The sequence below is a fragment of the Sphingomonas sp. PAMC 26605 genome, assembly GCF_000241485.1.
Lineage (GTDB): Bacteria > Pseudomonadota > Alphaproteobacteria > Sphingomonadales > Sphingomonadaceae > Sphingomonas.
Genome location: NZ_JH584243.1, coordinates 154314 through 201042 on the forward strand (window position 1 = coordinate 154314; position 46729 = coordinate 201042).

A 46729-nucleotide genomic window follows, 5' to 3' on the forward strand; every position below is an offset into this window, starting at 1 on the left:
GAGTCATCCGCTTTCTCGACTCTCCGGCGTCGGCTTGCCGCTACGCCCCCGCAAGGATCCGACATGGACGTTGTCTCGCTCTACGCTTCGAAGCTCGCTTCCGCTGCAGATGCCGCGGCTACCATCCAATCAGGTACGCGCCTCTCAATGGGGATGGCGATGGCCGAGCCCCCGGCAATCTTGGAAGCGCTCGCCGCTCGCGCCGAGGCAGGCCAGATTGAAGATCCACGCGTCTACTATTTCGAGGCGACGTCGATCGCCGCGAAGACGATACTACGTTATGAGCTGAACGATCGGATCCGCCCCTACAGCATGTTCATTACCCGCGCGGAGCGCGCGCTCATCAAGCGCGGTCTCGAGGAAGGTCGCAAGACCGTCAACTACGTGCCAAATAACTTCCACCAAGCACCACGTCTGCTAATTGACGAAATAGGCATCGACACTTTCGTATGCACCGTCTCGCCGATGGATGCGCATGGGTACATGAGCTTTGGCATCGGCAACGACTATTCCACAAAGGTTGCCCGTTCGGCTAAAAGGCTGATCGTCGAGGTGAACGACCAGATGCCGCGTATTCACGGCAGCGGTGCCGCCTTGCACGTTTCCGAGGTCGACACGATCGTGGAAAACCACGTTGCGTTGCTAGAACTGCCGGTCCGGCGGGGCGGACCTGCCGAGGAGACGATCGGTCGCCTCATTGCCGATCTCGTTCCAGACGGAGCTTGCTTGCAAATGGGGGTGGGCGCGCTTCCCAATCTGGTGTGCGCACAATTAGCCGGGCGCAGCGATCTTGGCATTCATACCGAGGCGATGTGCCCGGGGTTGATTGATCTCGCTGTCGCTGGCGTGGTGACCAACCGTAGGAAAACGCTCAACCGCGGTACTTCGGTCTTCACCTTCGCCATGGGACAGCGGTCGATGTACGATTATCTCGCCGACAACCCTGCGGTCGAAAGCTGGCCAGTCGATTATGTTAATGATCCGGCCATAATCGCGCGCAATGACGACGTGGTTTCGATCAACGGTACGATCCAAATTGACCTTACCGGTGCCTGTAATTCTGAGCATATGCTCGGCCACCAGTATAGCGCCAGCGGCGGGCAACTCGATTTTGTTCGAGGGGCATTTGCCTCCAAGGGCGGTAAGTCGATCATCGCGGCTTCCTCGACTGCTGCGGAAGGTAAAGTTTCAAAAATCGTGGCCAAGCTCGATGGCCCGGTAACGACGCCAAGGATCGACACCCACTACGTCGTAACCGAATTCGGCTCGGTGAACCTTAAAGGAATGTCATCGACTGAACGGGCGCTGGAACTGATAGCGCTCGCACACCCGGATTTCCGGGATGGCCTGCGCGATGCCGCTAAGGCGCAGCACCTCCTCTAAGGCAACCGCGGTCACACCGGCTCAATTGTAAGGAGGCAGTCTTGCCAACAGTCGCAGATCAGATGGTCGATACGCTCCGCGCCGCTGGTGTAGACCGCATCTACGGCATCGTAGGGGACAGCCTTAACGGTCTTACCGATGCCCTGCGCCGTAAGGGCGGCATCGATTGGGTGCACGTCCGCCACGAGGAGGTGGCGGCGTTCGCTGCCGCGGGTGAGGCGCATGTCACTGGGAACCTTGCCGTCTGCGCGGGCAGTTGCGGACCAGGGAACCTGCACCTCATCAACGGGCTGTTCGACGCGCATCGTTCCCGGCTGCCGGTTGTCGCGATCGCGGCACAAATTCCTTCCGCCGAAATCGGTTCTGGCTATTTTCAGGAGACTCATCCCGAGCAGATGTTCCGCGCATGCTCGAGCTATTGCGAGCTTGTGTCCACCCCGGACCAACTGCCGCGCGCGTTGGAGATTGCGATCCGGCGCTCGATCGCAGAGCGGTGCGTTTCTGTTCTCGTCATTCCCGGCGACGTTGCGCTTCAAGATGCGTCCGATGCGCCAGCTTCGGAGGCCTTCGGACTCAAGCCGCCGCCGCCAATCGTCGTCCCGCAAGAGGACGCACTCGACGGTTTGGCCGAGCTACTTAACACGTCGGAACGCGTGACGTTGCTGTGCGGCAGCGGGGTCGAGGGTGCCCATGATGAAGTCGTAGCGCTGGCCAAAGCCCTGAAGGCGCCGATCGTCCATGCTATGCGCGGGAAAGAGCATATCGAATGGGATAATCCCTACGACGTCGGCATGACCGGCCTGATCGGCTTTTCGTCGGGTTTTTATGCAATGGGCTCTTGTGATGCGCTGTTGATGCTCGGGACAGACTTTCCCTATCGCCAATTCTATCCCAAGAGCGCGCGCATCGCACAGATCGATTTACGGGCAGAGAGCATCGGCCGCCGGGTGTCCGTCGAACAGGGGTTGATCGGTGACGTCAAACACAGTGTCGCGGCACTGCTGCCCAAGATCGTTGCGAAGACGCAGGACCGCCATCTGCGTGCATCGCTCGACCATTACGCTGAAGCGCGCGCTGGGCTTGACAGGTTGGCGGAAGGCCGCCCTGGCGGCCGTCTTCGCCCCCAGCACGTCGTCCGCGTGCTGAACGAGCAAGCAAGTGACGATGCGGCCTTTACCGTCGATGTCGGACTTCCAACGGTCTGGGGCGCTCGCTATCTCACGATGAACGGGAAACGGAGGCTGATGGGCTCATTTTGGCACGGCTCCATGGCGAATGCGATGCCTCACGCGATCGGCGTCCAGTCCGCCGAACCTAAGAGGCAGGTCATCTCGCTCTCGGGGGATGGCGGGTTCACCATGCTGATGGGCGATCTGTTGTCGCTCAAACAACTCAAGCTGCCGGTGAAGGTAGTGATCTTTAACAACAGCGCGCTTGGATTCGTGGAGCTGGAACAGAAGTCCTCGGGCTTTGTCGACTTCGGCACCGGCTTTGACGCGACCAACTTCGCAATGATAGCTGAGGCAGCTGGCATTAAGGGCATTCGCATCGAAGACCCCGAGGATCTCGAGCAGGGGATCGCCGATGCTCTTGCACACGACGGTCCAGTTGTGATCGACGCGGTAGTCGAGCGGATGGAATTGGCGATGCCCCCTAAAGTGACCGCTGAGATGGCCAAGGGGTTCACTCTCTACATGTTGAAAGCAGTCCTGAGCGGCCGCGGGAATGAGGTTCTTGAGCTTGCAAAGGCAAACCTGCTTCGATGATCGATTAGAGGATTATACACGGTTGCCGGCGCTTGCCGGTCGAAAGCGAGGAACGTTTCCGATGAACCGCATCCCCGCCGTACGGTTAGCAACGGATTGGCCAGGCCCCCGCTAGCGCTGCGCTAATCCTCTTAGTCCAAATGCTACGTCTGTCTCGCAGTATGTCCGATGCGGGTTTACCGGCGGGGGTCGCGATCGGCCGCTGGGGTGCTGCACAATTCCTGTGGGCGCCGTCGTGGTCGGCGCCCCATCCGCTACTTCCCCTACCGTGTCCCCACCGGCTGCCCGGCCTGGTTTCGTCGAACTGGCTCCAACGCTGATCCTCGCTCTTGCGATCGGATTCGCCGTGGTCATCACGGGGCAGACCGGACGAAGGAGCATCGCTCGTGCGAGGTGCTTGTCCACCTTTGACAGGCGTCACCTAGTCAAGCCGACAGGATTGTTGGCGGGCCTGACCGCATCGCCTCTGTCGGTGATGGTGAGGAAATTGGCCCGGCTTGCGTCAGATAAAATGAGCGAGAAATGGCAGCCCAGGCGGTCATCACACCACTTATCGAGACGGCAATGACCAAGACCGACATCATCGATTTCAGCTCTGAAACCAGTGTCCCGCACGGTGACGAGTTGGTTGATTTCTACAGTCGCGCGAGCGCGAAACTAATCGAACAGGTGCTGCTCGGCGACGAAGCCGATGCGCGCGCCGCTATTCCTGCAGCCAAGCAACGGCGCTCACGTGCGATCGCTCGCGCCTTTGGTAGCTGCAGACATTCCAGCATTGGCCGCGAAAGCGGTGTTGCGCTTCCGAAGCGGATCTCGCAGCTTGCGCAGCGATCCACTTTGATCCGCACGGTCATCCCATTGCGCCGCGCAGTGATCGGCAACGACGACGTCGGCGCTCACATACCAAGCGTCAGAAGGAAATCGAAATGAGTCGAGAGAAAATGGAAGTGCAGCGGCGTACCCTCATTTCCGCGCTTGGGCTGGGCGCCGCGACGGTCGCCACGGCCGCGACGGCGCGGATCGCAGGACCGCGAGCGTTCCCCGCTTTGAGCGGGTCTCTGACGAACGCGAAGACCGAATATAAAACTCAGCGCGTCGGGGAGGTAGACGTCTTCTACCGCGTTGCGGGCCCGGAGGACGCGCCGGTCATCTTGCTACTTCACGGCTTTCCGACGTCCGGCCACATGTTCCGTGATCTGATACCTGCTTTGGCTGATCGCTATCGCGTGATCGCGCCAGATCTTCCCGGCTTCGGACAAACGCAGGCGCCGCGGCGAGCGGCCTTCGACTATAGCTTCGCCAATCTCGCGAAGGTGATCGAAGGGCTCGTCGATGCGATCGGCCTTACTCGATATGCGCTCTACATCTTCGATTATGGCGCACCGACGGGTTTGAGGCTCGCGATGGCCCGGCCCGAGCGCGTTACCGCAATCGTCACGCAAAACGGCAATGCCTATATCGAGGGACTGAGCGAGCTCTGGGGCCCCTGGCAGGCTTACTGGCGCGACCCGACCCCCGAGCATCGGGAAGCGACGAGGGACTCGCTGTCTGACGACGCGATCCGTTTCCAGTATGAGCATGGGGCGCAAGCGGGCCTCGTCGCACCGGACGGCTACACGCTCGATACATTCTACATGCATCGTCCGGAGGCTCAGGAAATTCAGCTCGACCTCATCCTCAGCTACCGCACGAACGTCGCACTCTATCCCGAATTCCAAGCCTACTTCCGAAAGCACAGGCCACCGGTCTTGGCGGTCTGGGGAAAGAATGATCCGTTCTTCCTCCCCCAGGGCGCAGTGGCGTACCGGCGCGACAATCCCGATGCCGAAGTCCATCTGCTCGATGCAGGACACTTTGCGCTGGAAACCCACCATCAGGAGATCGCTTCGATCATGCGCGACTTCCTGGGCCGCAAGATCAGCTCCTGATTGCCCGGTCAATTCTTCGACATCCCGCATGTCGAGATCTCAAAATTTTCTCCTCAGCAATGCTTTAAGGTGAATTCACATGACGACCTACCTCATCAACCATCTGCGCATCCCCGGCGACGTCCCAAACAGCGACGGTCTTAGCTACCTGGAACAGGTTGAAGCGACGGTCGAGCCCTTCGGCGGAAAGTGGCTCTCGCAAGGGGTGGGGGACGTGGTGGAAGGATCGTGGGAGGGATCGGTGGTGCTTATGGAATTTCCCGACCGGAAGGCCGCGACCGACTGGTACAGCTCGCCAGCCTACGAGGCGATCCGTCCGCTTCGAATCAACAACGCTATTTCGGACATAATCCTGATCGACTCCATGCCGCCCGGTTTCACGATCAAAGCGTTTGCACAGGATCTGCGAGCACTTCGCAAAGGCTAATTCCTGGGCGCGACCGTACCAGCCACGCGCTCCTTGAGGCGCGTGGCACGGCCGAAGTTCGCATCAACACATTTCGACTGCCGGTCGATTTCCGGACCGGTGGCGCTCGCCTGCCGAAGGAGGCTTTATGCCAGACGACCTCAAACGCTTTACTACCGCGGCAGGCACGCCCGTCGCCGACAACACCAACATCTTGACTGCGGGTCCTCGGGGCCCCGCACTTCTGCAGGATGTTTGGCTGCTCGAAAAGCTCGCGAACTTCAATCGAGAAGTCATTCCGGAGCGACGTATGCATGCCAAGGGCTGGGGCGCTTTCGGTCACTTCGTGGTCACCCATGACATCAGCCGTCACACCAAGGCGGGTCTGTTCTCTGACATCGGAAAGCAGACCAACCTGTTTATGCGCTTCTCGACTGTCGCTGGCGAGCGTGGCGCGGCTGACGCTGAACGCGATATTCGCGGGTTCGCGATGAAGTTTTATACCGAATACGGCAACTGGGACTTGGTTGGCAATAACACGCCGGTCTTCTTCTTCCGGGACCCACTGCGTTTTCCTGACCTCAATCATGCAATCAAGCGCGATCCACGGACGGGTCTACGTTCGGCCGACAACAATTGGGACTTCTGGTCGCTTCTGCCCGAAGCACTGCATCAGGTGACAGTGGTCATGTCGGAACGAGGAATTCCAAAAAGCTTTCGACATATGCACGGATTTGGCAGCCACACCTATTCGATGATCAACGCAGCGAACGAGCGCGTCTGGGTCAAATTCCATTTCAGAACGCAACAGGGGATTCAAAACCTGACGGATGCGGAAGCGGCCGGGATCGTCTCCGATGATCGAGAAAGCCATGGTCGTGATTTGTTCACCGCGATCGAGACCGGCGATTTTCCGAAATGGACTTTGTTCATCCAAGTGATGACCGAAAGCCAAGCGCGCGTCCACCGGCATAACCCGTTCGACCTCACCAAGGTTTGGCCGAAGGGAGACTTTCCTCTGTTGGAAGTTGGTGAGATCGTTCTGAATAGGAATCAAGAGAACTACTTCGCGGAGATCGAGCAGTCCGCGTTCTCTCCAGCGAATATTGTTCCCGGCATTGGTTTTTCTCCCGATAAGATGCTTCAGGCGCGCCTTTTCGCTTACGCTGATGCACAGCGTTATCGCCTAGGCGTCAATTTCAATCACATTCCGGTCAACGCCGCGAAATGTCCCGTCCATTCCTACCATCGCGACGGCGCGATGCGGACGGACGGTAACCTTGGTGCCACCAAGAGTTATCACCCCAACAGCGAAGGGCTTTGGGACAACCAGCCGAGCTTTGCTGAGCCTTCGATACCTATTGAGGGTGACGGCGCACATTGGGACCACCGCGTCGACGACGATCATTGGGAACAGCCTGGCAATCTATTTCGTATGATGACGCCGGGCCAGCGACAGTCGCTGTTCGACAACACGGCGCGCGCAATGGGCGACGCGGCGCTTCACACCAAACAACGCCACGCGCGGAACTGCAGCCGCGCCGATCCGGCTTACGGGGATGGCGTGGCAGCGGCCCTGGGAATTGCGTCTCCAGTTGCCGAGACCACGATCGACGAGCTGTAATGGCCGTTCTGAAACCTCAGGTCGCCAATCTGCGCTCATCCCGCCTCGGCGAAGTGAGGGTCGGGAAAATTCCCGCGTCTAAACAAATACGCCCACCGGCTCCTCACGCCCGAGGCGCCTTTCAAGAATCCCCTGACGGGCGATTGTTGCCGCTCGCGCAACCTCAATGTTCGGAATTATCATGAAAGCAATTCTCATTCGAGCCCACGGCGCTTCCGACCAGATGCGACTGGAGGAGCTCCCGACACCGGTCCTCGGCAAGGGACAGGTCCTTGTCCGGGTCGCTGCCGCAGGCGTGAACTTCATGGATACTGGAGTTGTTAGCGGCGCTCTCCAGCTCGAACCGTTGCCATTGACTCCCGGCGTGGAAGGAATCGGACGGATCGTGGCGCTGGGCGATGGCCCCGAAGAGTTTCGGGTCGGGGATAGGGTCGCTTGGTTGTTCGCGCCGCATAGTTATGCCGAGCAGATCGCCATTGACGTCGCTCGACTGGTGCCGGTTCCTGATTTCGTCGACGATGCGAGCGCGGCGGGCCTGCTCATGCAGGGGATCACGGCTAGTCATTTCACATCTGAGAGTTACGCGATCCGGCCCGGCGATGTGGCTCTCGTCCACGCCGCAGCCGGAGGAGTTGGCTTGATGCTGGTCCAGATCATCAAGTTGCTCGGCGGGACCGTGATTGGGCGTGTGTCGACAGAGGCCAAGGCAGCCGTCGCGAAGGCAGCGGGCGCTGATCACGTGATTGTCGGCAACGACAATTTCGCCGACGAGGTTCTCCGACTGACTGACGGGGAGGGCGTGCACGTCGTCTATGACGGCGCGGGCGGCGATACGTTCCAGGGGTCGCTGCACTCGCTGCGATACCACGGTGTGCTTGTCTGCTTCGGGCCACTGATGGGCCGCATGCCGCTGATAGATGTCTACACCCTGCCGAAGAGTATCTTGATCACCTATGCGACGGTTGGCGACCACGTCCGAACGCGCGACGCGTTGCTGGAGCGGAGCGCTAAGCTGTTCGACTGGGTGGCCGCGGGCAAGCTCAAGGTTACGATCGGACACCGATATCCACTCGCAGACGCTGCCCAGGCCCATTCGGATCTTATGGGCCGTCGGACGACAGGCAAGCTTCTCCTGGTGCCCGAATACGATGGCGGGCCGTCGCATGCGTAAAACCCGCCCACAGTTGCACATGACAGCAAGGAACGTTCAGTGACCGCTTCCATAAGAAATCGCACGCTCATACGTGGCGGCATCGTCCTCAGCATGGACCCAGTCATCGGCGACTTCGCCAGAGGAGACGTTCTTGTTGAGGGCGACAAGATCATCGCGGTCGGCGGCAAACTGGAGGTCGAGGACGCTGAATTCATCGAGGCTGACGGCATGATCGTAATGCCGGGTCTGATCGACGCGCATCGCCACGCCTGGCAGGGAACTTTGCGGCGCGTCATGCCGAATGTCGAGACGCTCGATGCATATATTGACGCGACGCACTACTCGCTCGCGCGGTTTTACCGTCCAGAGGACATGTACCTCGGTAATCGGTTGACTGCTCTGGGGTGCTTGGATGCTGGCACGACGACCATCATCGACGCTTCTCATAATGCACGAAGTGCCGAACATTCGGACGCGTCGATCGACGCCATCGAGGACGCCGGCCTGCGAGCGTTGCATATGCCGGGCCGGCCGCTGGCGGGCGGCTGGGCCGAGCATTGGCCCGACGACCTCGAGCGACTGCAATCCGACCGTTTTGCCTCGAGTGATCAACTGGTCACCCTAGGCATGTTCTCGTCCCCTGACCCTGCAAATTGGGCAGTCGCCCGCAGGCTCGGATTGCCGATACTGACCGAGTTCTTGGGCATGATGGCCCCAATGCTGCCAGGCCTTGCGGACGCTGGCATGCTTGGGCCGGACAATATCTTCAACCATTGCACGGCGCTCCCCCCCCAGGCGTGGGCCATGCTGCGCGACGCTGGCGTGCGAGTTACGGTGGATGCGCGATCGGACGCTCAATATGCCCTTGGTGATGGCATCTTCGCCTATCAGGCGGCCATCGATCACGGGCTCCGTCCTGCACTCGGCACCGATCTCGAGACAGCCTATGGCGGTGACATGTTCACGGAAATGCGCACAGCGTTTTTCCTACAGCGTGCGATCGCTCAGTCGCGGCGACATGCCGGTGATCAGGCTGCGCCGACGCCGGCCACTGTTGGTGACATCCTGAAGGCTGCGACGATCAATGGCGCACATGCCGCCGGTCTCGAAAACCGCACGGGAAGTCTGTCACCTGGCAAGCAAGCGGACATCATCCTGATTCGCACGACGGATATCAACGTTTTCCCGACGAACAACGTCGTCGGTACGATCGTGCAGGCGGCAGATCGCAGTAATGTTGACACCGTGATGGTAGCCGGAACCATCCGGAAAGCGAACGGTCGATTACTAGGTGTCGATCTCAAGAAGCTCGAGCGAGAGGTTTGTCATTCGCTGGAGTACCTCTTCGAGGCGGCGGGGTATGAACCCGACATATTCGCCGCAAACTTCCCCGCACTTCCCGGAGAGAAACCAGAGGCATGGGCGGGTTGAGAGCAGGCGCCGTCTAGAAACGACTGCTGGCCGGGTTTGTTGGCAGCATCGATCATATTCCAGAACAATTTAAAGAAACTGGTGAGCACATAATCTCCACCGATGTTTTGAAGAAGGATTGGTCCTCATGACTATTCAGCACTTTTCCGGGATTGCCGTTCCCGACAGCGCTATCGCGCGCGACATAACGGCCTTTATCCGTGAGACCGAAAACGATCTTCTGTTTAATCATTCTAGTCGTGTTTACCTGTGGGCGGCGTCCGCCGGCCAGCGCAAGGGCATGAAATTTGACCCTGAGCTGTTGTATGCAGGAGCCATGTTTCACGACGTCGGGCTGACACCAGCCTACAAGTCGTCGTCAATCCGTTTCGAGGTCGATGGTGCGAACGCTGCTCGCGACTTCCTGCGGGGCCGGGGGATCGCTGAGGCCGACATCGAGAAGGTGTGGACCGGCATCGCGCTCCACACCACGCCTGGCATTCCGGAGCACATGCATCCCGAGATCGCGCTCGTGACCGCCGGCGTCGAGATGGATGTGCTTGGGATCGGCTATGACGCGTTCACCGATGATGAACGCGACAGCATTACGCGGGCGCACCCGCGAGGGGACGACTTCAAGAACCGCATCATCGATGCTTTCTACGACGGCATGAAGCACCGGCCCGATAGCACCTTTGGGACGGTTAACGACGACGTGCTGGCGCTGCGCGATCCAACTTTCGTCCGGCAGGACTTCTGCCAGATAATTCTCGGATCGCACTGGCACGCCTGACCGCGTCAGATCTCCTTATACTAGGAATTGTCATGTCTCAGATTCACGAAACGGCGCCAAATATGAGCGTCGATGTCGGCAACCAACGTTATGCGTATCGTCGTTTTGGTCCTGGTGGTGAGCTTCCGCTGCTGTTTCTGCAACATTTCCGGGGAACGATGGATTACTGGGACCCGCAGGTCATCAACGCGTTTGCCGCTCATCGCGAGGTAATCCTATTCGATTACGCTGGGGTGGGGGGTTCAAGCGGTTCGCCATCCTCGACCGTGGCGGACATGGCACAGCAGGTTGCCGAGTTTTTGGCGGCGCTCGAATTAACGCAGGTCGACCTAGTGGGATTCTCTCTCGGCGGCTTCGTGGCTCAACAGGTAGCGGTCGACCGGCCTTCGCTAGTTCGGCGCCTTGTATTGGCTGGCACCGGCCCTCGCGGAGGAAACGGCATGGCTGGGTATACCGACGAGGTCGTAACTCACGCCACCCCTGACGTTTTCACCGACGACGACTTCCTGTTTCTGTTCTTCTCGCCAAGCCAAAGCAGCCAAGCAGCAGGTGCCGCCTTCCTCAAACGACGAGCGTCGCGGACAGGAGAACCGGACGGTCCAACGGGCACCGCTGTCAGGGATGCTCAACTTGGTGCAATCGCGGAATGGGGAGCATCAACAGGCGGTAACTACTCTTACCTGGAGACTATCCACCAGCCAACGTTTGTCGCAAACGGCACCCGAGATCTAATGGTGCCCAGCGTCAACTCTTTGATTTTGTCTCAGAATATGCCCTCTGCGCTGCTTTCACTCTATCCCGACGCCGGGCATGGCGCGATATTCCAGTATCCTGAGCTATTCACAGATCAGGCGATCCGCTTCTTGTCATCGTGAAGCAGTTTCCTCGATCCGCACGTGACCAAGGCTCAACCTCTCTGTCCGATCGCAAAGGAACGTCGATGTCGAAGGTATGGTTGATAACGGGGAGCTCCCGCGGTCTTGGCAAGGCGCTGGCAGAGGCCGTGCTGGCAAATGGTGATCGGCTTGTTGCGACGGCACGCTCAGCCGGAAGCCTTGCCGGTTTGGCACAGCGCTATCAAGCAAACGTCCTGCCGTTCACGCTCGACGTGACGAGCATTGCAGGCGCGGATAGTGCTATCAAGGCGGCGATCGAAACTTTCGGTCGGCTGGATGTCGTCGCTAACGTTGCGGGTTTCGGGAACATCGGATCGGTGGAGGACACGTCGGCCGAAGAGATCCGCGCCCAGATCGAGACGAACCTCTTCGGCGTTATCAACGTCACCAAGTCCGCCATTCCGGTAATGCGGCGACAAGGCTCGGGTCACTTCATCCAGTTCTCTTCTGTGGGGGGCCGGATCGGATCGACGGGGCGTGCGGCGTATTCAGCAGCCAAATGGGGCGTCGAGGGCTTCTCCGAGGCACTCTCTAAAGAAATTGCGCCATTGGGGATTAAGGTCACGATTGTCGAACCGGGCGGTTTTCGCACGGACTTCGCCGGATCATCGACCTCGATAAACGAAAGCGGTCAAGATTACGCCTCCACCGTGGGCGCCGCGGCGCGGTTCCAACGTGAGTACGACGGGATGCAGCCAGGCGACCCGGCGCGAGCAGCCCAGGCGATACTCGAAGTGGCGAGGTTAGATGCACCGCCGCTACGATTGCTGCTCGGAAGCGATGCCGTCAGTATCGTGGAGAAAGCTGATCTTGCTAAAATGGAGAGCGATCGCTTGTGGCGCAGCCTAAGTATATCGACAGACTTTCCTGTCGATTAGAAGCGCGCGGCGGGTTTCGTCGGACAACGACTGAGCGCCCATGTTCGACGAAATAGGTTCAATACTTACGGCCAACCTCGTCGACCAGCGCAACAGCAGCCATGAACGTGATGATGGCCGACAGATCATCGACCCCTTCGTTTTACGATATCAGCTTGGAGTGACGACGTGACCTCACCATCTAACAAGCCCGTGGTTCTGGTAACCGGAGCCTCCTCGGGGATCGGGAAAGATATTGCTCATCGGCTTCTCGTGGAGGGCTACGACGTCTTTGCTGGCGCGAGACGGGTGGATAGAATGTCCGACTTGGCAGGCGCCGGAGCGGTCGTAATTGGCCTGGACGTCACCGATGATGCCTCGATGGTGACGGCGGTTGAAAGGATCATTGAAGCTCGGGGCCACATTGACGTGCTCGTCAACGCCGCAGGTTACGGCCAGTACGGTGCGCTCGAAGATGTGTCGCTGGATGATGGCCGCCGTCAGATGGAGACAAACCTGATGGGCCCCGCACGTCTCATTCAGCTGTGCCTGCCGACAATGCGCGCGCAGCGGCGCGGTTGGATCCTCAATATTAGTTCGATTGGCGGCAAACTCGCAATGCCTCTGGGCGGTTGGTATCACGCCTCCAAGTTCGCGCTCGAGGGTTATTCGGATACGCTCCGCAACGAGGTGCGACAGTTCGATATCGACGTGGTCGTCATCGAACCGGGTGGAATTCAATCCGAATGGGGTAACATTGCTGCCACGGCTGCCGCGCAGGCGTCCGGGCAAGGTGCTTACGCACGAATGGTCGACAAGTTCGCGAAGACGCAGAACCTCAAAACGCCGCCACCAAGCGTTGTGTCCGATATGGTGATGAAGGCCCTAAGGGCGAAGCGGCCCGCTACCCGCTACAGTGGCGGGCTTGGCGCTCGTCCACTGCTTATTCTTCGTAAAGTCCTTTCGGATCGGATGCTCGATCGATTGACCATGCTGGCGTTTCGCTGACTTCTTAGCTTGAGTGTGTGGACACCCTCCCGCGCTCAATTGGAGCGGTTACAAAGCCGCTCACAATGAGAACCCGTGGAGAAGGGGCCGCCACGCTAAAAGCTTCGAGCGTGTAACGACGTCTTCATGGGGCGGTACAACGAGCAGACTCAGATTTACGCGAAGGTTTTACCAGGCCCTTAACGGCGCGCATCTGTCCAAGCGGCCTGAGTTCCATCAATGGCGCATCTCTTGCAAGACACGGATCACGTCGCGGGTGTAATAGACAAATTGCTCAAATTTTGTCACGCTCGGGTATAATAACTAGCAGTTACTCGCATTCCCCGAACATCGGGCGGCAACCGTCCTCAGTTGGCACCAACGTAATTCACGTCACGCCGCTTATCGCTGGCTCGTTGACCTAGTTTCTTAAACCAGTGATCGTATCGGAACGACGAAGAGTGGCGTCGGACAAATCAATAAATGGTTGTTTAATATTATTGATTTATCAAAATGGGAATTACTATAATGGTCAGATTATTCGTTGAACACTCCCTCCTTATCCTGGGCCTGGTGGCCGCCGCACCCTCGCCGGATGGCAAGCAGATAGTCGAGCGCGGTAGCGCAACTGGGGCTCCTCCTTGCTCATCCTGTCACGGAAACAATCTGCAGGGGAACACCGCGATCAAGGCTCCCGCAATTGCAGGGCTTCCCGCATCTAAAATCCTGGAGCGCCTTGCCCACTACGCCAGCCCTAAAGGGCACAACGCAGCCATGCGGGCCGTTGCTACCGCACTCAGTCCGTCCGAACAAATCGCGGTCGCCAAGTATATTTCTCGGTTAGCATTCGATAGTTCCGGGCGTGCACCTTCCGGTACACCCTGAATTCCATAGCTCCTTGCGAGGACATACGGGATTTATCTGCCGACGCCAGAGTGCGGAGGTTATGGGGGCGAGCACAGCGTAGGCCGTCACCGATTATTTGCGCTACCTGAGCGGGGCTGCTCGTGCTTAGCATATTCTGGGTTCGTTCGATGTGCCGCCCCTTCCTTGGTCGCTGCGATCGTAATTGCGTTGAGGACCGCAGCCTCACGGCCGTGACGCTACGGCCGGTCTTCAACATCAGAATAACTAGGGTATACCCTGGCAGCTCACGATAGATGGAACACCATCTGCGTCTTATCAGGGTCTTTATCATAGATATTGAACACTCCGTGCGAAAGGTCTAGAGCCTGTTCGAACAGACGAGGTTCAGATGGCGCTATTTGGTTACGCACGTGTATCGACGTCTGAGCAGGATCTTAGCATTCAGCAGGCAGCGCTCCTTGCCGCGGGATGTCAAACGATCCGCGCGGAGAAAAAGTCCGGGACTGAGCGCGGGCCGCGAACAGAGTTGCAAATCCTGCTCGACTTCCTCCGAGAGGGGGACACACTGGTGGTGACGCGGATTGATCGGCTCGCCAGATCGATGAAGGATCTGCAAGATATCGTTCATGAGCTGAAGGGCAGGGGGGTTGCACTTAAAGCAACCGAACAGCCGATCGACACCGGCACCGCAGCTGGTAAAGCGTTTCTCGATATGCTGGGTGTGTTTGCAGAGTTCGAAACCAACCTACGACGGGAGCGTCAGACGGAAGGTATAGAAGCTGCCAAGGCGAGGGGAGTCTATAAAGGTGGTAAGGCGCGGATCGACCCTGAAGCCGTCCGGAAGCTTGCTGCTGACGGGGTGAAACCTGCCCATATTGCGAGGCAGCTCGGCATTTCCCGAGGTACCGTGTATCGGTTTATCGCAAAATCGGAGGATGCCGGATCAACATAGAGCTCGCCGAACAGCGCTAGGTCGCAGGCTTGGATCGCGTCTGAACCCGCGTCTGTGTTTTTATTGCCACCAAAATGCTCGGTACGTTAAGAGGGCCAAAATAGGTGGCGATGATTAAACAAACGCTCAGCGCCTGAGATGTTCAGGATGAGTTTGCAGATTTTCAATACAAAGCACCTTGGAAGGAAGTCTACATTGACTGACGAAACTACGAACACCGTTGAACTTGCGACCGAATTGACGATGGCATGGCTGTCGAACCCGAATACGCGCACGTCGGCGGAGGATGTCCCTGCATTCTTGAAGTCGATGCATGACGCAGTGATCGGCCTCTCAACTGCGCCGGTGGAGGCTCTCTCCGCTGGAGAGACTCCTGAATTTACAGGCGCTGTCACTGCACGGAAGTCGCTGGCAAATCCTGATGTCATTATCTCAATGATCGATGGAAAGCCGTACAAGACGCTGACGCGACATCTGTCCACCAACGGTCTGACACCCGCAGAATATCGCGCGCGCTATGGTTTGAAAGCCGACTATCCCATGACCGCACCATCCTATTCGGCGATGCGCCGTGATATGGCGAAGAAAATCGGCCTCGGCCGAAAGCCGGGTGAGAAAGCCTCCGTCAAGGCAGAAGCTGTCGAATCCGCACCAAAGCGTGGCCGTCCCGCGAAAGCGGGCGAACCGGCTTGAGGCGACAGGCGGCGAACATCCCAGGCATGTTCGCCGTCGTCTGGGCCATTGCTCCGAACCATTCGTCGCGAGGAAGCGGGGGGCTTCCACCCTCTCACAAAGAGGAAAAGCGGTGAAGGTTGGCTGGCGGGAGGACCGGCTGCTTTCAGGGTCATTTGGGTGGAAACCGGAATGGCCGCTATCGGATAGCTACCTACCGAAGCGGACGTTCGTTCAGGTGGTCGCGCGGTCGAGTAAAGAGGGTGAACAAATGGCGTTGCCTCGCTTTGTCGCCAAACTCCTAAAATTCTTCCGTCGCATATGTCACCCGCTTTGCCCGTCGCCTGGCATATCCTGTTCAGACGCGGGCCCGGCTCCGGGGCCCGAAAACGAACGGAGCAATGGCACAATAGTGCGCCGCGGCTGATCGTCCACGGACAGCTAAACCCTCATGTTCTGAACTGATTGTTTGGGTTAAACTGGTCGATCCACCGGCCCAATCCTTGATGAAGTGAAGGAAATCCGGCTCGGCCACGGCAACCATGCGGTAAGTTTCGGCGCGTTTCGTCTAGCAATCGCGCAGATGTGGAAAAGCTCTTTCGTTAGCGGGTCGGCTCGCGTTGCCCACCCGCGCAGAGCCGATTTGCATCTCATCGTTCTTAAATGGGTTTCTGACACGCGGAAACTTTTGGAAAGCCGTGCCTCGGGCGGCAGCGTCAAAACCGTCCGATTCGGACACCAAGCCGCCGTATTGCGCCGCATGAGCAGACTGTCGCGTGCGTCACCCTAGTCGCCGACGTTTTGATGACGGCTGCACCCAAATTCTCTACATCACTCCGTCCGACATCGTGCATCGGCTAATGGGCAAGAGAGCTTGATTCAAACCAACAGATTGCTTGTTCAAGCGTGACGGGGCGCATTGAATGAATTACCTCGGAGACGGTCGAGGCAGAACCTCCAGGGATCAGGAACAATGACGCCGGAGAATGGACGCCGTCGCGAGCTTGCGAACATCAAGCGAATATCCGATCAGCTTTGCACCTCACACGCATGGCTGGCCGGCCACAACGCCCGGTGGGCCACAGTCATCGACGTTGGCGTGCTGCTTAGTTCGGCGTGGGTCGCGTCCCTCGCTTTCATCGATCCCGCGCTGGCTGCCTCCATCACGCCGGGAGATCTCAAGCCAACGTTCTGGATCGGACTGATGGGCCTCCTTGCGTTCGGCCTCACCCTGATACAGACCCGGCTGGACCTGCGCGGACGGGCGGACTCGCACCGGCGGGCACTGGACGCCTATACGCAAGTTAAGCGCGGAGCCTCTCGCCTCCTGTCCGAGGAGGGCGAACCCGACGAGTCTATCTTCAACGAGGTGCTGGCGAAGCAGGACTTCGCCTCTTCGCTTGGCATCGCTGTCCCAGAGCGATGGTTTTTGCCTTTGAAGCAGAAGCACCTACTGAAGATCGCTACCAGCCGGCACCTCGACAAGCATCCGGCCGCAAACCTGCTCCTGCTCAAGCTGCAGCTTGCCGTGCGCGACTCCTTCGACAAGGCTGGACCCGACGACGAGGCGCGCGGACGTGATGCCGGAGTCGAACGGGCGAGTATGCAGGACGATGGGAAGGTAAGTGCCCTCGTTTAGCCCTTTAACATCCGTCGCGACATCAAGGGGGGCATAGCCGGATTGCGACGCTGCCGATCTTCAAGCACTGCTGGCAGGACACGCCTACTCAACGCCGCCGCAAATGTTGGGTCGCCCGAAGAGATCTTCGGGCGACCTGCCGCGCCATTAGTAGATTGGCATCGGCGGGGACTTCGCTAGATGCGAATGATGCCACACCCGATTTCGGTGTGGCCGATCGCATCGTCGGATTCGGGACGGAGTCAGGTGAGATTGAGAACATGGCAGGGAGCGAAGAAGGCATGACGAAAGCGCTCGCAAGAACGACCACCCGGCCCGTCTCGAACGTGACGTTCGCTCTTGCAGGGGACGATGTCTTCGAGCGCTCGCTGGCTTTGGCCGTGGAGTGGATGAAGGCTCGAAACGCCGCCATCCCCGCGGAAGCGTCGCGGGGCGCTCCGTTCGACGTCGGCGGAGGCGGCACGTCCGTAGCGCGGGCGACGCGGATCGACTACGAGGAGGGACGGGTATGGTCGGCCACGATCGACGACCCTGACGACACCCACGTGGGGCGGACCTGGATCACGGAGATCACGATCGGCGAGTATCATGGTGGCGTCCACTTCGGCTCGCGGCTGCTGAACTTCACGCGAGGCGACGAAGAGGCGTTCACCGCGAGCGTGCCTGGGCTCGTGCGGGATCTGGTGAGAGAGCTCGACTGCACTGCAGACGGACAGACCCTCAGCCAAGACGGAACCTTGATAGCGACGCCCGACGACCTTGATACGCTGTGCGCGCTGCTGGAGCGTCCGGATCGTCGGCTACCCGTCGTGGTTCTCGCCGAGGGTCGCGACCGGCAGCCTCGCGTGCCCTTAAGGACACTCGTGGCGCGCCTAACCGGCGCCGCGCACGTCTTCGGCATGACCGACGGATGCGCCGACCTCCTCGTCCAGCGAATTGGGCGCAGCCTCTCCGTCTACAACGGTGCGGTCCGCCTCTATCGACCCGGCCTCCGCTTCGACGACGCAGATCCGTTTGAACATCCGCTCTGGCTTGCTTACGCCGGCCGGACATCGGAGAGGGGAGACATGGTCGTCGCGCGCGTCCTCGCGTCGAGCCTTTCTTCGCCGAACACCGACTATCCACGCTTCGACGCGGTCCGCGCCACCGTGATCTCGAACGAGCTCGCCGAACGCCGGGCGCGGAGTCCGGCCAATGATCCAGATCTAGTGCGTCTCCTGGAGGAGCAGAACGCGACGCTTGGCGCGAAGATCGAGAAGGCCGACGACGAACTGAACCAGTGGCTCGCCGACGCGGAGGCCACGAGGACCTCTTCGGACCAGCAGATCGCGGAACTCCTGTCGGACCTGCATCGCAGCCGTTCGCAAAACGACACCCTGCGACAGGCGCTCGCCACCGGCGGATCGGGCCACACGCCCCGCGCGCCGCTCACCGACCTCAGCAATTTCGGAGCGTGGGCGGCGGCGAACCTCAGCCCGCGAATCTGGATTTCCGTCAAGGCGATCAAGGAGACCGAGCGGAACGGCCAGTATCGGACGCCCAAGGAGATTGGAGATGCTCTCTACGCGCTCGACGAGATCTACGCGCCGATGCGATGCGAAGCGCAGACCGAGCTCAAGTCGGTTTGGGACGAGCGCAGCACGGCGCTCGGGATCTCGGTAACTCCGTGCTTCAAACGCGAGGGGGATCTGAAGCGTCACCCCGAATACTCCGTCTCATACCGTGGAGGGACGCACTGGTGCCATCTTCACCTGAAGCGCGGCGGTGGGAAGGATCCAAAGGGCATGTTCCGCATCTACTTCCTCATCGACGAGAATGAGCAGAGGATCCTCATCGGGCACATGCCGTCGCACCTCGATAACAACATGACGAACTGATGGGAGGCGGCGCAATGGCGCTCAACAACACTCAGCTACGCTACTACGACGCCAACGTGCTACGGCTGCCGGCGGACAAGCGAAAGGAATACAACGCTCTGGTCGACCGCCTGATCGACAACCTCAGCGCCAACGTGCGCGACAGGACGGAGATAAAGATCACAAGGGTGGTCAAGGCGGGCTCGTTCGCGAAGCACACCATCCTCCGCAAGACCACCGAGGACCCCGTGGACGTCGACGTCGTCTTCTACATCTCGGGCAAGGACGCCTCGGCGGAGACGATCGAAGGCCTCACCGCCGACATCACTAAGCTGCTCATTGCCCAGTATCCAACCAAGTCGGTCGAGGACTTCACGATCCAGTCCAAGGCGGCAACGGTCGCGTTCGTCGGGTCGGGACTCTCGGTCGACATCGTTCCGGTGATCGAGGACGAGGGCAAGGCGGGCTACGGTTGGCAGTTCGACATCCGCGACGGCAGCAGGAACCATACCTGCGCGCCATGTCAGGTGGATTTCGTCTACAAGCGCAAGCTCGCCGACAGCGACTTCCGGGCGCTGGTGCGTCTCGGCAAGCGGTGGCGCAATCGCGCCGAGATCAAGCCTCTCAAGTCCTTCCACATCGAACTCATCTTTGCCTTTCTGCAGGATAGGGACGGCAAGCCGACGAGCATAGAGCAGCGCTTTCGCGACTTCCTCCTCTACATCGCGCATAGCGGGCTGAAGGAGCGCATATCGTTCCCCGAGAACGGAACGGGCATTCCCGCGTTTACCGATCCGGTGGTCATCGTAGACCCGGTCTGCGACAGTAATAATGTCGCGAGTCGGATCACGGAGGCCGAGCGCAAGGCGATCGTCGAGGCGGCCAGTGAAGCCTGGGAGGTTGCTCACTTCGCCTCTGCCGAGAATGACGACGAGGTCTGGAAGGAACTCTTCGGGCCCAAGTTTCGGACCAAGGATCAGTGATGAGCACCTCCACCACTACCGAGACCTACACCACCACGGATATTCAGCACGTGGTCCGACGGTTCGGCGCCGACTTCCGGATGATCGCCGAGAGTTCGGGCGCCATCACGACGGCCGAAGCGGAAAGATACATCCACGACGTCGAGCTACTTGCAAAAAAGGGCTATCTGGCGACCGTCGACGTCACGCTCCTGAACCTCGGTGCCGAGGTTAGGGCCGCCCGATACACCGTCGATACCGATGCGGGCGGACTGACTACTAGTCGCCCCGGCAACGCCATGTGGCCGCGGGTCAACTACCCGACCCTGCGCGTCATACTGAGCTACACCGGCGCCTACGACGCGGCGGCAAGGGAGACCACGCGTGACCGGCTCAGCTTCACATGGACGCCCAGTCAAGACGATACGAGCCACTCAAGCCTTCAGGCAGGCGGTGGTCGCGACTACGTCAGTGGCTCTTACGGTATGAGGCGGAAGGACTGGGGACAATGAGCCAGACGGAAATATTTGATAGCGAAACGCAGGCGCCGAACCCGGTTCTGACCGCCCGCGCTAAGACCCTCCTCGGCTTCGATGCTCGCTACGCCAAAGTTCACGATCAGCTTCAGCTGCTACTTGCCGCCGACGATCTGGACAGGTGGAGCAGTCGCCACCACGGTGGTCAACTGGCGATCGTCGACGCGGTCGCCGACCAGTATCCTCTCGTGATCTTCCACGGCGACGTCGGCACGGGCAAGACCGCCGCCGCCGAGTGCATCGCCAACCGTCTGCTCGCCGAATCGCGAACGGAGGACGCAACGATCTTTCGCCTTTCGAACCGTGTTCGCGGAAGCGGAAAGGTCGGCGAGATGACGACGCTCCTCGCCGAGGCGCTCAAGCGCGTCACGGCGTCCATCGGGAAGACGCGTCGCGCGGTCCTTGTGATCGACGAAGCCGACAGCATTGCGGCGTCCCGCGCCCAAGAGCACAGCCACCACGAGGACAAGGTCGCGGTCAACACGCTCATCCAAGGGATCGATGATCTCCGTCGTCATCGAGGAAGGGTTGTGGTCATCCTTTGCACGAACAGACTGAGTGTCCTGGATCCTGCCCTCCTCCGTCGCGCAGCCATGATCGAACGTTTCGATCGTCCATCGGAGGAGGAACGGCGAGAGCTGCTGTTGCGCGATCTGAAAGGCGTCCACATCACGTCGGCTCAGCTGACGAAGCTCGTTGAGCTAACCGGGCCCCATGGCGATGCGCCCGGATGGACCTACTCGGACTTCCGAACCCGATTCTACCCAGCAGCGATCGCGGCCGCCTTCCCCGATGAACCTCTTTCCTTCGATCATCTCTGCAACGCCGCTCGCAACATCGCTGCATCCCAGGCCATGGAGGACCGTTGACGTCCCGGGGGCCCCGTCGCTCGATAATTTACTACCGCATTATTTTAGTCCCGCATGACGCAACGACTGACTAGAAGTTGACCTTAAACTGGCTTCGACGTTCTCAAATGGTGCTGGGGCCCGCGTTGCAGACCAAAGAAATCACGCGATCACCGTCGTGAAATGAGCTTGAGCATGCGGGCAGAGTTGCCCAAGCCTGACGGTTCCCATGGGTTGAAGGATTGTGAGATGAGCCAAGCCCACCAGGAAATTTTCATATCCATCGACGTAGAGACCTCGGGACCAATTCCAGGCAACTACAGCATGCTCTCGCTTGGGGCCTGCCTCGCCTTGGAGCCCGAAGAGACCTTCTCCTGCAGATTAAAGCCGATCAGCGATAGCTTCGTGCCCGAAGCGCTGGAAGTTTCGGGATTGTCGCTGGAGCAGCTGCGTCAGACCGGCACGGATCCCTCCGAGGCGATGATTGACTTCAACCGGTGGATCAATCGCGTGGCAGCCGACGCGACGCCCGTCTTCGTGGGCTTCAACGCTCCGTTCGACTGGTCCTTCGTCAACTACTACTTCCACCGCTTCACCGGGGCCAACCCATTCGGTTTCACGGCGCTCGATATCAAGGCGCTTTGGATGGGCGTCGCAGGTTGCACTTGGGCCGACACCCGCTCCAGCCGGATGGCAGAGAAGCTCCGGCCAGTGCATCAGGGCGACCACGACGCTCTCAATGACGCGATCTACCAGGCGGAACTGTTCAGACTGGTGATGGATATGCGAGTGGCCGCTCGCGTGATTCAGAGCCGTACGGAAGCGAAATGATCAAGGCTAAGCGGATAGGCCAGAATCCATACGAGATCGTCGCGCGTGACCGTCCCGCGGTGGCGCAGTGGTTGGGGAACGCGGGCCCCAAACCTCCAATGGAGCAATACATCGGCGCGGTGGCCGAGTTGGAGGTTGCATCACTACTGAACGCGGTCTGCGTGGCCGAGGGAATAAATCAGTATGATGTTCGGGTGCCGAAGGGCCGTTTTCGCGGCCGGGTAGAGGTAAAAGCTACGATGTCGGCGAAGTTCAGCTATCAACTTAGGTCGAAGGCTGCGAAATGGGTCGCGCGGGTGAGGCTCGAGCGCATCGGCAACGATCTCTGGATCACGGATGCCCGTATCGGGCCGAAGTTCTCCCGCTTCTATCCGTGCAGGACACAGCTTCCCTGGCGAACGATCCCCGGCTTCAGTCTTCGTAAGCTGCCGTAGTCAGCGGGAGTGAACGGGCAGCTTGTCCTGTTGTTCGTGCAACGCTTTCAGCATCGCGGTCACGCCCCTTAGGAATTATCTACCTAGACACCCTGCCACCTGAATCCCCGCAGGTGACCACGCAGTTCCTACATCCGGCACCCTATGCGCCGGTTCCGGGTGCCCGATCGCGAACCCAGGATACAAGATCTTCGTACCAGCGGTGCAGCTCGGCTTCGCCTTTCGCGCGCTGTGCGCTGATGGCGGGCCAATTGTGCAGCGCCCGCAACAGCGAATATTCCGCAAAATCCGCAGCCAGCCGGAGCGACTGCTTCACCTTTGCCGAGGATGGCGAGATGCTGCCATGGACCAGCTCGGACCGGACGCCATAGACGCGCTTGAACGCCGCCTTGTTCTGCGCAAAGTCCTGCCCTTCGATCAATCCGGTGACCAGCGCGGCGACCCGGTCGGAGACGGAATCGGCAACATCCTCGAACCGGCCGGTCAGCACCAGGCGTTCGATCGCCGTGACGAATTTGATGATGCGGGTCGAGGGCGAGCCGTCCCGAACCGCTTCCCCGAACCATTGCGCCGCGTCGAGAAAGCGCCGCGCTATCGCGTGTTCGGCCTCAGCCGTCAGTATCTGGGCAACGGCATGGCCGGCGCGCCTGCAACCATCGGCCTCCTCGCCATCCTGAAGCTGTGTGGGCCAGTCGTCGGGCAGGGAAACTTCCCCCAGATAGGAAGTGGTTGAGGTGTAGGACGGTCTGCCGGTGGGCGAGAGCGAGAGCACCGCCGAACGTTCATAATGGCTCGCAAGGCCGCCGATCCTCATCCGCTGAGAATTGCGCGCGCCGATGATTAGCTGCAGGCAGTCGAGCGCCGACGACACCGCCTGACGCGCAAGCGCCTCGGATCGATTTCCGTCAGCGCGCTCGACGGTCACTTCGGCGAACCAGCGAAAGCCGCGATAATAGCGCATGACCGTGAGGATGAAGGGCCGATCCTGGCGATATTCTTCCGGCTCGTCGCGCCGATAGGTGAGCAGTGCCTTGCGGAAGATGGCGCTTCCCTTTCGACGGCCGATGAAGCGCACCGGTCCGATCTCGATGTCGTGATCCGATGGCTGGGTCGACAAATGACAGGGCAGAAAGAAGGTCTGGTCCTTCAGACCGGTGTTCGCCACGCGAACGGCATCGCGCATCATGCGGCCGATCGCCTTTTCGGAAACCGGCTCTCCCCCGGCAAGGAAGATACGGACGAACGCATCGATCAGCGGCGTGCGTATCGTGACGATGTCGACGCGCCCGGTCAGCTTTCCCTCGCGTGTTGCCAGCTCGGCCAGGCGATCGAATGCGTCATAGGCATCGCGGCCGACGGGCAGGCTGCCGCGCCCAGAAGGGTGAGGAATGTCGAGGAACAGGTCGGCCTTGTCGGTTCGGATCCGGTCGTTGAGCCGCTTTTGATGCCGGACACATTCGCTCCGAATGAACTCGACATCCGCTGCGCGTTTGGATCCCATGGTTGTCTTTCTCCGAGCAAGATTTGAGCTGCCGAGCGTCAGGCGGATGCGGCTCAGTCTATCGTGTTGCCGTGCCGCGTACGTTCACGCCGCCGGCTTGTCCTGAGCCGGCGGAAGGGTGCCTTTGTATCCATCCTGTGGCTGCGGGAGGGCGCTCGCGAGCATCGGGAAGATCGCTTCCAGCCGGCCGACCACCTGCGACGCCACGCCCGGCGCATGTACCCGGACCCCGATCTCGTTCCACGGCACGTCGGGATCGGCCGAGGCGGAGGCCCAGTTCAGGCTGGTCACGACGACATCGTCGTCATCCCAAGCGAGGAACTTCCCGTGGAGCGGGATCTCCTTGGTCCGGGCGAGCAGCACCCCGTTTCCGCGCGCTTCCTCCATCATGTCGCGCGCATGGCGGTTCTTGAGCGGCCCCGTGGTGTCAGTGAACAATATTATTGCCTGGACGCCGGTTCGCTGGGCTGCCGCCTCTCCCTGCATCAGCGCTCCGGGCCGCGAGGTCGAGCCGAGCTTGTTGCTGCCGACGACGAAACGTCGCTTCGCCTCATGGCTGGCCAGGCGAATCTCCCGGTCATGGGCTTCACCAAACAGGAGCGACACTCGGTCGCTCCCGCCGACACTGCGCCGCCGACGCAGATCGCGCCCGACGATCGCCATCTCATTGGCGAGATCGTCCGCCAGGCCGCGCCTTCCGACCAGCCTCTGCAGGGCGAGCGCGACGTCGGCGACCGCGCCTTGGTGGCGCAGGACGACCGACAGCTCGACCGCCCGGAATGGCGAAAACAGCCAGTTGCACGACCCGACGCTGGCAAGCCAGTCGCCCGAGACTGTGTCGAGCAGGATCAGCTTGGCGTGAGACCCGGTCGAGTTCATGTGCAGGAAGACGCGGCCCCTGAGATCCCGGTCGGCGCGCGCAAAAGCAGCGATCTTCGATGCCTCCAGCGCATTCTTCGCCTCGGTCCGCTCGTCCTTCTCCGCACCCCAGAGCAGGTCCAGCCGAACGCCGCGCCGGCAGGCCGCCTGGATCATCGGGGCCAGCGTCGCGAAGCGCTGGGCGTCGAGAAAGGTCGAATGAAGGACGATGCGGCTATGGGCCTGCGCGAATAGGGTCTCCAGGCAGGTCCGCTGGGCCGATCCGCCGATGATGATATCGTCCGGCTCGAAGGTGCAGGCATGTTCCTGCGGCTCGAGACTGGCGGTATCGCGCGGACCCGCATAGTTCACCCGTATCTGCTGTTCGGCAAGCGGGTGCGCAGCCACCGCGGCGACGAGCGAACGAAGATCCTCCCCCGCATTCTCGGGCAGGTCCTGGGCGACGCCGTCAATTACCCTCACGATCATGAATTCATGATCGTGCAACGCCGCAGTGCGCGCGTCGATGGTCGCGACGCGCTCGTCCCAGCGCCTGGTGGCGATATCGGACAGGCGGTTGAGGTTCGCCTCATGCGTCATGGGCGGCTCACCGTCCTGGACGATGACGCTCAGGATCGGTCTTCCCGACTGCTTTTCGCGGTCGAGTTTCTTGCGGGACATCAGCTGGACGGTGGCCGAGGCGAAGACGTCACCGGTCGCGCGCTCGACGACGAAGCTGGTCCGCTTGGGATAGCGCTTGGGGAAGAAGGGTAGGGCCTCGCCGTTGGTGAGCAACTGGGTCCCGAGCTGGCTCGCCCTGAAGGCGATGCCCGACCCCGAGGTTTCGATTTCGACAAGGCGGAAACGCATCAGGCGCGCGACCGAGGCGATGACCAGCTGGTGGGGCAGGCTCGCCATCGTCGCCAACTCGCTGATCGACGTCGGGACCCGGCTGATCGCCCAGAGCAGCGCCTCGTCGACCACGCTCCACAGGCGGCCGCGCTCGATGCTTACCGTGCAGGACAGGCGGTAGACCGGGATGGCGATGAGGATAGTCACAGCGTGATCCCGAGCTGGGTCGGCGAAATGATCCGAGCGAGCGGCAATTCCCCGCGTCGTTCCGTGGTCAGTTCCGCGATGACGTCAGCCATGGCTGTGAGGAACGCCAGTTCCTGTCGCCCGCCATCGGGGTCGATCCCGCGAACCGCCTCGGCCAGAAAACGCAGGCTGCCGACAATGAACAGTTGCGACCTGGCGCGACTGAGCGCGACGTTCATGCGGCGCCGGTCGCGCAGGAAGCCAAGCGCCCCAACCCCGGTCCGCGGATTGTTCCTGACCAGCGACAGGATGACCACGTCCGCCTCATTTCCCTGAAAGGCGTCGACCGTGCCGGTGAACTTGCCGTCCGCCTTCACCGCGACGAACCCGTCGAGATGGGCAAGACTGCGATGACGCTCCGCGCCGAGCCGTTCGGCGATCCTTGCGACCTGGGCCTTGTACGGCGAGAGGATGGCAAGGCTGGGGCTGCGCCCACCTTCGCGCGGGCGCAGATTGCGCAGGATCTCGATCACCGCCTCGACCTCGCCTGTGTTGTTATAGCGCGGGCGGGCGTTTTCGGGAGAGGTCCGCTTTCCCGTCTCGCTGAGATGCGGGAAGTTCACCACCACCACAGGGGAGCGAGGCAGAGTCCCGACGTGCATGAGCGGGGAATATGACGGGTCTTCCGCGGCCGCGGCCCGTCCCTGCTCGGTCTCGAGCTTGCCGTCATAAAAGGCCCGCGACACGATCCGCGCGATCGCCGGATCCATGCGGCGCTGCTCGGTCAGCGTGGCCGAGATGCGCCGATGGCCGATGTTGGCATCCGACTTGCGCTCGTCGTCCTCGACGAACGTCCGGAACGGCTGGAACAGGCGTAACGCCAGATCGGCGGTTTCGCGAAGTCCCGCCGCATCGCCCGCCACCCGCCGCAACTCGTCGAGCTCGCCGTCGCGCATCAGCGATCCGACCAGCTCATCGGCGACCGCAAGCGCTTCGCCGACCAGACCGTGATCGGCGAGGATCTTGACCGTCCGGTCCGCCTCGAACGGCGGCAGCTGATGATGATCGCCGATCAGCAGGCGCCGCCCCGAAAGCATGAGCGCACCGACCAGTTCGGGGCCCGTCGCCCTGGCCGCCTCCTCTACCACCACCCAGTCGAACTGTTCACGCTCCTGGACGAGCTGCTCGACGTCCGGCGAGTTCGCGGTGGAGATGACGATGTTCGCCGCGTCGAGCAGAAGACGCGACAGCGCGCCGAGGCCGGATCGGTCTTCCTCCGTGATGCTCGACCTGGCCGTCACGGCCCGATCGGCGGCGTCGCGCAATTCGGTGATGCGATCGCGAATGGACGAGGGCAAGGTGCCGGCAAGGCTGCTGCCGGCAAGCTGGCCCAGGGCATCGCGCGTCGCGCGGTTGAGTTCCTCGTCGCTCTTCGGCCGGTTCTCCGAGGCCGAGGAGCGCACCATCATGATATCACCGAGCTCGCATTCGCCCAGCGTCTTCTTGATCTGGCTCTGGAGATGATCCAGCGCATCATGCCCGTGCGCGGTCACCAGCATCCGCGTATAGGGATCGGCGCTGAACCGCCGCCTGATGACCTCGGTTGCGAGCCTGGTCTTGCCGACGCCTGGCGGTCCCACCACGTAAAAGCTCGGCAGCGTCGACCAGAGCGCGGTGAGCGCTTCCTGTTTTGGCTTGTCGAGATCGTCGAACGCGGCATCGGGTCCGTCGGGGCAGGCGACCTCGCGGCTGGAGCGACGGACGCGCCACGGGTCGGACATCATCGCGGCGAGATCCGTGCGGTTGGCCAGTTCCTTGATGTTGCGCAGGCGGCGTTCGATGACATGTTCGGATCCGGCATCGCGCGCCTGGCGCAGGAAGAGCCGTCCTGCGGGAAGCTCGTCATCGACCTCGAAGCGATAGCCGCGCAGCCCGCGTCGGTCGGCGCTCTCGATGAACGTCGCGCTCACATCGGCGTGGCGCGGCGCACCCATGCCGGCCGACTGGCTGATCACCCATTTCGAATCCGCGTCGCGGTGGTCTTCCTCGAACAGCCGGTGAAGGGCCGCCGCTGATTCGGTGAGGCCGAGCCGTTTCGCCGTACGATCGCGGTCGCTGCCAGGCTCGGCGCGGACCAGCACGGTGCGACGGCCATCCTCGACCGAGGTCCGCAAGACTTGAAGCGGATATATCTCCAGCGCCTTCGTGACCGCTTCGACCGTCTGCACCAGCAGCAACGCGCGGCGCACCCTGACGACATCGTCGACGGGGCCGGCCTGGTCCGCCATTCGTGCAAAACCGCTCCAGTCCAGCACGTCCGGCCCGAGACCGCTTTTTGCCGCCAGCGCATCCCGCCGGCTGCCGACCAGCTGGATCGGCTGGACCAGTTCATGTTCATCGGCATCGCGCGCGCTGAAGATATCCAGGCGCGGCTTGATCTCCTGGCACACGGCGATGTCCCAGGTCGCGCCGTCCTCGTCGAGAAGCGCGCTCAGGCGATATTCCATCGTGTTGGAGATCAGGCGAAGCGATCCCCCTGGCGTGAAGTCCTTTGGGACAAGGAGCGTGACGCCGCTCTCCAGATCGGCCCGTACCCAGTCCTGCTGCTGCTCATAGTCGTCGACCGCGATCGCGCCCTCGCTCGCGTCGAAAACGGCACCACCCAGGCCGGACTTGAGGGCGAACATCAACAGGAATGTTCCGGCGCGGGTGGCGCCCGACCGGCCGAGACTGGCGAGCAACCCTTCGATGCTGTTTGCAATCGACTCCGCATCCAGCTTGTCCATCCTGGCCGGCATGATCAGCTGCCGCAGCAGGACGGCTTCCGAGACCTCGAGCGCACCCACCGTCTCCGTATCGTCGGCCATCCTGAAGTCGCCGGACGGCAGCAGCTCGACCTTCAGGAGATCGGCGATCAGGCGTCCGAGCGCCGCCCAGTCGCCCTCGAAGGAGTAGCTGGTCGCACGGATGGCGGTGCCTTCCGCGCCGAGCGTCGCCGACGCACGCGCCGCATCGACGCTGATCCACAAGCTCCACTCGAAGCCGCTGAGCCGAAAATCCGGCTCGTCGGCGCCTTCGGTCATGATCGCGTCGGCATCGAGACGCCCGTGGACGAGGCCTTGCGCATGGACGATGCCGAGCGCGTCGACGATCCTGCGTATATTGCGCCAAAACAGCGTGCGGCTGCGCATCATGCCGAGATTGCGCAACCAATGCGGGCGCGCCACACGCCTGATGCGGGCCGAAAGGGGATGGCCGGCCCGTTCCAGCACGACGCCGAAATCGTCTGTGTCCTCCACGAACTCGAGGACATCGACGATGACGTTGGGTGCGCCGGCATAGGACATGATGCGCTGCACTTGGCGCATCTCGTGCCGCCAGAGCTGGCGCAGGTCCTCGTCGACGCTCGTTCCGGTCTTGCGCCACAGTTTGAGGGTGCGCTCTGTTCCGCTGTTTCGATCCTCGACCTCGAAGATCGCCGACGTCAGTGCTGCCCGGTCGGCCGGCGCGACGGCGTCGCCAATGAACGCGAACCTGTCGTCGAGCGAGGAAAGCCGCTTCTTTGGGGTCGTGGATCGTGACATGCAAAGTTCTCGAAAAAAAAGAGCGGCAGAGGCAATTAGGCGAGATGGCTGTCTGAAAGTCGATAGCTGAAAAGACGAAAAGAAGAGCCGGTTCGATCTTAGCAGACCCTGCATGCCCGCAATTTGCTATCGTCACGCGATGCCGGCCTCACGAAAGCATAAGAAACGGATCGCACCCAAGAAAAGCGGGCATGACATCGTGTTCGAACGCCTGTCCTTTGGCGGCGGCGACCGGCACGCCAGGCGATGCTCGAGGCGGTCCCCGCAAAGGTCGCCGCTTTCCCCGAGCTGCTGGAATCGCTCGGCGCGGTGCCGCGCGAGCACATGCCCGATACCATCCTGGCGATCTTCGCCTTTTACGGCTCGCAGGCGATGATCGTCGCCGATGGCTTGACCCGGTCGCTCTCCAAGGACCTTCTCCAGCATCATACGGAACTGCTCCAGGCGCTGATCATGACGGTACCCTTTGCCGAATGGGGTCTGGGTCCGCCGCATGGCGGGATCATGCATCCGGTCTCTGAGACAATCCCCAAGCTGGCCGATACGCTTCGCGTACTGAGGTCGAGGTCGCTCAGTGAGGGATGATCGTCCGGACCACGGCCGATCGGCCAGCGGAACTTGCGCTCGCTTTCCGCGATGGGGCGATCGTTGATCGAAGCAGTGGAAACGGATAGTCTGGTCAGCCCCACAGGCGCGCCGCATGATACCGCGCCACTCTGTGACTCTACTCAGCCAATTAGCATCGCGCATCCGAGGTTCGCTCAGAAATTCGGCGACGAGGACGCATACAACTGTTCGGTCTCATGGCCGAAGTCGGCCTGAGTGACCGTCACCGGCCAAAGGGAACCCGGCAGCATGTCCAATCCGGACGCTGGCAGGAGCGGCCGCGTCAGGATCGAGAGATCGAAGCTTGGCGCGGTGGCAACGCCACGTTTGGCTGTCGGAGGATCAACTGGCTCGGTTATGGCGGCGTGGCCTAGGAAGACAATGTTTTTGCCGGCAGGGCGTTGCGCGGAAGTGTATATAATCGCGTCTATATGGCGTTTCTCCTTGCCCATCCAAACCAAGTGCTCGCTATTCAAATACTCTGCGACAGCTTGCGTCGGCACATAATCCAAATGCTCGTCATCGGGCGAAATCGGCCGAGCAATGGTCGCCATGAACGTCTGCATGAAACGCCACTGCGAGAGGCGCCGGATGTGATCCTGTGCAAACAGGTTAAGCTCCTGGGGCGGCTTGATGAAGCGGGTCGTGTCCAGCACACACAGCGGTCGGCGAATGGTGAACTGCGCTGCAACTACCAAGTCGCCCACCTTAGGGCGGAGCTCAGACAGGCAAGTTGGCAGGTCAAACGAGCCGTAGAAGGCGGTAACCCCCGACGGGTTCATCCGGTTCGCGTGACCGATGCGCTGTGGTGCCGCTCCCATCCTAGCGACCGGATCTGCGACGATCTTTCTGAGTTCTTCTTCCGAAACGATGCGGGCCCTGAAGATTATGGTCGGTGTGTTGGCGGGATCTATTAGGTATACCGGGGAAACGCGGGCGGTGTCCCTTTGCAGGTGGATGTCCTTGAAGATCGCGCGCAGAGCGTCCCGGGCGTCATCGTTGAAGAAGCGGCGCTCGTGGACGACCGCGGTACAGAACCGCTGCCAAAGCCGCTCGTTGCCGCCGTCGCCATGCTGGGTGCGCTCGTAGCGAAACTCGTCATCGTAGAACGGCTCTTCGCCGTCGCTAGGCCAGTAGGAGTCGTCGGCGATCAGCTGATTGGTTACCGCGAGGGCGATGTCCTCGTCCTCGGCGCCTGTAAGATGCTCGACGACGTCGATCAATCGATCACCCTTCCTTTCAAACCAGACCTCGGGTTCCTCCGGGTCGTTGCTAAAGATCGGATCGGCTTCCCCGAACTCGTAGTTGTTCCGGAAGACCTCGTCGACGATCGCCGCGACCGCCTCGATCGGGATGCCCTTCCGACGCGGGTGCCGGTCACACTTTCCCTCGTCGTATTCCTTCCGGACCTCCTCTAGGCGGCGCTTCAGCCCCTTATTGGAAAAGCATAGCGGGCAGAACAAAGTCATGTGTGATATCCGCCTCCGCGTTGGACGAACTATAGTGGCAGTCGCGGGGCCTTGCAGCAATGGCTTGCTTGGATTGCTAAAATAGATCCGACTTCAGAAAAGATCGATGGCGCACGCGAAAGGTTGGTTATGTCGGCTTCATCCAAAACACGCCGTGGCCGTGTTCGGGGATGGCGGGTATTTCCCACTTCTCGCCATTCCGCTCGACTATAGGCACGAGTCGTTGAACGCGCATTGGCCACATTAACGGATGTCCGCTTCCGGGGAGCCGCGATGGGCTCGCGAGTGTCGCCTATTGGATCAGACGCGACTACGACTTGGATGACAAGCGCGATCCGGTCGGAACCAGCGGTCGGCACCGATCTAAGGTATCTCCCAAGCTTGTCCATCCGCAAGTCGACGGACCGTTGGTAGGGGGATATTGGGCGCGTCCCACGAGAGGCCGTGCACCGGCACAAGCGCTTGTGGTGCGATCGCGGCCGCGAAGCGGGCCAAGTCGGCCGGACTGGCGTGCCCGGAGGTGTGTAGCTTCGTTGTCCTTGCACCGGCCTGTTGAGCTTGGAACCATCCGGACTTCGGATCCGAGGGATCCAAGTAGCCGCTCCAGTTTGAAAAGGCATATGCATCGTCGGCGGTGAAGCCCAGACCGCCACGATCGAAATCGCGCAGCATCGAATCGCGCAGCATGATGATAGCCGGATCACGGGCCAGGCGAGATCGTGACGTTCCAAAAGCGCTGGTCGCCATTTCAGTCACGAACGCCTCGCGGTTCTGCCGTGCGTAGAGGCGCTTGCCGCCGGGGGTGATGACTACCTGCAATTCCGGGAAGCAGGCACCCGGAACCGGAAGCCGTGTTCCGTCGGACAAGCGCCTGAGCACGTCGGCCCCATAGAGATCGACCACGAGCTTGCGGCCCGTGCGCCGGGCGGCGCGAAATAGCGTAACCGTTCGATCGATGTTCTGGGCCGACCACTGGACGAAGATATGGCGTGGCGTTTGTCGGGCTAGCGCCACAAACAACGCTTCGAGCTCGGCTTCGCTGATCACCGGCTTGTCGGTGCCGAGATTTGTACCTTCCATGATCAGCACGTCGATGTCCCCGGGCGGGGAGGTTATCATGGCCTCGACCAGGCTCGCCTTGCGACCGTGTGCACGAAAATCGCCGCTATATAGAATGCGCCTCTCGTCTGCCTCGATTAGCAGCATGTATGCATCGGGTGCCGAGTGATCTGTGAGGTACGGCGTAACCGTGAAGCCTCCGATCTGGAATGGTCCCGAACGCGAATGCCATGTGTTGATCTGACGCGTGATGCGGCCGCCGAACAGCTCGCTGGATAGTCGCATCAACTCGGCCGACTTTTCGCCGGCCCAGATCGGCCAGCCTGGATGGATCTCGTCGATCAGCCCCCAATGATCCATATGCGCATGACTGAATACCACGGTGGCGGGGCGGCCAATATCCAGCGTCGCGGGAAGAAGGCCAGTCGCCTCGCGTGGAGCATCGAGCGGGCGCCCGGCATCCAAGATCAGGCGCTCGCCATTCGAGCGGGAAAGTTCGATGCAAGACCCGCCGATCGACTGTGTGCCTCGATGGACTGTCAGCGTCAGCGTCATACCGCTATCGCGGCTCCCTTGAGGAGTGGAAGCGCCGGAACGGCATGGTCAGGCCCGACTTGATATACGGTGATTCCTTCGCTCTCGAGTTTTGCCCCGTGGCCGTTCCTGGCGAAGCTGGCCGCACTTTGCCGCATCCGTCCGCTTGCGACGGCCTCGGTATGACCCGCTGGCCAGTAGTTTCCAATGACCAGTCCAGGTTGCGTGATGATCACGGGTGCCGGAGCATTTGCTAGCGTCCGCCAGATTTCTAAGCATCGCGGCGCCTCGCTCTCGACCGAACGGTATAGCTTGTACAAGTCCAACATCGTCATGGCGGCCGCGCAATAGGCCCGCTGCACCTGAGCGATCCGATCTTCATCCATCCAGCGCTCATATTTCGCCAACTGTTCAACCACCTTTGCCGCCGTTTCACCGCTCGCGCGCACCTCCGGGTTGTTGGCGCATTTCGCTTCCCAGAAAACAATTGCAGGCGATCCGTCGGCTCCTACCTGCACAAGCACGAGATCCATGCGTGGGGCTACACGATCGCTACCGGCAAGGTCGCTTGCGGGCAGGCCCATCTCAAGGTCGATCACACCGGGATTTGCTGCGATCAGGTCATCGACGAAGCGTTTTTCGGCAGATGCGTAAGTCTCCGCCGTTTCTATCCATCCCGGTATGAGCGCGGCGGTCTGGGGGGCAGCCAGCGCCGTGGAATCATAGCTTTGATACCCTTCGATTGGGACAGACCTGTCTTCGCTTCCCTCTCGCTTGCGCCCAAAGGCATAGGCCCTGTGGACCGAGAGCTTCGGACCGTCGCGAGTGCAGGACAGCTTGGCAATCGACTGGCCCTTGATGTAAAAATTCAGATAGCCATCGCGCAGGCCCAGTCGTAACGGCGTTTCGCTAGTCTGCCCCGGTAAGGCCCACCGATCGAACAGCGCGCGTACCGCGTTTCCGCTCTTGCCTACGTCCCATTGCCCAAGAATATCCGTGGCAAACGATCGAGAAAAAGCAGGCATTTGATTCTCCGCAGGAAACTCGGCGTCCTTCTACCTCGCGGAGATTGATGACGCCCTAATTTCGCGAGGCGGCAATGAGTGTCATGCAGACATGAACAAGCGTCTGCTTCTTGGAAGCGACTATCGTATCGCGAGCGACCGCTTCTGGGTCGATGACCTTCCTTCGCGAAAGGCATCATCGTGGCTTGCCGAGCGCGTCAGCGAAGGTGGTAATCGTGCCGACTGACAAAACGCGTTATCAGCCTCCTAGCGACGTACCGGATGACGCCGCAGTAACGAGGCGGACCATCGATGCTACCCTTAGAGACACACCACATAAGAGCGCTCGCGAATGTCGCGGAGCAGGCGATTAACCGGACGCTCGAAAAGGAAGGACCACGGTCTCCTCGCCCGACGGGCGAGGTCAGCGCTGTGCGGAAGCTGGTATTGGACGGTTTCGACGAGATCGCCCATGCGTGGGAACCGCTGCTGCGACGATGGTCGTTGCGGATCGAGTTGTCGGCGATCTTCACACATTCGCGGCCGCATGTAACGTTCACGCCGACGCGGTACACGCGTGGCACCGGCCGCTGCGAACTTGCCGATCTGCTGATCGTCGTCGACCATCAGGACTATGGCGGCGTGATCCAGGATCGCCGGGCGGCGCTGGTTCAGGCCAAACGACTCAAGGGTGGGGAAATCAAGCTGTCGGGAAGCGATTGGACCCAGCACGAGTTGCTGCTCGACCTGCCTGCCTTCAGTTTCGTTGATCCGATTTACGCGCCCGGTCCCCGCGACATTAGAACCGCGCCGCAGGTCGGCGATCCAGACTTTACCGCGGAGTACGGCGGAGTCGAGGTCGATGGCACGCCCCGGCACTGGGCCTTCTGGATACCAGCTTCGCCCGACGACTTGGCTGCCCCGCTCGCTCTTGGCACATGGCTCGCTCGCATGGCGGCTGGTCTATCGATGACCGGGCGCATGGCCGAGTCTCATGGCACGGACGATTGGTCAGCGACCGTCGAGGAGCTACTGCGGGTGACGGGGGCGCTGCCGATCGTCATGAGCGACGATACGATCCTTCGGAAGAACCCAAATGTCGTCGGGCGGGTCGCCGACATGGCCTCTTATCTCTCGGTGCCCACAGGGCTGAGCGCCGCAGGCGGCCCCCGCAAGCCTGAAATGGAGGACTATTGGCCGGAAGGCCCGATCAGCACCGTGCATCTGACATTCCGTCAGGTCGGGTGAGGCGCGGAGGCAACTGCCGGAGCGGAGGGCGTGCACGTCAGCATCGTCAGCATCGTCAGCATAGAAATGGAGAGGGTCGCCTGCACCTAAACAAACGGCAGAAGGTGAGAACGGCTCGACGGCTTCTGAACGACTGATTCTGGGTCGTGGCAGTGCCCGACCGGAAGGCGGCCGACCAAAACACGACAGGCTTCAGCCCACGCGAAATTGTTGGTCCGCCAGCAAACGTGGTTCGGAAGCTTCTCGGTGCTGTATGTGTTTGAGCGCCGATACCTTATGACGGTTCTTTGGCGCGGTTCCGCGCTGCGCGCAGTCGCTTGACGTAGTCGACCACTGCCTCTGGCTCATAAGGCTTGTTCAGATGGGGTCCGCTTTCGCAAAGATCTGCAGCGGTATTTGCAACCCCCTCAAGACTTCCAGCGAGACGAACCTCCAATTGGGGCTGATGGCTCCGAACCCAATGTGCCAGCCCAAAGGCCGGCTGGGAGCCGACCGCACCGACATCACACAGAATTACGTCGATACCCAGCGAAGCCTCCCTCAAAGCCGTGATAGCTTCTTCGGTCGTGGATGCTTCCACGACGGCATAACCGCAATGCCGGAGGTAGTCGGCGATTACGTGCCGTGAAATGATATCGGAGTCGACGATCAATATGGCCGGTGTAATGCTGGAAGACTCGGTCGAAGCGCTCATTTGAGTTTTGAGACTTCCTGTTCCACGACGGCAAGCGCATCCAGTATCTGATACGGTTTTGCCAGAAACTTCACGGCACCCTCAGCGAGCGCAATTTCGGGCGAAAGATGACCCGAGGTAAGGATGACGGGCAGCTCGGCAAGATTTTGCCGAACAAATGCCAACAGGGCCAACCCATCGGTCGAGCCTGGCATGCGCACGTCGCTCAGAACGAGATCGACAGCCACCCCCGCCCTAAGAATGTCGATCGCTTCATCGCCGCTGATGGCTTCGATAGCTTCATAGCCCGCATCTCGCAGGACATCAGCGACCAACATCCGGATGAGCATTTCATCCTCAACCACTAATAGGATCGCCGGGCGAGCCCCTGCCGCCTCGTTTACAACATGCATTTGCGTGGCTTTGTTGCATAACGTCGCGAGAGGATAACCGCGCTTTTACTTGGAGATGTTATAAGAGGCGGACGGTCACCGGTGTTCCTATTTCAGAGAACCGATTGAGGATTGCAGCACGGACTTTGAGCTCGGTAATCTGACGATCGAAGGTGCGGGCGACAACGCGTTGACCCAGGAGTTTGAAGCAGTGCATTTTGGTCTCGGCCAGACTGCGACGATGATAGCCGCTCCACTTCTTCCAGATGGCGCGACCAAGCCGCTTTGTAGCGCGTAGCGCTTCATTGCGTGCATCGACGCCGGGGCCATCCTTGATCCACGGTTGCCCGTTGCGGCGGACCGGGATGACCGCATCCGCACCGCGCCCGGCAATAGCGGCATGGCAGTCCCTGGTATCATAAGCGCCATCTCCGCCGACGCTGAGTATCCGCTCGTCTCCGGGAATTTGCGCCAGGAGAACGGGCAGCGTCGGTGCGTCGCCAATGGCATTCGTCGTGACCTCAATGGCCCGGATATCCAGCGTTCCAGCATCAATCCCAAGATGCACTTTGCGCCACTGGCGACGGTAGGACGCGCCATGTTTGCGCGTCTTCCACTCGCCTTCTCCCGTCATTTTGATCCCGGTGCTGTCGACCAGCATGTGCAGTCCGCCCGAGCTGGCCCGCCCGCCAAGGTAGACCTTCAACGTCTTCTGCCGGCGGCACAGCGTCGTATAATCCGGCACCGGCCAATCCAGTCCCGCCATTTTGATCAGGCTCGCAACCAACCCAGTCACTTGCCGCAAAGGCAGGTTGAACAGCGTCTTCAGCGTCAGGCACAGCTCGATCGCGCTGTCTGAAAACCGCATCGGGCGACCAGGACGACCACAAGGCACCGATAGCCAATACATCTCTGGATCAAACCATATTTCCAGCGACCCACGCCGCTTCAGCGCTTCATTATACTCAGGCCAGTTCGTCGTGCGATACACAGGTGCGGCAGGTTTGGGCATCACGCCCATCTATCCCGCTCGATTCCCTACGTGAATCCCCAACGTCAGTTTTGCAACAAAGCCGTCTGTGACAGGATGTAACCTCGGGGCGGCCGCCGTCGAACACCGGACTATAATATCGAAGACCCAGATAATTTATTTTATGCGCCCGCTGCCAATACTGCAAATCGAAGTGGCAGCGCTGCCCGACGCCAAGGCTGAACCCGGCCGTCGCACGATGCTCAGGGGATCCTACATATCGGTACCGCGATGACGAATTCGAAAATGAAGACTGCCCGTTCTTGGCACGCGTCCTTCGGCGCCGTGACAAAGGCGTACATCGAAGACGAATGCGACTATCGCGCCGTGCGATTCCGCGAGACGCCGCCAGAGTTGCTACAGCCGCCGCTGCTCGACGATGTCGTCTGTCTCCACCTCGGTGGAGCAAAGCGCGTCCGCCGCACCTTTGCAACCCGCCAGACGTTCCACGATGTCGGCGATGCGTCCCTGACGATCATGCCGCGTTGGCAGGAGAACAGCTGGTTGACGGAAGGTCCTATCAACTATGTACATCTTGTACTCGCGCCGAAGCGGCTAGACGAGATTTCGCTCAGCGAATTCGATCGGCCGAGAGGGCAATATGACCTCAACGACACTGTTGGTTTCGAACAACCTCTAGTGGCCCGACTGGCCGAGGAATTGGTGCACCTCGACGAAAGCTCCGATGAGACCCGGCTGTATCGTGACTGCGTATTCACCGCGTTCGTCGTAGCGCTGCTGCGCACCCGGTCGTCGCTAGGTCGCGAGTCGGCGAAAGCCGCCACAGGCTCGACTGGCGGATTGCCAGTGTGGAAGCTGAGACGGGTGACCGAATTCATTCACGAGCATTACCTGGAGGATATTGGCTGCGATGCACTCACGACGTTGATCGGCGCGAGCCGGTCGCACTTCTTCCGCGCATTTAAAATCTCGACGGGTGTAAGCCCTGGCCGCTATCTAGAGCAGCATCGCGTAACCCGGGTCCGCGATGCTCTCGAGCGCGGAGATAACATCGAGATCGCCACCCTCCAAGGTGGTTTTCGCACGACGCGCGAGATGTCGCGCGCTTTTCGGCGTTGCCACGGCGTGACCCCGACGGAATATCGGCGCTGGCGGGGATGACTCCTCATTTAACCGAGTCCGATCAAACAGTCGAACTGCGCGGCAAGGCAAGGGCCATATGACACGAAAGCGGATTCCTTAGGCAAAGCGCTCGTCAGTCTCGCGGCGGACCTTGAGATGGTTCGAGTGGCTAGATGACGACCGGATCTCGCTTGCCGCAGCGCAATAAATGTAACCTAGGTCGGGCATGACGCGAAAATCAATGGTGTCCGCCGTCTAGGACCGACCTGGAGCGGGACGTCCTTCCCGCTGACGCGCTGTGTTTGGAGGCGATATGGAAAAAGAACGATCGGAAGCCCCTCGCTTCGCGACAACCCTGATCAGATCCGTCCAATCGGCCGACCGAGCGCACCGCTGCGCGATTGCCGTGATGGCCAAAGCGTCCGCCCCCGGATTGGTCAAAACGCGCCTGTCGCCGCCCCTGACGCCGGTCGATGCCGCGGCGCTCAACAGCGCTTTTCTCGTCGACGTAGCCGCAAACCTCCACGTCGCGAGCTTGGCGGCACCCATCGACACCTTCATGGCCTTCGGTCCGATCGGTGCCGCACCCTTCTTCGAGAAACGCTTTGGCGCGGAGGTCGGTTTGATCGAGGTCTGGCATAGGGATTTTGGCGTCTGCCTGTTCGAAACCATGCGGACGCTCTTCGCCCTCGGCTATGGCGCCGCATGCGTCCTCAATTCTGATAGCCCGACGCTACCAACGGCTCGCCTGATCGAAGCCGCCCATCACTTGGCGAAACCCGGCGACCGCGCCGTCCTCGGGCCTTCGATGGATGGCGGTTACTATCTTCTCGGTCTGAAAGCGCCGAGGTCAGAGCCTTTCGAGACAATTTCGTGGAGCACGGAAGTCGTCGCGCAGCAGACCAGGGCGCGGATCGACGACATCGGTTTGGACCTTGTCGAGCTCGATCCCTGGTTCGATGTCGACGACGAAGCGACTCTGCACACCTTGAGGTCACAGATTTCAGGGCGCTGCGAGGCAAGTGCCGAAGCTGGTTTTTCAGCGCCGGCTACCGTCGCCTTCCTTGCTACCCTCGACTCCCGCGGGGAGATGTCGCAGCCGCCCTACCAGGAAGCAAGCTTCAGCCCGGCGGCCCCGGTGGCGTTGGTCGACGAATGAGTGGAAAGGTTTTTCTCGGGATCGTCGCGGGGTCCGCTTCGCTGTTGATCGCGCTGGCGGGATTGGGCGCATGGGGTCTGCTCTTCAATTCGGAACCAAAGGTGGTTGGGATCATGATCGCGACCGCCTTTCCTTTCACGCTCTCAGCGTGGTTCGTCATCAAGTTCGAAGAGTCCCAGAGCGATGTGACCCTACGTCGCGCAACGTGGATCATCATCGTCAGCGCCGCTGTGATGCGCGCCTGCCTCTTGCCGTGGCCTCCCGACTCATCGGACGTCTATCGCTATGTGTGGGACGGTCGCGTGCAAGCGGCGGGCATCAACCCTTACCGCTACATCCCGGCCGACCCTGCGCTTGCGTCGCTGCGTGACAACGCGGTCTATCCGAACATTAACCGCGCCGACTACGCGCCGACCATTTACCCCCCCGCCGCTCAGGTCATCTTCCGTACGGTCGGGCTGGGCCGTGGCGGCGTCGTCGCGATGAAGCTGGTTATGGTCCTCTTCGAAGGCCTCACTGCAGCCTCCATCCTATACCTTCTGAAACGCCGCGGGCTACCCTCAACCCGAGTCTTGCTTTATGCTTGGTCCCCGCTCGCGCTCTACGAGTTCGCGGGAAGCGGCCATATCGATGCGGCGGCGATCGCGCTTATGATGGCGGCGATTATGCTCGCCGATCAGGGACGGCGAGCCGCTAGCGGCGCCCTGCTCGCCGCGGCGACGCTGACCAAATTCTTCCCAATTGTCATGGCGCCTGCACTCTACTGTCGATGGGACTGGCGGGCGCCGCTGACAGCCCTCGTCGTGGCGGTCGGCCTTTACCTGCCGTTTCTTTCTGTAGGTTACAAGGTGTTCGGTTTCCTGTCCGGCTATGCTCATGAGGAAGCGATTGACGACGGGACGGGATTCTTCGTCATCGGGCTGCTGGACCAGCAAATCGATTTGCCCAGCTGGGCCCGGCCGGCATATCTGGCCATAGCCTTGGCTGTGCTGGCGGTCGGCGCCGTAGCTACCGTATGGCGACGCGTTCCCGGCAAGGTCGATCTGGGCGGAACCTTGTTTCTGCTGACCGCCTTTACGGTCTTCATGTCGCCGCACCTGCCTTGGTATTTTACCTGGACGCTGCCGCTGTTGTGTTTCGTCCGCAGTTGGTCGGTCCTATATCTAACCTGCGCGGCGCCACTGCTATATTGGCAGGCGCACGCCCCGGATGACCCGATCTACATGATCGCCGTTTACCTACCTTTTGCCCTTTTACTCATAGGCGAGGTCGCATGGCGCGGCGTCGTCCGAATCTTGGAGCGACGTCGAAATGTCAGCTTTGCCGTCTAGCGAAATCATCGAGGATCCACGCCGCTATCATCAGGCGGCGCCAGTTGCGCCGACTGCGAGAAACGAGCGGTCTCCGACCTGTCTCTACCTAGAGACGACGAACCGCTGCAATCTCCTGTGCACGACGTGCCCACGAACCTATGTCGAGCTCGAGCCGCCGGCGGATATGAGCTGGGAACTATTCACCTCGATCGTCGATCAATTGCCCGATCTGCAGCGCGCCGTGTTGCACGGTGTAGGCGAACCGATGCTTGTTAAGAACCTCGGCCAGATGGTGCGCTACCTCAAGGATCGCGGCGTCTATGTCCTGTTCAACACCAATGGCACGGTGCTGACCGAAAAGAGCGGCCGCGCCATGATCGAGGCCGGTCTCGACGAACTTCGTGTCTCGCTCGACGCCTCGAACGCGGCAAGCTACCACGCTATCCGCGGCAAGAACTATTTCGACCGCATCCTCAAAAATGTGCGCAACTTTCGCACGCTGCAAAAGCGGGAGGGGCACGAAAAGCCGCGCGTTTCCGCTTGGTTGACCGGCTTGAAAGAAACGATCAGGGAGTTGCCTGAGTTTGTCCGGGTCGCAGCCGACATCGGCGTCGAGGAAGTCTACCTTCAGCGCTTGGTGTTCTTCGAAGACGACGCGATCGGCAGGGCCACACCGGATCAAGCGCTTTATGAGAAGCTCTCTGGCGAGGAAGCCGATGCGATAGCGCAGGCCGAGCAAATCGCGGCGTCCTACGGAATCACGTTCGGGGCCTCGGGCGCTGCGTCGGAGCCCGGGATGAGTCTCCGCCGAGCGGATGACAACTCCCCTTGGTCGTTATGTCGTCGCCCGTGGACCGTGATGTATGTCACGGCGAACGGCCGGGCCCTACCTTGTTGCATCGCGCCCTTCTCACAGCGCGGCTACGAAAACTACACGCTGGGCGACGCCACTCAATCGACACTACGCGAAATCTGGAACGGCGTCCCCTATCAGGACTTCCGAGAGGCGCTCCTTTCCATAGCACCGCCCACTGCCTGCGCGAGTTGCGGTATGCGCTGGAGCCTCTGATCCGTGACGCACCCCCCCCACCCGCAACACACGCCCCCAGTGGTGCTAATCATACCGACGTTGAACGAAGCGGAGAGTATAGCTCAGGTCCTTGCCGAAATTCCGGCCAATTTGGTCTCGCATGTGATTGTCGCCGACGGCGGCAGCCGTGATGGAACGGTCGAGATCGCACGAGGGGCGGGTGCGACTGTGATCGAAACCGGACGCGGTTACGGCCGCGCCTGCCTGAGCGCCGCCGAAACGGCTTTGCCAAACGCGATTTTGGTGTTCATGGATGGCGATGGTGCCGACGACCCGAGCGCGATCACCTGCCTAGTTCAGCCCATCGCCTCCGGCACGCACGACTTTGTGATCGGATCGAGGGTTCGCGGTCGTTCCGCGCGCGGCAGCCTCGGGCCGCACCAGCGCCTCGCCGGTTTTTTGATCGGGTTGGGAACGGGCGTCCTTTATGGAGTTCGCTACACTGACATGTGCGCGTTTCGAGCGATCTCACGCAATCATCTGCTCGCGCTCGGCATGCGCGAGTTGACCTACGGTTGGAATCTGGAAATGCAGATGCGCGCCGCGCGGTTTGGTCTTCGCACGCTCGAGCAACCCGTCGACAATCGCGTCCGCCTAGGCGGCGCGTCGAAAGTGGCCGGTTCCCTCCTCGGTAGCATCCGCGCGGGCAGCCGCATCGTGACTACGTTCCTGCGACTCGCCCTTGCGCCCAAGCCAAACGCCTCGTCAATGGGATCGAGTTAATGTCGACAACCCCGATTATCGCGTTTCCCGAGAAGGAGACCCGCCGAGCCGGCGCCCGCGAGGCAGAAGGACACCCAGTGGTTTTACTCTTGGCCCGCAGCGACTTCGGCGCTCCCTCGGTCTTCCGCCCGGAGAACATGCTGCGCGAGGCGCGCCGTCAGAAAGGACTGGCTCCGACGTCCGCACCGGCAACGTGCATCCTCGACCCGGACGGCGACATCGTCCGATACGTTCGCACGTCGCTGAACGCGCGCCGCTCGGCCGGCTGGGCTTGCTACCATACCGAGATGTGGGAGTGGGAGCAGGACGGTCAGCAGTTCGGCATCGTCGGCAGCGCGGTCGGAGCATCCTTCTCGGTGCTCGTCGCGGAGCAACTCTTCGCGTGCGGCTGCTCGCTGTTGATCAGCGTCAGCTCGGCGGGTCAGATCGCCGAGCGCGGACCGCCTCCCTATCACGTCCTGATTGACGCGGCGTTGCGCGATGAAGGGACCAGCTATCATTATTTGCCGGCGTCCCCCCTCGCAGTTAGCGAACCAGCACTTCTGGACACCGCGAAAAAGGCCATCGCTGTGGCCGGTCTCAAGGTGTTTGCGGGAATGAGCTGGACGACGGACGCGCCCTTTCGGGAGACGGCCGCGTCGATCGCATCGCGCCGCCAAGAAGGCGCGATCGTCGTCGAGATGGAAGCAGCCGCGCTCTACGCATTCGCGGCCGCGCGCGGCTGCCGCGTGCTCTGCCTAGCCCACGTCACAAATCAACTCGGTTGCGTCACGGGAGACTTCGAAAAGGGCGAACATAACGGAGCCGCCGAGTCGCTCGCGATCATCCGCGTTATAGTCAAAGCGCTGTCGAAAACCGGCTAGAGTCCCGAGAACCACGGGTCGCCTTGGTTCTCCCAGAAGCCGCCGCTATATGTGTTGGTGACTTCTAGCGCGGTGATCCACTTGGGGTTCTTGAAGCCCAGCTTGGTGGAGGTGCGCAGGCGCAAAGGGTAGCCGAACGGATCGTCTAACGTCTCTCCACCATAGGTCGTCGCCAACAGCGTCTGTGGATGCAGCGCGGTCGCCATGTCGATGCTGCTGGGGTAATTATCGGCGGTCTTGAACGCGACGTATTTGGCGCGAAAATCTGCACCGATCCGTTCTAGGAAAGTCCGCATCGGCACGCCCGACCATTGTCCAATATAGTCCCAGCCCTCGACACAGATGTGCCGGATGATCATATCTCGCTTAGGCAGCGCTTCGATCTGTTGGCGCGTCCAGGGACGCTTGTCGTGGATAAGGCCAGACAGCTCGAGTTTCCAGCTGGCTCCGTCGACGGGCTTGACGTCCTCGATGTCGTACGAGGCGTTGAAGCGGGGCGGTCGCAGCACGTCGACCGGGGAATAGGTCGGCGCGAGCTTGTTGGGATCGAATAAGGCCCCCTGCACGCGATCATTGAACCTCGACATCGCAAGTAGTGCTTTTCCGACCGACGAATCGTCCGCGACATCGCAGCCGGTGAGTAGCGTAAGCGCTCCGAGCGAAAGACCGCCACGGAGAAATCCTCGCCGCTCGATTTCACGCACGAGCGGCTGGTGATTATCGAGAATGCCCGCCTCGGGCAGAACTCTTGGACGATGACGCGATCTGATCACGACCGATCCTCCTTGGTACCAACGCGTGGCCCACCTGTGAACATGGCGAGCAACGTCGTGGGAACCGCGAACGACAGGGCAACATGCACAATCAAGAACCCCACGATGACCGCCATTCCGAGAAAATGTACAAGCCGAGCGCCTTGGAAGCCGCCGAACAGCGCGGTGAGAAACTGGAATTGAACGGGCTTCCAGATAGCCAGTCCCGTCAGGACTTGCGAACACGCGGCCGTGATCACGACGAGGTACAGCAACTTCTGCACCGGATTGTAGATCGTAAGGTCTTCATGCGCCAGCTTAAGCTTCAGGGTGTCTCGCACGGTGCCTATCAGCCCGGCGATGCGGATCGGGAAGAACCGCTCGCGAAAGCGGCCCGTGAGCAAGCCATACGACAGATAGAAGGCGCCATTGATAACAAGGAGCCACATGAAAGCGAAATGCCACTGCAGGCTCTTCCCGGCCCAGGTTCCGATCTTCATCCAGGCGGGGAAGTGGATGAAATGAAAGATCACAGAGTCATTGTAGATACCCCACCCCGAGCCGATCATGATAATGATGGCGATCGCGTTCAGCCAGTGCATCACGCGAACCGGCCAGGGATGCAGACGCTTGGCCTTTCGGGCCGGCGCCGGATGAGTAACGAAGTCCTGATCGGAGGGAGCAGTGCTCGCCGCGTTGACGGTCATGGCGATTTTCCGATTAAGGATGCTTCCAGGACTTCCGAGCTAAGATGTCGACGAAGCCGTGGCAATGCGGGCGACGCAGCGAACCCCATGCGATAGGACTGAGATGGCTCCTGACGGGTTAGTCTCTTTGACCATTTGCGACTCAACCGCCAACGATGAATGGGCGTGGTCCGGAGGCTTGCATGCATCGACATTCGACTTTGCTGATGGCCGCGCTGCTTGTTTCGAGCCTGGCGCTCGGCACCGCGCTCGAACCCGTGCCTGCGGCTATGCAGGCGGAAGACGATGCTAAGGAAAAGCCGAGGGACCCGCGGGCGGAGAATCGCTTCGCCCAGTCCGTGCGGGTCGGCGACCTTCCCGGTCGCAGGCTGCTCGCACCTGAAGAAAGTCAGCATATCCTCGGTTGGGTCGACGGCGTGGTCAAGGGGCCCGATGGGGACGCGCAGCTCGTCGTCGAGATCGGCGGCGCCCTTGCCCGCTTCGGAATCGGGACGCGCCTCGTTCTCGTATCGGTCGGCGATGTCGCGCTGCTCGGCGAGCATGTCGCGCTGATGGACGTGGACCCCGAGGACCTCCAGAAGCTGCCCACGTACAAGCCGGGCAGCCAGGCCGCGCTGCCGGCGAACGCGACGATCAAGATCGGCATCGTCAAACCCTTCCATTGATACGATCGTTGCGGACTGCCTTGCTTGGGGTCAAACGGATTTTGATAGCCACTCCAATGACTCGGCAGCCTCCAAAGCCGGCGGAGCGCCTCCGAAGCGATCGGTTGCAGGTGCTTGCGCTCGGCCTTCCGTTGACCATCGCCGTGGTGCTGATCGCGATCCTGTGGCCCGGCGTGGTCACATACGACGGGTGGGCGCAATATAGCTAAGCGGTGAGCGGGAGCCTCCACGATTGGCACCCGGCGATCATGGCATGGTGTGTGTGGCCGCACGTGCAATCGGCCTCGACGGATCGGGACCGCTTCTCGCGCTTCAGCTCGGCCTGCCCTGGATGGGCGTCGCCATGCTGTTCGCAGCTTTGCGGTTGGAGGTCGCCCGCGTCCCTGCCCTCGCCATAATCGCGATCAGCCTGTTTCCGATCACGTTGAGCTGGATGGGGTGCGTGCTGAAGGATAGCCAGTTGCTGGGCTCACTAACGTGGGCAACCGGCATCGTGCCTTCTAGCGGCTGCGCTCCGTACCAATTCCGCGCCTCGCCTTGGCGATCCTCATTCTCCTCCTCGTGTATGCCGCTCTGCT

43 protein-coding genes and 1 pseudogene are annotated in these 46729 nt (G+C 60.8%); 33 read left to right on the plus strand and 11 right to left on the minus strand.

The window, feature by feature from the left end; all coding sequences use genetic code 11:
• The first annotated feature begins 63 nt into the window (after positions 1 to 63).
• The 22 genes from RH90_RS20175 (at position 64) to RH90_RS20275 (ending at position 22800) form a co-directional block, all read left to right on the plus strand.
• On the plus strand, positions 64 to 1383 hold the full coding sequence (locus RH90_RS20175; protein ID WP_010188557.1) for an acetyl-CoA hydrolase/transferase family protein: 1320 nt from the start codon (positions 64 to 66) through the stop codon (positions 1381 to 1383).
• A 41-nt stretch (positions 1384 to 1424) separates the two neighbouring features.
• On the plus strand, positions 1425 to 3149 hold the full coding sequence (poxB, locus tag RH90_RS20180) for a ubiquinone-dependent pyruvate dehydrogenase (protein ID WP_029625527.1): 1725 nt from the start codon (positions 1425 to 1427) through the stop codon (positions 3147 to 3149).
• Positions 3150 to 3713: 564 nt separating this feature from the next.
• Complete coding sequence (locus RH90_RS20185; RefSeq protein ID WP_157134769.1) at positions 3714 to 4079, plus strand: hypothetical protein; 366 nt, start codon at positions 3714 to 3716, stop codon at positions 4077 to 4079.
• A complete protein-coding gene (locus RH90_RS20190) occupies positions 4076 to 5077 on the plus strand; it encodes an alpha/beta fold hydrolase (RefSeq protein ID WP_157134770.1) in 1002 nt (333 codons plus the stop codon). The genes RH90_RS20185 and RH90_RS20190 overlap by 4 nt, the downstream gene beginning before the upstream one ends.
• A 79-nt stretch (positions 5078 to 5156) precedes the next feature.
• Positions 5157 to 5504: a DUF1330 domain-containing protein gene (locus tag RH90_RS20195; protein ID WP_010188567.1), complete on the plus strand. Its 348-nt coding sequence runs from the start codon at positions 5157 to 5159 to the stop codon at positions 5502 to 5504.
• Positions 5505 to 5631: 127 nt separating this feature from the next.
• Positions 5632 to 7107 carry a catalase gene (locus tag RH90_RS20200; RefSeq protein WP_010188568.1) on the plus strand — a complete coding sequence of 492 codons (1476 nt, stop codon included), beginning with the start codon at positions 5632 to 5634 and terminating at the stop codon, positions 7105 to 7107.
• A gap of 181 nt (positions 7108 to 7288) precedes the next feature.
• Positions 7289 to 8278 (plus strand): quinone oxidoreductase family protein, encoded by a 990-nt coding sequence (locus RH90_RS20205; protein WP_029625529.1) that lies wholly within the window; start codon positions 7289 to 7291, stop codon positions 8276 to 8278.
• Between the two features lie 39 nt (positions 8279 to 8317).
• Positions 8318 to 9691: an amidohydrolase family protein gene (locus RH90_RS20210; RefSeq protein ID WP_010188570.1), complete on the plus strand. Its 1374-nt coding sequence runs from the start codon at positions 8318 to 8320 to the stop codon at positions 9689 to 9691.
• Between the two features lie 127 nt (positions 9692 to 9818).
• A complete protein-coding gene (locus tag RH90_RS20215; protein ID WP_010188571.1) occupies positions 9819 to 10463 on the plus strand; it encodes an HD domain-containing protein in 645 nt (214 codons plus the stop codon).
• Positions 10464 to 10495: 32 nt separating this feature from the next.
• On the plus strand, positions 10496 to 11338 hold the full coding sequence (locus RH90_RS20220) for an alpha/beta fold hydrolase (protein ID WP_029625530.1): 843 nt from the start codon (positions 10496 to 10498) through the stop codon (positions 11336 to 11338).
• A gap of 65 nt (positions 11339 to 11403) precedes the next feature.
• Positions 11404 to 12237, plus strand: a complete 834-nt coding sequence (locus tag RH90_RS20225) for an oxidoreductase (protein WP_010188575.1) — start codon at positions 11404 to 11406, stop codon at positions 12235 to 12237.
• A gap of 192 nt (positions 12238 to 12429) precedes the next feature.
• The gene (locus RH90_RS20230; protein WP_037493885.1) at positions 12430 to 13224 is read left to right on the plus strand and encodes an oxidoreductase; all 795 of its coding nucleotides are present in this window, start codon (positions 12430 to 12432) and stop codon (positions 13222 to 13224) included.
• 507 nt (positions 13225 to 13731) lie between these two features.
• The gene (locus RH90_RS24875; protein ID WP_442852478.1) at positions 13732 to 14088 is read left to right on the plus strand and encodes a c-type cytochrome; all 357 of its coding nucleotides are present in this window, start codon (positions 13732 to 13734) and stop codon (positions 14086 to 14088) included.
• A gap of 370 nt (positions 14089 to 14458) precedes the next feature.
• Positions 14459 to 15022, plus strand: a complete 564-nt coding sequence (locus RH90_RS20235; RefSeq protein ID WP_010188589.1) for a recombinase family protein — start codon at positions 14459 to 14461, stop codon at positions 15020 to 15022.
• Between the two features lie 195 nt (positions 15023 to 15217).
• Positions 15218 to 15715, plus strand: coding sequence for a MucR family transcriptional regulator (locus RH90_RS20240; protein ID WP_029625532.1), 498 nt, complete (start codon positions 15218 to 15220; stop codon positions 15713 to 15715).
• 952 nt (positions 15716 to 16667) lie between these two features.
• Positions 16668 to 17333, plus strand: coding sequence for a hypothetical protein (locus RH90_RS20245; protein ID WP_010188591.1), 666 nt, complete (start codon positions 16668 to 16670; stop codon positions 17331 to 17333).
• Positions 17334 to 17542: 209 nt separating this feature from the next.
• Positions 17543 to 19210 (plus strand): hypothetical protein, encoded by a 1668-nt coding sequence (locus RH90_RS20250; RefSeq protein ID WP_010188592.1) that lies wholly within the window; start codon positions 17543 to 17545, stop codon positions 19208 to 19210.
• A gap of 14 nt (positions 19211 to 19224) precedes the next feature.
• Positions 19225 to 20172, plus strand: a complete 948-nt coding sequence (locus RH90_RS20255) for a CBASS oligonucleotide cyclase (protein WP_010188593.1) — start codon at positions 19225 to 19227, stop codon at positions 20170 to 20172.
• Complete coding sequence (locus RH90_RS20260) at positions 20172 to 20663, plus strand: HORMA-1 domain-containing protein (RefSeq protein ID WP_010188594.1); 492 nt, start codon at positions 20172 to 20174, stop codon at positions 20661 to 20663. Before RH90_RS20255 ends, RH90_RS20260 begins: the two co-directional genes overlap by 1 nt.
• A complete protein-coding gene (locus tag RH90_RS20265; protein WP_010188595.1) occupies positions 20660 to 21556 on the plus strand; it encodes an AAA family ATPase in 897 nt (298 codons plus the stop codon). Before RH90_RS20260 ends, RH90_RS20265 begins: the two co-directional genes overlap by 4 nt.
• A gap of 228 nt (positions 21557 to 21784) precedes the next feature.
• The gene (locus RH90_RS20270) at positions 21785 to 22366 is read left to right on the plus strand and encodes a 3'-5' exonuclease (RefSeq protein ID WP_037493944.1); all 582 of its coding nucleotides are present in this window, start codon (positions 21785 to 21787) and stop codon (positions 22364 to 22366) included.
• The gene (locus RH90_RS20275; RefSeq protein ID WP_010188599.1) at positions 22363 to 22800 is read left to right on the plus strand and encodes a hypothetical protein; all 438 of its coding nucleotides are present in this window, start codon (positions 22363 to 22365) and stop codon (positions 22798 to 22800) included. The genes RH90_RS20270 and RH90_RS20275 overlap by 4 nt, the downstream gene beginning before the upstream one ends.
• 142 nt (positions 22801 to 22942) lie before the next feature.
• On the opposite strand, the gene RH90_RS20280 is transcribed toward RH90_RS20275, so the two are convergent.
• The 3 genes from RH90_RS20280 to RH90_RS20290 form a co-directional block, all read right to left on the minus strand.
• Entirely contained in the window at positions 22943 to 24301 is a 1359-nt protein-coding gene (locus tag RH90_RS20280; RefSeq protein ID WP_029625533.1) for a HEPN domain-containing protein, read from the minus strand.
• Between the two features lie 84 nt (positions 24302 to 24385).
• Positions 24386 to 26218, minus strand: a complete 1833-nt coding sequence (locus RH90_RS20285) for a phospholipase D-like domain-containing protein (RefSeq protein WP_010188601.1) — start codon at positions 26216 to 26218, stop codon at positions 24386 to 24388.
• A complete protein-coding gene (locus RH90_RS20290) occupies positions 26215 to 29781 on the minus strand; it encodes an AAA domain-containing protein (RefSeq protein ID WP_010188603.1) in 3567 nt (1188 codons plus the stop codon). Before RH90_RS20290 ends, RH90_RS20285 begins: the two co-directional genes overlap by 4 nt.
• Before the next feature lie 246 nt (positions 29782 to 30027).
• On the opposite strand from RH90_RS20290, the gene RH90_RS24110 reads away from it, so the two are divergent.
• The gene (locus tag RH90_RS24110) at positions 30028 to 30366 is read left to right on the plus strand and encodes a hypothetical protein (RefSeq protein ID WP_010188605.1); all 339 of its coding nucleotides are present in this window, start codon (positions 30028 to 30030) and stop codon (positions 30364 to 30366) included.
• Positions 30367 to 30542: 176 nt separating this feature from the next.
• Here the strand turns inward: RH90_RS24110 and RH90_RS20300 are convergent, their stop codons facing one another.
• The 3 genes from RH90_RS20300 to RH90_RS20310 form a co-directional block, all read right to left on the minus strand.
• Entirely contained in the window at positions 30543 to 31856 is a 1314-nt protein-coding gene (locus RH90_RS20300) for an RES domain-containing protein (RefSeq protein ID WP_010188607.1), read from the minus strand.
• Positions 31857 to 32219: 363 nt separating this feature from the next.
• Positions 32220 to 33470 (minus strand): MBL fold metallo-hydrolase, encoded by a 1251-nt coding sequence (locus RH90_RS20305; protein WP_010188608.1) that lies wholly within the window; start codon positions 33468 to 33470, stop codon positions 32220 to 32222.
• On the minus strand, positions 33467 to 34474 hold the full coding sequence (locus tag RH90_RS20310; protein ID WP_010188611.1) for a hypothetical protein: 1008 nt from the start codon (positions 34472 to 34474) through the stop codon (positions 33467 to 33469). Before RH90_RS20310 ends, RH90_RS20305 begins: the two co-directional genes overlap by 4 nt.
• 91 nt (positions 34475 to 34565) lie before the next feature.
• On the opposite strand from RH90_RS20310, the gene RH90_RS24660 reads away from it, so the two are divergent.
• Positions 34566 to 34700: a hypothetical protein gene (locus RH90_RS24660; protein WP_269724316.1), complete on the plus strand. Its 135-nt coding sequence runs from the start codon at positions 34566 to 34568 to the stop codon at positions 34698 to 34700.
• A gap of 200 nt (positions 34701 to 34900) precedes the next feature.
• A complete protein-coding gene (locus tag RH90_RS20315) occupies positions 34901 to 35701 on the plus strand; it encodes a hypothetical protein (protein WP_010188612.1) in 801 nt (266 codons plus the stop codon).
• Positions 35702 to 35975: 274 nt separating this feature from the next.
• On the opposite strand, the gene RH90_RS22950 is transcribed toward RH90_RS20315, so the two are convergent.
• Genes RH90_RS22950 through RH90_RS20330 form a run of 3 tightly spaced genes read right to left on the minus strand, consistent with a single transcriptional unit; the run spans position 35976 to position 37778 of the window.
• Positions 35976 to 36395 carry a response regulator gene (locus RH90_RS22950; protein ID WP_010188614.1) on the minus strand — a complete coding sequence of 140 codons (420 nt, stop codon included), beginning with the start codon at positions 36393 to 36395 and terminating at the stop codon, positions 35976 to 35978.
• Positions 36392 to 36787 (minus strand): response regulator, encoded by a 396-nt coding sequence (locus tag RH90_RS20325; protein ID WP_010188616.1) that lies wholly within the window; start codon positions 36785 to 36787, stop codon positions 36392 to 36394. Before RH90_RS20325 ends, RH90_RS22950 begins: the two co-directional genes overlap by 4 nt.
• Before the next feature lie 58 nt (positions 36788 to 36845).
• Positions 36846 to 37778 carry an IS5 family transposase gene (locus RH90_RS20330; protein WP_029625535.1) on the minus strand — a complete coding sequence of 311 codons (933 nt, stop codon included), beginning with the start codon at positions 37776 to 37778 and terminating at the stop codon, positions 36846 to 36848.
• 264 nt (positions 37779 to 38042) lie between these two features.
• Here RH90_RS20330 and RH90_RS20335 point away from each other — a divergent pair, with 264 nt between their 5' ends.
• From RH90_RS20335 to RH90_RS20360, 6 genes are all read left to right on the plus strand, one after another.
• The gene (locus RH90_RS20335) at positions 38043 to 38918 is read left to right on the plus strand and encodes a helix-turn-helix domain-containing protein (RefSeq protein ID WP_029625536.1); all 876 of its coding nucleotides are present in this window, start codon (positions 38043 to 38045) and stop codon (positions 38916 to 38918) included.
• Between the two features lie 274 nt (positions 38919 to 39192).
• Positions 39193 to 40038: a TIGR04282 family arsenosugar biosynthesis glycosyltransferase gene (locus RH90_RS20340; RefSeq protein ID WP_010188623.1), complete on the plus strand. Its 846-nt coding sequence runs from the start codon at positions 39193 to 39195 to the stop codon at positions 40036 to 40038.
• Positions 40035 to 41369, plus strand: a complete 1335-nt coding sequence (locus tag RH90_RS20345) for a glycosyltransferase 87 family protein (RefSeq protein ID WP_010188625.1) — start codon at positions 40035 to 40037, stop codon at positions 41367 to 41369. Before RH90_RS20340 ends, RH90_RS20345 begins: the two co-directional genes overlap by 4 nt.
• Positions 41350 to 42420, plus strand: coding sequence for a radical SAM/SPASM domain-containing protein (locus RH90_RS20350; protein ID WP_037493889.1), 1071 nt, complete (start codon positions 41350 to 41352; stop codon positions 42418 to 42420). The genes RH90_RS20345 and RH90_RS20350 overlap by 20 nt, the downstream gene beginning before the upstream one ends.
• A gap of 42 nt (positions 42421 to 42462) precedes the next feature.
• Positions 42463 to 43164: a glycosyltransferase family 2 protein gene (locus tag RH90_RS20355; RefSeq protein WP_269724317.1), complete on the plus strand. Its 702-nt coding sequence runs from the start codon at positions 42463 to 42465 to the stop codon at positions 43162 to 43164.
• Positions 43164 to 44027 (plus strand): nucleoside phosphorylase, encoded by an 864-nt coding sequence (locus RH90_RS20360; protein WP_081477052.1) that lies wholly within the window; start codon positions 43164 to 43166, stop codon positions 44025 to 44027. Before RH90_RS20355 ends, RH90_RS20360 begins: the two co-directional genes overlap by 1 nt.
• On the opposite strand, the gene RH90_RS20365 is transcribed toward RH90_RS20360, so the two are convergent.
• Together RH90_RS20365 and RH90_RS20370 are read right to left on the minus strand one after the other, a co-directional pair.
• Complete coding sequence (locus RH90_RS20365; protein WP_232280452.1) at positions 44024 to 44800, minus strand: molybdopterin-dependent oxidoreductase; 777 nt, start codon at positions 44798 to 44800, stop codon at positions 44024 to 44026. The two genes, RH90_RS20360 and RH90_RS20365, sit on opposite strands and share 4 nt — an antisense overlap.
• Positions 44797 to 45486, minus strand: coding sequence for a cytochrome b/b6 domain-containing protein (locus tag RH90_RS20370; RefSeq protein WP_010188636.1), 690 nt, complete (start codon positions 45484 to 45486; stop codon positions 44797 to 44799). The genes RH90_RS20365 and RH90_RS20370 overlap by 4 nt, the downstream gene beginning before the upstream one ends.
• A 200-nt stretch (positions 45487 to 45686) precedes the next feature.
• On the opposite strand from RH90_RS20370, the gene RH90_RS20375 reads away from it, so the two are divergent.
• Both RH90_RS20375 and RH90_RS24475 read left to right on the plus strand, forming a co-directional pair.
• Positions 45687 to 46151 carry a hypothetical protein gene (locus RH90_RS20375; RefSeq protein WP_157134771.1) on the plus strand — a complete coding sequence of 155 codons (465 nt, stop codon included), beginning with the start codon at positions 45687 to 45689 and terminating at the stop codon, positions 46149 to 46151.
• Positions 46152 to 46383: 232 nt separating this feature from the next.
• Positions 46384 to 46729 (plus strand): annotated as a pseudogene (locus RH90_RS24475) (hypothetical protein); the annotation flags it as partial.

Coding starts and splice junctions, on each gene's coding strand:
- RH90_RS20175 (WP_010188557.1), top strand. CDS start 64: ATGGACGTTGTCTCGCTCTACGCTTCGAAGCTCGCTTCCGCTGCAGAT.
- RH90_RS20185 (WP_157134769.1), top strand. CDS start 3,714: ATGACCAAGACCGACATCATCGATTTCAGCTCTGAAACCAGTGTCCCG.
- RH90_RS20190 (WP_157134770.1), top strand. CDS start 4,076: ATGAGTCGAGAGAAAATGGAAGTGCAGCGGCGTACCCTCATTTCCGCG.
- RH90_RS20195 (WP_010188567.1), top strand. CDS start 5,157: ATGACGACCTACCTCATCAACCATCTGCGCATCCCCGGCGACGTCCCA.
- RH90_RS20200 (WP_010188568.1), top strand. CDS start 5,632: ATGCCAGACGACCTCAAACGCTTTACTACCGCGGCAGGCACGCCCGTC.
- RH90_RS20205 (WP_029625529.1), top strand. CDS start 7,289: ATGAAAGCAATTCTCATTCGAGCCCACGGCGCTTCCGACCAGATGCGA.
- RH90_RS20215 (WP_010188571.1), top strand. CDS start 9,819: ATGACTATTCAGCACTTTTCCGGGATTGCCGTTCCCGACAGCGCTATC.
- RH90_RS20220 (WP_029625530.1), top strand. CDS start 10,496: ATGTCTCAGATTCACGAAACGGCGCCAAATATGAGCGTCGATGTCGGC.
- RH90_RS20225 (WP_010188575.1), top strand. CDS start 11,404: ATGTCGAAGGTATGGTTGATAACGGGGAGCTCCCGCGGTCTTGGCAAG.
- RH90_RS24875 (WP_442852478.1), top strand. CDS start 13,732: ATGGTCAGATTATTCGTTGAACACTCCCTCCTTATCCTGGGCCTGGTG.
- RH90_RS20235 (WP_010188589.1), top strand. CDS start 14,459: ATGGCGCTATTTGGTTACGCACGTGTATCGACGTCTGAGCAGGATCTT.
- RH90_RS20245 (WP_010188591.1), top strand. CDS start 16,668: ATGACGCCGGAGAATGGACGCCGTCGCGAGCTTGCGAACATCAAGCGA.
- RH90_RS20255 (WP_010188593.1), top strand. CDS start 19,225: ATGGCGCTCAACAACACTCAGCTACGCTACTACGACGCCAACGTGCTA.
- RH90_RS20260 (WP_010188594.1), top strand. CDS start 20,172: ATGAGCACCTCCACCACTACCGAGACCTACACCACCACGGATATTCAG.
- RH90_RS20265 (WP_010188595.1), top strand. CDS start 20,660: ATGAGCCAGACGGAAATATTTGATAGCGAAACGCAGGCGCCGAACCCG.
- RH90_RS20270 (WP_037493944.1), top strand. CDS start 21,785: ATGAGCCAAGCCCACCAGGAAATTTTCATATCCATCGACGTAGAGACC.
- RH90_RS20275 (WP_010188599.1), top strand. CDS start 22,363: ATGATCAAGGCTAAGCGGATAGGCCAGAATCCATACGAGATCGTCGCG.
- RH90_RS20280 (WP_029625533.1), bottom strand. CDS start 24,301: ATGGGATCCAAACGCGCAGCGGATGTCGAGTTCATTCGGAGCGAATGT.
- RH90_RS20290 (WP_010188603.1), bottom strand. CDS start 29,781: ATGTCACGATCCACGACCCCAAAGAAGCGGCTTTCCTCGCTCGACGAC.
- RH90_RS24110 (WP_010188605.1), top strand. CDS start 30,028: ATGCTCGAGGCGGTCCCCGCAAAGGTCGCCGCTTTCCCCGAGCTGCTG.
- RH90_RS20300 (WP_010188607.1), bottom strand. CDS start 31,856: ATGACTTTGTTCTGCCCGCTATGCTTTTCCAATAAGGGGCTGAAGCGC.
- RH90_RS20305 (WP_010188608.1), bottom strand. CDS start 33,470: ATGACGCTGACGCTGACAGTCCATCGAGGCACACAGTCGATCGGCGGG.
- RH90_RS20310 (WP_010188611.1), bottom strand. CDS start 34,474: ATGCCTGCTTTTTCTCGATCGTTTGCCACGGATATTCTTGGGCAATGG.
- RH90_RS24660 (WP_269724316.1), top strand. CDS start 34,566: ATGAACAAGCGTCTGCTTCTTGGAAGCGACTATCGTATCGCGAGCGAC.
- RH90_RS22950 (WP_010188614.1), bottom strand. CDS start 36,395: ATGAGCGCTTCGACCGAGTCTTCCAGCATTACACCGGCCATATTGATC.
- RH90_RS20325 (WP_010188616.1), bottom strand. CDS start 36,787: ATGCATGTTGTAAACGAGGCGGCAGGGGCTCGCCCGGCGATCCTATTA.
- RH90_RS20330 (WP_029625535.1), bottom strand. CDS start 37,778: ATGCCCAAACCTGCCGCACCTGTGTATCGCACGACGAACTGGCCTGAG.
- RH90_RS20335 (WP_029625536.1), top strand. CDS start 38,043: ATGAAGACTGCCCGTTCTTGGCACGCGTCCTTCGGCGCCGTGACAAAG.
- RH90_RS20340 (WP_010188623.1), top strand. CDS start 39,193: ATGGAAAAAGAACGATCGGAAGCCCCTCGCTTCGCGACAACCCTGATC.
- RH90_RS20345 (WP_010188625.1), top strand. CDS start 40,035: ATGAGTGGAAAGGTTTTTCTCGGGATCGTCGCGGGGTCCGCTTCGCTG.
- RH90_RS20350 (WP_037493889.1), top strand. CDS start 41,350: ATGTCAGCTTTGCCGTCTAGCGAAATCATCGAGGATCCACGCCGCTAT.
- RH90_RS20360 (WP_081477052.1), top strand. CDS start 43,164: ATGTCGACAACCCCGATTATCGCGTTTCCCGAGAAGGAGACCCGCCGA.
- RH90_RS20370 (WP_010188636.1), bottom strand. CDS start 45,486: ATGACCGTCAACGCGGCGAGCACTGCTCCCTCCGATCAGGACTTCGTT.